Here is a 57,671-nt window from a genome sequence, read left to right as displayed (position 1 = left end):
AAATGATCGAGCTCGGCCCGGAAGAGCCGGTCGTCCTGCTCCCGGCGGGCCACCCCCTGGCGGAGCGCCCGTTCCTGACCCTCACCGAGGTCGAGGCGCTGCCGGGCTACGAGCCGCAACTGCCGAACGAGGCACTGGACACCATGGTCGACCGCGTCGCGCTCGGACAACTCGTGATCGTCATCGGCGAAAGCATCCGCGACCGCCTCGGCAAATCCGTACGGACAGTGCCCGTCCACGGATACCCGCCCACCCAACTTGTGCTGGCCTGGCTCCCGGACGCCCGCCCGGCCGCCTCCCGCCTCACCGCGACCGCCCAGACCGTGATGGCGGGGCACAAGCCGGGACCGTCGGCGTTGGCCGAGCTCTGACCTCAGCGGAACTCGGCCGTACGCGGACAGCAGGTCAGCAGGATGCACAGCGGGCGACAGCGCCAGTCGGCGGCGCGGCGAACCTCGTTGGCCGGCCCGGCCGACTGGGGTCCGGCCGGAGCTGTCTCTCGGGCAGGGCGGTTCCGCCGGCCGACAGCCTCTGCTTCACCCGCGATCACGAGCCTCTTCGTAACCACTTGTACTCGGCGGTTGCCGTCGCCGCAGGGGGAGGACGGGCCGCCAGGGGGCACCTGAGTGGTGGGCGGTCACTCACCGATCCGGCCGTCGCCTCGGCCCGCCTCCTCGCGGGGGTCTCACCCCGAATGACTTGCACCTGACACTAGCGTCAGGTTCTACCGTTCTGGCTGAAGTTACTCACCAGCGGCGGGAGTTGGCCGCCGACCGGTCTGCATCAGTGCCGCCGGACCAATGCCTGCGGCGACCGCTCCCCCCCGTCCACAGAGGAAAATCGTGAGCTTCAATCACATCTGCATCATCGTGAGCAATCTGGACCGATCGCTGCCCTTCTATCAAGACCTCCTGGGATTCAAGAACGTGATAGCGGAGAGTACCGAGCCCGGAAACTGGTTCGACTCCTCGACGCTCGACGACATTCTGGGCGTGAAGGACGCGGCGACCCGGATCGTGGTCGTCGCCGACGACTCTGGCGCGGCGCTGGAACTGCAGTAGGCGGCCAACCCGCTCTCCACCAAGGCTCCAGACGAGTACCTGCGCTACGGCAAGACAGGCATCACGGAGCTGGCGATCGATGTGCCCGACATCGATGACCTCTTTCAGCGCGTCAAGGCCGCTGGTTGCGAGCTTCAGACCGACTACATCTGGTCCCCATACGCCGGAACCCGTTCCTTCCTGTTCTACGACCCCGACGGCGCGCTCATCCAGGCCATGGAAGTCTCGGACGAGCGATTTCCGCGTAAGTGAGGCGATGCCCGGACGCACTCGCTCATTGAACCGCTGACTTGTATGTGCGGTAGTGGCGCGTGGTCGGGTTTGCTGCCCGTAGCGTGCTGCAGGGCGCCGGCCGGAGTGGCTCGTGAACCGCTTGCCCCGGGGCTGGTGGAGGCTGTGATGTGTCCCGGGTCTGATGGAGTCATCTTGCTGATTCCCGGCACTCAATGAGCTTCTTCGGGGGCAAGGCTTCGGCGTTGTCGCGCGATGCCACGGTCGTGGCGATCCGTCAGCTCAGCGGGGCCCCGGAGTGTGGCAGGCACGGCTTCAAGATCATGGAGTTCTCTACGCCTCGTGATCCGAGTGGAAGACCGTGCCTGCCGACGCGTCACGCTGATCCCGACTGGCCTTGACCAGCTCCGCGAGCATTCCGATGTCGTTCCCGAGGAGGTCCCGGCCTGTTGGGGCGGCTGGCCGAGGTGTTGGACCCGCGGGTTCCGCGCGGGGTGCGCCAGCGCCTGGCCGTGGTGCTCGCACTCACCGCGTGTGCCGTGCCGGCCGGGGCGACCTCGCTGCCGGTGGTGAGCGAGTGGATCGTTGATGCCCCGGCGTACGTGCTGGAACAGGTCGGCGCCCAGCCCGATCCGCTTCTGCCCAGGCGGGTCCTGCCCGCCGAGACAACGGTCCGCCAGCTGCTGGCCCGCATCGACGGCGACGCGATGCACACCCAGCGCGAGCACGCCGGCTACCTCCTCGGTCGGGGTGCCCACTACATCGTGATCGTCAAGGGCAACCAGAAGAAGCTACGCCGGCAGCTGGGGTCCCTTCCCTGGAAGGACATCCCGCTTCAGGGGCGCACCCGGGGGATCGGCCACGGCCGCTCAGAGATCCGCCGGAGTGAAGAACATCGCGGCCGGCCTCCGCCGCAACGCCCGCGACCCGCGTCGCGCCCTCGCACTCCTCGGCCTCGGATGATCACGAAACGGACGTCACGCGACTACGCCGAAGCCCTGGATGGTGCCGTACTCCGTGGCTCGGCTCCCCCTGTGCTCCGTTGAGGAAGACCGGCCCGAACCACCCGTCACGGTCTCCCTGTGCGGCTCACTTCAGCCAGGAGTCGACCAGCGTCTTGTTTTCACCGATCCACTCCTTCGCGGCTTCCTGCTCATGGCCCGAGCCCTTCTTCTGGAGCAGCAGTTCGAGGCTGCCCAGTTGGGCCGAGGTGAGCTTGAAGTCCTTGAGCCATCCGGCCAGTTCGGGGTGGTCGGCTGCGAAGCCCCTGGGGGCGATGGCCTGGACTTTGTCGGGGTCGCCGTATGCGCCCTTGGGGTCCTTGAGGACCTTCAGCGGCAGCTTGGCGTACGCCCAGTGCGGTCGCCACAGGGTGACCAGGATCGGCTTCTTCTTCGCGATGGCGTTCTGCAGCGCGGAGAGCATGGCGGAGCTGCTGCTCTCGGTGAGCTGGTAGTCGTCCTCGAGGCCGTAGGCGGGCATGACGCTCTCACGCGTGAGCCGCATCAGGCCGGATCCCGCCTCGATGCCGACGATCTGGCCGCCGAACTCGGAGGCGTGCGTCTTGAGGTCGGCGATCGAGTTGACGTCCTTGACGTATGTGGGGACGGTCAGATTGAGGTCGGCCGGTTCGTACCAGGTGGAGGTGACCTCCAGCTTGGAGCCGAGTTTCTTCCAGTACGACTCATGGGTGCTGGGCAGCCAGGCGTCAAGGTAGAGGTCGACCTGCTTGTTGGCGACGCCGGTGAAAGCGCTGGCGATGTCCAGTGACTGGACATCGACCTTGTAACCACGGTCTTCGAGGATCTCCTTCCACAGGTACGTGGCGGAGGTGCCCTCGTCCCAGCCCTCGACGACGGCGATCTTCACCGTTTTCGAGTCGCCGCTCCCCCCGCCGGAGCCGGAGTCCACGCTTGCGGTCTCTCCGCTGCACGCGGTGGTGACCAGGGTGAGTACGGCGGCGATACAGCCGACGAGGAGCGCGCCGCGGGAGCGGCGTGAGGTGTGGTTCATGAGCGGTTTTCCTGTTCTTGGGCAGTCTTCACGCCGAAGCGGCGACGGCGGGTTCGAGGGCGGGGACGGGAGCGGATGTGGCGTCGGCGCCCGGGGCGGGCCGGGTGCTGTTCTTGCGGCGCCTGCGTCGCCTCGGTGCGGCCAGGGCGCTGGTGACGCGGTCGAGGAAGATGGCGAGGAAGACGACGGCGAGTCCGCCCTGGAAGCCGACGCCCACGTCGAGTTGGCTGATGCCGCGGACGACGACGGTGCCGAGGCCGGCGGCGCCGACCATGCCGGCGATGACCACCATGGACAGGGCCAGCATGATCACTTGGTTGACGCCGGCCATGATCGAGGGCAGGGCGAGCGGGAGTTGGACCTCGCGCAGGATCTGGCGGGGCTTGGCGCCGAAGGCGTGCGCGGCCTCGACGACCTCCTTGTCGACCTGCCGGATGCCCAGTTCGGTGAGGCGGACGGCGGGCGGGACAGCGAAGACGGTGGTCGCGACGACTCCGGGGACGAGGCCGATGCCGAAGAAGAAGACGGCCGGGATGAGGTAGACGAACACCGGCAGGGTCTGCATGAAGTCGAGCACCGGTCGGACGACGGCGCTGGCCACCGGGCCCCGGGCGGCCCACACGCCGATCGGCACTCCGATGGCCACGGCGAGGACGGAGGCGACGAGTACGACTGCAAGGGACTGCATCGCCTCGGTCCACAGGCCCATGCCCTGGATGAGCAGGAAGGCGACGACGGTGAAGGCGGCGAAGCCCCACTTGCGGGCGAGGAACGCGAGTGCCGTGAACACCGCTGTCACGACGAGCGGATGCGGTGCGGTGAGGACGAAGAGCACGGCGTTGACCAGCTCGGTCATCACCGAGGAGATGGCGTCGAAGAGGCCACCCAGGTGCTGCGTGAGCCAGTCGACGGCGGAACTGACCGGCGTACCGAGGTCGATGGTGAACAAGGGGCTAGACATGGGCCGCCTCCTTCCGGGGGTCGGTCGCGTCCGTCTTCCGGGGGTCGGACAGCGCCGTGAGGAGTGCCGCACGGGGGACGACGCCGAGGAGCCGGCCGTCGTCGTCGGTGACGGCAAGGGGCACGGCGTGCCGTCCGACCCGCGGGCACAGGTCGACGAGCAGGGTGTCAGGGCTGGTCCGCTCGTACTCCTCGACCAGGCATTCGCGCACGGACGTACGGCCAACCCGGACCGCCTGGGCGAGCAGGTCGTCGCGCGCCACTCCGGCGATGCGCCCGTCGGAATCCCGTACGTAGACGCCCGCGGCCTCGACGTTCGACAGCCTCCTCAGGACGTCCTGGGGATCGTCGTCCGCGCTCGCCGTCATCAGCGGCTCGCGCATGATGGCGCTCGCGGTCAGCACGCGTGAACGGTCGACGTCGGAGACGAAGTCGCGGACGTAGTCGTCGGCGGGCGTGTGGAGGATGTCGGTCGCGGTTCCGAGCTGTACGACGCGCCCGTCCCGCATGACCATGATCCGGTCGCCCAGCCGCATCGCCTCGTTGAGGTCGTGGGTGACGAAGACGATCGTGCGGCGCAGGTCTCGCTGCAGCGTCAGCAGCAGGTCCTGCATGTCGCGGCGGATCAGCGGGTCGAGCGCGCTGAACGGCTCGTCCATGAGCAGGATCTCGGCGTCCGTGGCCAGCGCGCGGGCCAGACCCACACGCTGCCGCTGACCACCGGACAGTTCACCTGGGTAGGCGTCGCCCCGGTCGCCGAGGCCGACCGTCCGCAGCGCCCAGTCGGCGCGATCGAGCCGCTCGGACTCGGCGACTCCCCGTAGACGCATGCCGTAGGCGGCGTTCTCGCGGACCGTGCGGTGCGGGAACAGCGCGAAGTGCTGGAAGACCATGTTGACCTTGCGGTTGCGCAGCTCCCGGAGGTCCGCGTCGCCCATCGCCAGCACATCGCGGCCGTCGATGCGGAGTTCACCGGATGTCGGCTCCACCAGCCGGTTGAGCATGCGGAGCAGGGTCGACTTGCCGGAGCCCGACAGCCCCATGATCACGAAGAGCTCTCCTGGTGCCACGTCGAACGTCACGCCGTCGACCGCGTGCACTCCGTCGGATGCCGAGCCGTACACCTTTTCCAGCCGAGATGCCTCAATCACCGTGCCCCACCTCCGGGGTCCGCGCGGGGCGGAAAGGTCGAGGTTGTTTCGCAATGCGAAACTAATGTGCAATGCGGTACGAACCATGTCCCCGTGCCGGGCGACCCGTCAAGGCCCTCGGAGGAAGGAAACGGCGAATTAACCCCGGACGACCGTCACGGGAAGGCGCACCATGCGGCCGCGGCACCGGGGTGAAACCAGGCGGCCAGGGGCTCGCCGACAGCGCCTGCCGCTCGACTACTCTTCCGCCATGACCAGCAACGGCAGCCGCCCACGTGATCACTCGGTGCAGTCCGTCGACCGGGCGGTATCGATCCTGCAGGTGCTGGCCAAGCGGGGCCCCAGCGGCGTGACCGAGATCGCCGAGGAACTGGCCATCCACAAGTCGACCGTGTTCCGGCTGCTGGCGACCCTGGAGTCACGGGGCATGGTCGAGCAGGACACCGAGCGCGGGCGGTACCGCATCGGGTACACGATGGTCGAACTCGCGGGCGGCGCGAGCAAGGTGAACGACCTGGCTGTGCTGAGCCACCCCGTCTGCCAGGAGTTGGCCGCGGCCGTGGGCGACACCGTGAACGTAGCGATCCAGGACGGCGACGACGTGATCAGCATCGACCAGGCGATCGGTTCGGCGATCATGAGCATCGACTGGGTCGGCCGGCGCTCCCCGATGCACGCCACTTCGGCAGGCAAGCTCTTCATGGCGCACATGACCCCCGACGAGATCGCGGATATCTTCGCGAAGCGGCCGAAGCAGTACACCCCGCACACCATCGTCGACCCGGTGCGTCTCGCGGCGGAGCTCGAAGCGGTCCGCGAGCGCGGTTACGCCACCACCAGCGAGGAGCACGAGATCGGACTGGCCGCCATCGCCGCCCCGATCCACTCCCTGAACGGCCAGGTCATCGCGGCCGTGACGCTGTCCGGGCCGACCTTCCGGATCAACGAGGACACCATTCCCGACCTCGCGGAACAGGTGATGAAGGCCGGCGCGAAGATCTCCTGGCGCCGGGGGTACGTGAAGCGCGGCTGAGCCCGGCGCCGATCCGGGCCACGCAGCGAGACAGATAAGCGAGACAGGCAGGGGCTCTTGACGGCCGGGGATTCCCAGCTTCACTATCTGTCTCGTATCATGGTGTCGTTTCGCATAGCGAAACTACTACCGTCCGGCGCGTCCCTGAGGAGCGGCTGTGCCCTCAACCACCCTGGATCCCCTGCTCCAGCCCTTCCAGCTCAAGCACCTCACCCTGCGCAACCGCGTGGTCAGCACCTCCCACGAACCCGCGTTCGGCGAAGAGGGCATGCCCAAGGACCGCTACCGGGCCTACCACCTGGAGAAGGCGCGCGGCGGGGTCGGTCTGACGATGATCGGCGGCTCGGCGGTGGTCTCGCCCGACAGCCCGCCCGCGTTCGGCAATCTGCTCCTGTACCGCGACGAGATCGTGCCGTGGCTGCGCCGGCTCGCCGACGACCTGCACGAAGCCGGCGCCGCGGTCATGTGCCAGGTCACCCATCTCGGCCGCCGCACCAGCAACTTCACCGGCGACTGGCTCCCGGTGGTGTCCGCCTCACCACTGCGCGAACCCGCGCACCGTTCATTCCCGAAAGCCGCCGAGGCGTGGGACCTGGACCGGATCGTCACCGACTACGCCGCCGCGGCGGTTCGCTGCCGGGAGGGCGGCCTCGACGGCATCGAACTGATGGCGTACGGCCACTTCCTGGACAGCTTTCTGTCCCCCGCGACCAACCACCGCGACGACGAGTGGGGCGGCAGCCTGGAGAACCGCATGGCGTTCCCGCGCCGGGTGATCCGGGCCGTCCGCGAAGCCGTCGGCCCGGATTTCGTCGTCGGCATCCGGATGTCGCTCGACGAGGCGCACCCCGGCGGCCTCCCCGGTCTCACCTTCGACGAGGCGCTCACCGCCGCCGAGCAGTACGCCGCCGACGGCATCGACTTCGTCAGTGCCATCCACGGCTCCCTCGAGAGCGACGCCTCCCTGGCGAAGACCATCCCGTCCATCGGCACCCCGCTCGGGCCGTACCTGGACTTCACCGGCGAGATCAAGCGACGGCTCTCCATCCCCGTGATGCACTCGGCACGCATCGCCGACGTCGCCACCGCACGGCACGCCCTGCGCGAAGGGCTGCTCGACCTGGTCGGCATGACCCGCGCGCAGATCGCCGATCCGCACCTGGTCGCCAAGGTGAAGGCCGGCCAGGAGGACCGCATCCGGCCCTGCGTCGGGGCGAGTTACTGCCTTGACGCGATCTACGACTCCGGCGACACCAAGTGCGTTCACAACCCGGCTGCCGGCCGGGAACTCCACGTACCCCACGTCATCTCCCCCACCATCGGCCGCCGCAGGAAGGCAGTGGTCGTCGGGGGCGGTCCGGCCGGTCTGGAAGCGGCCCGCGTGCTGGGTGAACGCGGCCACGATGTCGTCCTGTTCGAGGCGAGCGACCAGCCCGGCGGGCAGATCAGGCTCGCCGCGTCGAACCCGCGCCGGGGCGACCTGATCCAGATCGTCGACTGGCGCCTCGCCGAGTGCAAACACCTCGGCGTCGACCTGCGCCTGGGAACGTATGCCGAAGCCGACGACGTCCTCGCCGAACACCCCGACCTCGTGATCGTCGCCACCGGCGGCACGCCCAACCGCAGCTTCCTCGCCAAGGGCGAGGGGCTGGTCTTCGACACCTGGGACGTGATGACGGGCTCGTTGCGGCGCCCGCGGGGCGAGATCCTGGTCTACGACGATCACGGCGGCTACCCGGCCATGGACGCCGTGGAGGTCCTCACGACATCCGGCGCCTGGATCGAGTACGTCACTCCGGAGCGCACCCTCGCCCCCGACGTCGGCAGCATGAACTCCCCCGCCTACCTGCGGGCGTTCACCGCACACGACGTCATCACCACGCTCGCCCAGCGGCTGCGCTCCGTACGCCGAACCGGGGACGGACGGCTCGCCGCGACCCTCTACAGCGAGTACACCGAGGCCGAGACCGAACGGATCGTGGACCACGTGATCGTGGAGCACGGAACGCTTCCCATGGACGAGCTGTACTTCGAGCTCCTCCCCGACTCGACCAACCTCGGCGAGGTCGACCACCGCGCCCTGCTGGCGCACGAGGAACAAGCGGTGGTCCGCAACGAGGCGGGCCGCTACCAGTTGTTCCGCATCGGCGACGCCGTCGCAGCCCGCAACATCCACGCCGCGATCTACGACGCGCTGCGGCTGTGTCTGCCGGTCTGAACTCCCTGACCCCATGACCTCACGTCAACTTCCGAGTCCTGTCGGAGAGATGAGATGAACCCAGTGACACCCGCCGCCGAGGTGCGCTCCCCAGCCGACCTCATTGCCCGGCGTACTGTCGGACAGAGCCTCGAAGCCCCGTTCTACGTCGGCGAGGAGTTCTTCGGCCTCGACATCGAGGCCGTCTTCGCCCAGCACTGGCTGTTTGTCGCCGCCGAGGCAGAGCTTCCCGAGCCCGGCGACTATGTCACGGTCACCATCGGGCCGTACTCGGTCATCGTCGTCCGCGACGACGACGAGGACGTACGGGCCTTCCACAACGTCTGCCGCCACCGCGGCGCGCGCATCCTGAACGAGGAGCGCGGCTCGGTGGGCAACATCGTCTGCGGGTACCACCGGTGGACGTACGGCGTGGACGGCAGACTGCTGCACGCCGAGTCCCAGACGCCCGGCTTCGACCCGTCGTGCTTCGGGCTGCGGTCCGTGCACGTGCGCACGGTGGCCGGGCTGGTCTTCATCTGCCTGGCCGAGACGCCGCCCGACGACTTCGACGAGGTCGCCGCCCGCGTCGAGCCGTACCTCGCACCGCACAACCTGGCCAAGGCGAAGGTCGCCACGCAGATCGACCTGGTCGAGAACGGCAACTGGAAGCTGACCATGGAGAACAACCGGGAATGCTACCACTGCGTGGGCGGCCATCCCGAACTCCAGGCCTGCTATTTCCCCACCTACGGCTACGAGGAGCACACCCTCCCTCCGGCGCTGCGGCCGGCCTACGAGCGCTACCTGCGGGCCGACGCGGACGCCCGCAAGACCTACGAGTCGCTCGGCCTGCCGTATGCCGCGATCGAGGAACTGGACACCCGTACCACGGGTTTCCGTGTCCAGCGCGAGCCCCTCGACGGGGCCGGGGAGTCCTACACCCAGGACGGCACGGCCGCCTGCAAGCGCCCGCTGGCGGACTTCCCCACCGCCCGCCTGGGTCGGCTGTCCTTCCATACGCAGCCCAACGCCTGGTTCCATCTCATGGCCGACCACGCGATCACGTTCACCGCGATCCCGCTCGCCCCGGACCGCACACTCGTCCGCACCACCTGGCTCGTGCACGCCGACGCCGTCGAGGGGGTCGACTACGACCTCGACACGCTGACGAAGGTGTGGAAGGCCACGAACGACCAGGACGCGGTGTTCGTCGCCCGCGCCCACCAGGGCATCAGCAGCCCGGCCTACCAGCCGGGCCCGTACGGCCCGACCGAGGAGCAGGTCGAGGCGTTCGTGAACTGGTACGTGACCCGGCTCAAGGCACACCTGTCACACCTGGAGCGGCAGCGATGACCGAGACCGAAGAACTGCTGGTGTGCCGTCAGGTTCATCCGCTCACGCACGACGTCACCACGTTCGTGTTCGAGTACGTCGAACCCCGGCTGTTCCGGCACGACCCGGGCCAGTTCCTGACACTGGCCCTCGACATCGACGGCCGGCCGGTTCAGCGCTGCTACACCATCTCCTCCCCGCCCACCCGCCCCTTCCTGCTCTCGATCACAGTGAAGCGCGTACCGGGCGGACTCGTGTCGAACTGGCTGCACGACCACCTGAAGCCCGGCGACACCGTGCGGGCGCACGGACCGCTCGGCGAGTTCTCCACGGCCCGGCATCCCGCGCCCAAGTACCTCTTCCTGTCCGGGGGCGTCGGAGTGACGCCCTCGATGGCGATGACCAGGACGCTGTACGACCTGGCCGACCCCGCCGACGTGGTGTTCGTGCACAGCGCCCGCACCCCGGCGGACATCGTCTTCCGCCATGAACTCGACCTCATCGCCGCGACCGCACCCAACATCCGAGTGGTCCACATCTGCGAGGAGGACCGCCCGTACGCCCCCTGGGGCGGATACCGCGGCCGACTGACGATCGAGACGCTTCGACAGGTCGCGCCGGACCTCCACGAACGGGAGGTCTTCACTTGCGGACCCGCCCCCTACATGGCCGCCGTACGGCACATGCTGTCGGACGCGGACCTCAACATGGACCACTACCACGAGGAGAGCTTCACCTTCGAGGCGCCGACCGCGTCGGTCGGCGCCTCGCCCGACGCCGACATGAGTGCCGGTTTCAAGGTCGAGTTCACCCGCAGCGGACGCACCATCGAGTGCGACGCCGACACCTCGCTCCTCGCCGCCGCGTCCCGAGCCGGCCTCAGCCTGCCGGCCTCGTGCGCGCAGGGCATGTGCGGCACCTGCAAGACGACCCTGCTCTCCGGCTCCGTCGACATGCAGCACAACGGAGGCATCCGGCCACGCGAGATCACCCAGAACAAGATCCTGCTCTGCTGCTCAAAACCGCTGGAAGACCTCGCGATCGACGCGTGAGGACAACACGACGCCACCCGGCCGACGACAAGAGATCGCCCGAGACTCTCCCTCATGCCGGTGATCACGAAGGCCCGCGATCTCAGTGGAACCCGCGGTCTCAGTGGAAGTGGACGAGACCGGCTGTCCTCGCTTCAGCGAGGGTCGCGCGGGGCGTCCCCTCCTGGACTGACGCCGCGCGGCTGGTTGCCGCACCGGTCAGACCAGGTCGGCCACAAGATCCGGTTCGACTCACCCCGTCCTTGGCGCGCCGAGGCGCTGCTGGGCTTCCTACTGACTTCTTCGGGTTGCTGTCGGCTGACGGAAGCGTGCGTCCGGTGCCGACAAACCAGCCGTCGATCCAGTCGGGCCGTAACCGGATATGCCGCAAGCCCCGATCGGAGAGTGTGTTCGAGGTGGTCGTCCTCGGAGAAGGCGGTGTCGGCCGGCGGACCGCGCCGAAAGAGCGACCAGACGCCGTGCACCGGGTTCACGTCCGGTGCATGAGAGGGCAGTTGCACGACGCTGAGCCAGTCGTGTGCGGCGGCGTAGTCGCGCATCCATGCGGCCCGGGGCGTATTGGGACTGCCCCGGATCAGGACGATGGGGACGTGGAGCTGGAGGTGGGCGCGCACGACCAGGTCGCGGTAGGCACGCCGGGAGAGCGGAAGGAGACACAGGGCCGCTGATATCAACATCAGCTACGCTAAAACCTCACACTGACGTCAGGTGCAACTCTGACGGGACGCGAGACCGGCAAGGAGCAGCCATGCGGATCGGAGAGGTCGCCGAACAGGCGGGGGTCAGCGTTCGGGCGCTGCGTTACTACGAAGAGCAGCGGCTGCTCGCCTCCACCCGCACCAGCGGGGGACAGCGGCAGTACCCGGACGGCGCGGTCGAGCGGGTCAGGATGATCCAGCAGCTGTACGCCGCCGGCCTGTCGAGCAGGCTCGTTCGCGAGGTCCTGCCGCGGTGCATGAACGAGGGCGACGTGACCTACGAGTTCACCGAGAACATCATCACCGAACGGGCCCGCATCGACCGCCAGATCAACGACCTGACGGAAGTGCGCACCCGCCTCGACGAGATCATCGCTGCGGCGACGGACCCCAACCACCCCCACCACTGCCACCCCGTACGCTCCGGCCTCCCCGGTACCGCCTGAGGCGGCCTGCCGCACCCCGCTCACAAGCCGTATGCGGCAGGCCGCCTCAGCGACCTCACCGCGACCTCAGGGCCGGACGCGCCGGCGCCTCGTCCGCTACGTGCACGGTCCCGCCGCGCGGTGCAACCGGCACCGACCGACGATCAGCCTCCACGCCGGTCTGCCGCGTCAATCAGCCGTACGAAAGGGTGCCGTGCTCACTCCATGGTGAGGACGACGCGCCCCTGGAACCCACCCCTGGTCATGCGCGCGTAAGCCTGCGCGGCCTCCTGCAGCGGATAGGTCTCGGCCACGCGCAACGCCAGGTCTCCTGCCGCAGCCAGATCGGACAGCGTCGTGAGCATCGCTCCGTCCGGGCCGACCTGCGTCAGCAGCACCCGGATGCCCCGCTCGGTCTGAGGCAGAGCGTCGAGCCGCGTGGTCACGAACCTGCCGCCGTCCGCCACCGCCCCGATGAGCGCCTGCCCCAGCACGGCCGTGTCCAGAACGGCGTCGACCCCTTCGGGACGCACCTTGCGGACGGCCTCGGCCGGCGCCTGCGACGCCGGCACGTACACGTCGGCCCCTGCCACCTTGGTCGCGAACTCGCCATCGGGCGACAGGTCACTCGCGATGACCACGGCTCCCCGGCGCTTCGCCAGCTGCACCGCGTAGCCACCGACCGCCCCCTCCGCACCGGTGATGAGCACGGTCTGGCCCGCCTGGATACCGAGCAACTCGACGGACTGGGCCGCGGTCAGGCCGTTGAGAGGGATGGTGGCGGCGTGGACCGGGTCGACACCCGCGGGCGCCGCGGCGATCGAATGGGAAGGAACCACGACGTACTCGGCCTGCCCCCGGTTCAGCCCCAGGGGCACGCCATAGCTGAACGCGATGACAGGCTGTCCGGGCGTCCAGTGGCTCCCCGGACCGACGGCGTCGACAACGCCGGCGATGTCCCAGCCGAGGCCATAGGCGCTCCCCTCCGGCGGAGCCGGGAAGAAGCCCCCGCTCCAGGCCCCCACATCGGTCGGGTTGAGCGCGGCGGCTTGAACCTTGATGCGAATCTCGCTCAGGCCCGGAACCGGCTTGTCGACCTCGGCGACCTCGACAACGTCCGGGCCGCCGAGCGAACGGTAAACGACTGCTCGCATGAGTCTTCCTCCGGTAAGCCGCACCTGCTCGCAGCAGGCGCAGAAGATCTTTGATCTAGGGAAACGATGTCCGCAGTGAGCTGCGGAGCACCAACAGCCACCACGCTAAAACCTGACGCTAACGTCAGATGCAAGTTGGGTGGTCTGTCGTCCTCATCACCAGGTGCGGTCAGTCGGCCATGCGCTATGGCGACCCGGCCGGGCATCCGCCTGCTTGCTATAGCTATAGGCGTCGGGGGCGCGGCCGCTGGTGGATGCCTGCAGTCATGGCATCGCGGAACGGGCTGCCATGCGGGTCGTCATGGCAGCCACAGCAGCAGGCGCCGCCCTCCACCGCCTGACCGACGCCTCCGGCGAGATCAGCTATGTCGCTAGAGGCGGTCGGCAGGGGCGGCACCGTCCTGGGAGGCAGCCCAGGAGGCGAGGAGGCGCAGGGCTTCTTCGGAGGGTGAGCCGGGTTCGGCGGTGTAGATGAGGAGGGTGAGGCCGGGTTCGTCGTCCACGCTTGAGCCGTGCCAGGCAAGGGTGAGGTCGCCGACGACCCGGTGATGGAAGCGTTTGACGCCGGTGCCGTGACGGCGCACGTTGTGGGCGCCCCAGCGGGTGCGGAAGGCGTCACTGCGGGTGGACAGCTCACCCACCAGGTCGTGGAGGTCCTTGTCGTGGGGGTTGCGGCCGGCCTCGGTGCGCAGCACGTCCACGGTCATGTCCGAGATGAGGTCCCAGTCCGGGTAGAAGCGGCGGGCCGCCGGGTCGAGGAACTGGAAACGGGCCATGTTCGGCGGCTGGGTGTCGCTGTCGTAGATGTCGGCGAAGAAAGCGCGGGCGATCTGGTTGGCGGCGAGCAGGTCCAGGCGGCCGTTCGTCACGAACGCGGGCCCGGCGATGACGGCGTCCAGGGCCCACTGCAGGCTCTTGGGCAAGGCCCGCTGCCGGCTGGAACGCGACCGGGGGCGGGCAAGTGTGTCGGAGCCTTCCTGAGCCTGGGCCAGGTGGAGCAGGTGCGCCCGTTCGACCTCGTCCAACTGGAGTGCGCGGGCGACCGATTCGAGCACCGCGGGGGAGACACCGGCCAGGTTGCCGCGCTCCAGCCTGCCGTAGTAGTCGACGCTGACGTCGGCCAGCGTGGCGACCTCGCTCCTGCGCAGTCCGGGCACGCGGCGCCGGCTGCCGGCCGGCAGCCCGGCCTGCTCCGGGGTGATCTTGGCTCTCCGCGAGGTGAGGAACTCGCGGACTTCAGCACGGTTGTCCACACCTCTGACCGTACGACGTCCGCGCGGCCATAGGGATGTACTGCCAGTACATGGTTCATCAGCAACTGGTTGCCCGCGCGAAACGAGAGTTCCCTGGATGCCGTGGCACTCAGCCCGCCCGGCCGTACGACGCGGCCGGACCCCGTATGCCTGCGACGACCTCAGCCCTTTCGGGTGCTGCCGCCTCTTCTGCTCGTCCGTAGCCCGGACCGGGCATCCCTTGCGAAAGGACGGTACGTGCATGAGCGACGAGATGAGATACGGCCACTTGGGCCGCTCCGGTCTGCTGGTCAGCCGGATCGGCCTCGGGACGATGGACTTCGGATACACCGTGGACGAATCGACCAGTTTCGCGGTCATGGACACCGCGATCGAGGCGGGTATCAACCTCTTCGACACCGCCGACGTCTACGGCGGCCCGCAAACAGCGGACATGGCCAAGGGGTACGGCGTTTCCGAGGAGACCATCGGCCGGTGGCTGAGGCGCAGCGGGCGCCGCGACGACATCGTCCTGGCCACGAAGGTGTACCAGCCGATGGGACTGGGCCCGAACGACCGCCGGCTGTCCGCCTACCACATCCGGCGCGCGTGCGAGGCGAGCCTGCGGCGACTCCGGACAGATCACATCGACCTCTACCAGATGCACCACATCGATCGGGCCACGCCCTGGGAGGAAATCTGGCAGGCGATGGAGCAGCTCGTACGCGACGGCAAGGTCAGCTACGTCGGCAGCAGCAACTTCGCCGGCTGGGACGTGGCCCTCGCCCAGTCAGCCGCCACCGCACGGCACTTCATGGGCCTGACCTCCGAACAGAGCCTGTACAACCTCGCCGTGCGAGCCGTGGAACTCGAACTCATCCCCGCGCTGCGCCACCTCGGAATCGGCCTGATCCCCTACAGCCCGCTGCACGCCGGTCTGCTCACCGGCGTCCTCGAATCCACGACCGAGCCACACAACTGGAGCGCTTCGATGCAGCAGCGCATCGAAGCACACCGCGACCAACTCGAAGCATATGAAGGGCTGTGCCGGGAGCTGGGCGCGAAGCCGACGCACGTGGCGCTGGCCTGGCTGCTGCACAACCCTGCCGTCTCCACCACGGTCACCGGAGCGACGACGAGCGAGCAACTGCGGTCCAACCTCGGTGCACTGTCCGTGCAGTTGGACGACGAGGTCATGGAACGCCTCGACCGCATCTGGCCGGGACCAGGGGAAGCCCCGCAGGCGTATGCCTGGTGAAGCCGACCCCGGGCCGACCGACACCCCAGGCCGCCCTGCTGTCGCATCGCCGAGCTCTTCCGGGCGGCAATCCGCCAATGGCGCGGATCGCAGGGATCCCAGCCCCGACCACCTTGCCGTCAACCGCGCCGACATCCGGGACTTCCTCGTCGGCCGACGAGCCAGGATCACCCCGGAGCAGGCCGGACTGCCCACCAGCGGCCCACGCCGGGTGCCCGGGCTGCGGCGCGAGGAGGTCGCGCAGCTGGCTTCCATCAGCACCGACTACTACACCCGGGTCGAGCAGGGGCGTATGCGGGCGTCCGTCTCCGTCCTGGAAGCGGTCGCCCGGGCCCTGCGACTGGACGAGGATGAGCGCCGTTACCTGTTCGACCTGGTCCGAGCAGCCGGTCCCGCCCGGCGTGCGCCTCGCCGCCGCAGGGATATCGAGGTACCGCCCTCCGTCCAGTGGATGCTTGACTCCATGACGAAGTCGTCGGCCTTCGTACGTAACGGCCGCATGGACGTCATCGCCCATAACGCGCTGTTCCGTGCTCTGCACGCGCCGATGTTCAACAGCGACACCAGCGATCGGCGCGGCCGGCCGAACATCGCCCGCTACATCTTCCTCGATCCGGGCTCAGCCGATTTATTCGTCGACTGGGAGGCCGCCGCCGTGACCACTGTCGCGCTGATGCGCGCCGAAGCCGGTCGCGAACCCCGCGACCGGGCCCTGCGCGAGCTCATCGGCGAACTGTCCACGCTCAGCACCCAGTTCCGCACCCAGTGGGCCGCACACCACGTCCGCATCCGCCACCACGGCATCAAGCGGCTGCAGCACCCCGACGTCGGCCGACTGGAGCTGGCGTACCGATCCATGGACCTGCCTCTGTCCGACCGCATGGTGTGCGACCTGACTGTCTATACCGCCGAGCCCGGCACCTCTTCCGAAGACCGGCTCAAGCTCCTCGCCAGTTGGGCAGCGCCGCAGCCGTCGGCCACAGAGCCCACCCGACACGAGAGTCACTGAGACTGGTCGGCGATGACTCCCCTCGGGCTGCTGCGGACGTGTTCCCGATGATCGCCGCGGCGGCCTCCCGGGTGGGCGAAGCGCTCGTTGTGGAGGTGAGCTTGCCGTACCCCACGGAGGCCCGTGCCCGAGGCGAAGTTATGGACAGGGTTTGCTGCTGTCCATAACTTCGCCTCGTAGTGCATGCCGGGCGGAATCGCCGCCACCGGCTTGGCGAGCATCGGCTTCACGGGTGGCATCACAGGGAGATCCATGCTTTGACTCCAGGAGCCGTCCCGGGCGCCCGCTCGTTGAGTGCCAGGCCCGTAAAGTCCAGGTCAGGGGAGTGGTGCCGAGAAGTCGGAAGCTGAGGCCAGGGACGTGAGCGAGGGCTGATCCGGCGCGGCGGGCCCCGGCCCTGCTCTCAGTCATGAACCAACCTTGGGTGAATCCATCCCGGATCGTTGTCGGGTCTTGTGACAACCAAGGTGATCGCTTCCAGCCATGTCCTGCGGGACCGTGCGCGCCGTGGAGCCCGAGTAACGGATGACTGCAGTCGCCGTCACTCAAAGCCTGTCGATCTCGTCCGTCGTGCGCCCCAGACAGGTGACCGGCCCGGGGTCCGGCACCTCGATCTCGTGGAAGCCCAGGCGGTCGTAGAAGGCCCTGGCCGGAGTGTTGGCCGTCACCATGGTCAGATGGACGGCCTGCACGCCACTGTCCCGCAGAGCCCGCAGGAAGCTCCGCATCAGTGCACGTCCGTGGCCGCGGCCCTGCCATTCGGGGAGTAGGTCGATGTGCAGGTGAGCCGGATACGCGGCGAGTTCCGGGACGACCATCCGCTCGGGGTGGTGCAACAGCCGGATCATCGCCTCGTCCGGGGTGCTTGGCGGGCCACTGGGCTCCGGAAAGCGGTCCGCGACCAAGGGCAGCCACTTCGTGCGGAAGGTTTCGGCGAACCGGGGAGTGTCCGCGGTGCCGAGGATGTAGCCGACCGCCTGTCCCTGGCCGTTGTCCAGCACGAAGGCCAGCTCCGGCTCCAGATGGACATACGGAGCCGCGAAGATCGTCGGAAAGATCGCGGGATTCGCGTAGACGGGCCGGCTGTCCTGGCCGTTGTGCGCGGTGCGGACGCAGATGTCGTCGAGGGACTCTCGGTCCTCGGGGCGGTACGGGCGCACGGTGGGAGTCGGAGGCACCGCAGCATCCTGCCTCGTCCGGAGCGCTCCCACAATCTTCCGCCCGCATGCGAAGCAAGCCCGGCACGCCTGCCGTGGCTCGCATGGGCGATGCAGTGGAGCCGGCGGCGGCGGGGCGGACCGTGCGGCTGTCCAGCCCGCGGAAGGTCTTCTTCCCGGAGCGCGGCCTCACGACCACGGCCTCGCCGACCTGCTGTACCCGCCCGAGTATCCGAAGATGCCGGGGGAACCCAAGCGGGTACAGCCGAGCCGGGCGAAGAAGGAGCAACCCCCGGCTACTTGAGGCCTACAACTCCTTGATCCGGATGTCCCGGTACGAGATCACATCCGTCGTGCCGTGCACCTGGAGCCCGATGTAACCGGAGGCGAACCGCCGCCCGTCCGTGCCCGGGTCGTCCGAGCGGGGCGGGGTGAAGTCCTGGCCGCCGATGTTGTCGAACTCGTTGATCAGCACACCGTTGCGGTACACCGAGTAGTGCTGGTCGACCACGCGGATCTCGTAGTCGTTCCAGGTGCCCTTCTGGGTGACGCCCGCACCGGCGAGGCCCACCCGGTCGAAGCCGTAGACCGAGCCCGACTTGTACATGTCGCCGTCCGGGCGGTCGTTGATCTGCAGTTCGTGCCCGTACTTGATGGCGACCCACTCCGGACGCGACTCCTCCGGGTGGTCGTGGACCCATGGGAAGCGGGCGAACACACCCGCGTTGGCGTTGCCGGTGCCCGGCGCGTCGTCACGCCACTGGAGCTTCAGCGAGAAGTCGCCGTACTTACGCTCCGGGAACCACAGCATGCCCATGCCCGCCACCGTGGTGCTGCTGGTCATCGAACCGTCCGCGTTCACCGCGAACCTGCCGCCGCCGACCTGCTGCCACTGCGCGAACGACTCCTCGGAGCCGTCGAAGATCGTGCGGTAGCCCTCGGTCTGGCCCGGCTTGCCGATGCCCGACTGCTTGGCGGCCTTGTTGATCAGGTTGTACTCGCGCTGGACGATGACGCCTTCCTTGAGGAGCGCGTCGAGGACGGTCTTCACGTGCTTCAGGAACAGCGCGTGCGACGTCCACTCCTTCTCGTCCTCGATCAACTCGTTGATCCGGCACCGGTTGTTGGTGATCCGGTTCGGCACACCCGAGTCGACCGTGCCGACGATGACCGTCAGCCGCTCGTCGTACTCGGCGCAGGCGGGTGCCGGCACCCCGCCACCCGAGGCGACCGTGAAGCTCACGGTCCGGGCGTCGGAGGTGTTGCCCGCCTTGTCGCTCGCCCGGTACGCCACCGTGTGCGCGCCCGCGCGATCGACGATGACGGGTGCGGTGTACGCGAGATACGGCCCGCCGTCCAGCGAGTACTCGATGGCGGCGACCCCGGAACCATGGTGCTCGTCCGTCGCGGTCACCGTCACCTTGGCGCTGTTGATGTAGGCCCCGGAGGAGTTCTTCGAACCCTCGACGGTCACCCCGGTCACCGGCGCGGTCGTGTCCTCCGCGGGCGGCGCGACGACCGTGAACGAGACGGATTTCTCCGCGGCCACGTTGCCCGCTTTGTCCGTGGCCCGGTACCGCACCTTGTGCGTGCCCACCTCGTGGACCATCACCGGAGCCGTGTACGGCTGCCAGGCACCGGAGTCACCGAGCGCGTACTCGATGGTGTTGACGCCGGAACCGGTGTCGGAGGCCGTCACGGTGACGGTCGCCATGGAGACGTACGCACCTTCCGGATTCTGCTCACCGGTCACGGAAGCCGACGTCTCCGGAGCCGTCGTGTCGTCCGTCGGTGGCGCCACCACCGTGAACTCCGCCGCCTTCTCGGTGGCCGTGTTCCCGGCCTTGTCGACCGCTCTGTAGCGGACCTTGTGGCTGCCCACCTGGTCGATCACCAGGGGTGTGGTGTACGGCTGCCAGGCGCCCGCGTCACCGATCGCGTACTCGATCCGGTCCACGCCCGAGCCGTCGTCGGTCGCGTTCAGCGTCACCGTCGCCGAACCCACGTACGCCCCGTCCGCGTTCTGCGTACCGCTCACGTCCGCCGAGGTCTCGGGCGCGGTCGTGTCCTCGCCGGTGCCCTCGGTGACCACGAGGATGCCCTGCATCTGACCGTGGCCCGGGATGGTGCAGTAGTAGCGGTACCGGCCGGGCGTCAGAGTCACCTCGGCCGTGTACTTGCCGCCCTGGTCGTCGTTCGGATTGGCCAGGATGTTGAGCGGGACGTCGTTGTTGTACTCCGGGTCGGACACGTCGAACGTCAACGTGTGTGGCATACCTGTGGTGTTGCCGGTCGCCACGCTGTTCTCGAAAACGATCGTCGTCGGGCCCGCGACCGCGGTGGCGGGCGCCGACGTGTACTTGTCGATGTCGTTGCCGGCCGTCCACGTAAGCGTTTGCGCGGCAGCGTCGGCGGCTGCCGACGGGGCGCCGGCTCCGTCCGTCTGCCCGGAAGCCGACGTGGACGTCAGCCCGAGCACCATCAGCAGTGACGCCAGAAGCGCCGTCCACAGGCGTGCGGTTCTTCGCCGTCGTATGCGTACGCCCGTCACTGTGCCTCCCTGGCCAGTTGATCGGCGGCCGGCGTCGGAGCGCCGCCCTTGTAAGTGACCTGCCACAGCGCCGACTTGGCGTCCGAGGTGAAGAAGCCGCGGCCGTAGTCGAGGGCGTACAGCGTGCCGTCGGGGCCGAACTTCCAGTCCATGAGGTTCTTGATGCCGTCATTGCCGACGGGGATGATCTTCTTCAGGGACTCGGCGTGCACCGGAACCCCGCCCTGGCCCGCCGTCTTGGGGTCGAGCAGCACCGCGTGCCGCGGCTGGTCGCCGTCGTAGAAGTCGCCGACGAACCACTTGCCGTCCCAGTACGACGGCCACGCCCCCGCACCCGCGGATGCCGCGTCATAGCGGTAGACCGGTCCGTTCATCGCCGCCTGACCGCCGCCCTTCAGCCACGGCAGCAGGAACTTCTGCTCCTCCGCCTTGTACGACGGGATGCCGTTCGCGTCGCGCGGGAAGTCGGGGCCGCCGCCTGCGGGCGAGTACCAGATGGTGTTCCCGGTGACCGGCGGCAGGTTGACGAGACCGTCGTTGTTCGGCGACTCGTTCTTCGGGGCGTCGCAGTCGTACCAGCCGAGCGGCTTTGTCGGGTCCGGCAGATTGCGGTCGCGGTAGGGCTGCTTGTTGCCCATGCAGTACGGCCAGCCGTGGTTGCCCGGCTTGGTGATCGCGGCGAACGTGTCGTACTTCGCCGGGCCCCAAGTGGTCGACGGCGCCGAGGCGTCCGGGCCGACCCAGCCCGCGTACAGCGTGTCCGTCTTCTTGTCGACGGAGATGCGCGCGGGGTTCCTGACCCCCATCACATAGATCTCGCCGCGCGTCTTGCCGCCGCCCTCGTCGGTCTCCTTGCCGGTGAAGAGATTCCCCTGGGGCAGGGTGTAGGTGCCGTCGGGCTCCGGGTGGATGCGCAGGATCTTGCCGTTGAGGTTGTTGGTGTTGCCAGACGTGCGGCGCGCGTCGGCGAAGGAGACGCCCTTGTAGTTGGGCTGCGGGTTGTTGCCGGAGTAACCCTCGCTGAACTGACTGGAGTTGTTGTCGCCCGTCGCGATGTACAGGTTGCCCTTGGAGTCCCACGCCATGCCGCCGCCCGCGTGGCAGCAGCTGTGGATCTGCACCGGCCACTTCAGCAGGACCTTCTCACTGCTCAAGTCCAGCTTGTTCGTGGCGAGATCGAGCGTGAAACGGGAGACGCGGCGCTCGGCCATCCGCGTGTCGCGGTTGATCTGCGCATGCGGTGTGGAGTGCAGATACACCCAGCCGTTCTGCTGGAACGCCGGGTCCAACTCGATGCCGAGCAACCCCTCTTCGACCTTGATCAGCTCATCGCCGCCGCCCTTGTTGCCGAAGACGGTCAGCGCGCCGGCCAGGGTGACCTTCTTGGTCTTCGGGTCGTAGACGTGGATCTCGCCTTTGCCCTTGCCGATGTCTGGGTTGTTCCAGTCCGTGACGACGGGTTGCGAGGAGTCGGCTCCGCCGCGGCCGATGTAGAGCACACGTCCGTCGGGCGCGGTGACCAGGCCGTGCGGCTCGCCGATCTGGTCGTTCTGCCCCGGCTGGTTGGGCTGGGTCAGCCGCTCCGCCTTGTAGTTGGCGTTGATCGCGGCCTTGCAGTCGGCCCGCACGAGACGTGTCGTCCACAGCAGCGCCCCGCGCAGATGCGCACGGAAGTCCGTTTCGTCGTACGAGGCGACCGTGCCGCCCATGCCCGTGTAGAAGGAGCGTCCGCCGTCGTAGTCGCGGCACCAGGACACCGGGTGGTCGGCGCCGTTCTTGCTGTCGCCCGGCTGGTACGTCGACTCGCGCACTCGCGCCACGGTGTGCACATCGCCTGACGGGTTCGTGACCCAGTTCGGCCACTGGTCGGGGCGCTTCCACTGGAGCGGGAGGTCCTTGGTGGCGGGGTGCTGCCGGTCGCCGACCTCAACGGTCGCTCGCTGTACGGCTGTTGGGCTGGAGGAGGCGGGACGGGCGCCGACGAGTCCCGTGAACCAGTCCGAGTACGGCTCGGCGCGGGCCGCGTCATGGACGCCGAGGAAGCCGCCGCCCGCCTCCATGTACGCCTCCAGGCCCGCCTCCTGCTCCGCGTCGAGGACGTCGCCGCCGCCGGTCAGGAAGACCACGGAATTGAAGCGGCCGAGCTTCGTCTCGTTGGTGAAAACGGAGGCGTCGTCCGTGGCCGTCACCTTGAAGCGCTGGTTCGCCGGGCCGGACAGCCCGATCTCCTCGATCGCCTCGATCCCGGCGTTGACGACGGGCGACTCGTCCCCGGCCGCCGCGGAACCGTGGAAGAGCAGCACCCGTACGTTGGCGCCGCCCGGCGGTGACTTGATCGACATCGTTGTCAGTGGCGGTTCGGGGGCCTGGACCGCACTCGCGGGACCGCCGGAGAGCAGCCCCGCGGTGACGAACCCGGCGGTCAGAACGGCCGCCCAGGCCCGTCTCTTCACCCGTCTGTTTGTGGTCAACTCGCTTAAGGGCAGGGATCTTTGATGCGACGCGAACCGCATGGGGTCATCCACTCCTCGTCGGTCACAACAACAGCGCCAAGGAAGCTAGACCTCTTTGCCCGTCCCGCCAATAGGTACGACCGGAATGGCACGAACTTTGTCCTGAGTGTGGAAAAACGAATGCGGTGCCGCTACCGTCTCAGCGGTTCATCTCCGTAAATTCCGTACCAGGGTGGGGAGTTCGGCATGGACAGACGCGGCTTCAACAGGCGCGTGCTGCTGGGCGGTGCGGCCGTCGCGACATCGTTGTCTCTGGCTCCCGAGTCCGTCAGTGCCGCGGAGCCGGTGAAGACCGCTCCGGCCGGCGGCGAGGTCAAGCGCATCAAGCTGTACGCCGAGAAGCTCGCCGACGGCCAGATGGGCTACGGCTACGAGAAGGGCAAGGCGTCGATCCCCGGCCCGCTCATCGAACTCAACGAGGGCGACACACTGCACATCGAGTTCGAGAACACCATGGACGTGGCGGTGAGCCTGCACGTCCACGGCCTCGACTACGAGATCACCAGCGACGGCACGAAGCAGAACAAGAGCGACGTAGAGCCGGGCGGGACGCGTACGTACACCTGGCGCACCCACGCACCCGGCCGCCGCAAGGACGGCACCTGGCGCGCGGGCAGCGCGGGTTACTGGCACTACCACGACCATGTCGTCGGCACGGAACACGGCACGGGCGGCATCCGCAAAGGGCTGTACGGTCCGGTGATCGTCCGTCGCAAGGGCGACATCCTCCCGGACGCGACCCACACGATCGTCTTCAACGACATGCTGATCAACAACAAGCCGGCGCACAGTGGCCCCAACTTCGAGGCCACGGTGGGCGACCGGGTCGAGTTCGTGGTGATCACGCACGGCGAGTACTACCACACGTTCCATATGCACGGTCACCGCTGGGCCGACAACCGCACGGGGATGCTGACCGGCCCCGACGACCCGAGTCAGGTGCTGGACAACAAGATCACGGGGCCTGCTGACTCGTTCGGGTTTCAGGTGATCGCGGGGGAGGGGGTCGGGGCGGGGGCGTGGATGTACCACTGCCATGTCCAGAGCCACTCGGACATGGGGATGGTGGGGTTGTTCCTCGTGAAGAAGGCGGACGGGACGATTCCCGGGTACGAGCCGCACGAGCACTAAGGACACGGCGGCGTTGAGTGGAACACTCGACTCCGGTGAGTCAGGCTGGTGGCCATGCGGTCACTCTTCCGCTCATCCAGCCCCTCAGGAGCGGGCGGTCACAGTCGGGTCCTCTTCAGGCTCGGGCAGTGTCTGCCGTTCGTGATCGTACTGTTCGCACTGGGCATCGAGCTCTCGCCCGCACACGATGTGATCACCGGTCCCATCCTCGCCGCGATCCCGGCACTGGCGGCGCTGACGTTGGGACCGAAAGGCACCCTCGCGGCAGCGACGGGAGCTCTCTCCGTCACCGTGATCACGGCCACCCTCCACCAGAGCTGGGGTGGCCAGGTCTACAGCAACCTCCTGTCCCTCATCGTGGTGTCAGTGGCCAGTGTCACGATGAGTAGTGCCGTACGTGCGCGAAGGCAGAGTGAGCTGGACCAGGTTCGCCGGATCGCCGAGGCGGCACAACGAGTCCTGCTGAGACGGGTGCCGGCCCGGCTGGGGCCGGTGCGGATGGCCAGCCTGTACCTCGCGGCGGAGGCGGGAGCCCAGATCGGCGGCGATCTCTACGCGGTCTCGCAGACCCGCTACGGGGTCCGGATGATCATGGGCGACGTCCGCGGCAAGGGGCTGCCCGCCGTGCGCCTCGCCGCCGTCGTCCTGGGCGCGTTCCGCGAGGCCGTCCACTACGAGGACGAACTGGTGGAGGTCGTGAACCACTGCGCGGCCGCGTTGGAACGGGAGTGCGCCGTGCCGAGCGCGATCGATCCGACCGCTGCGGAACACGAGGCCGAGGATTTCGTCACGGCGGTCGTGGTCGAGGTGTCCGACAGCTTCGTGGTCCAGGTGATCAACCGCGGCCATCCGCCACCGCTGTTGCTGCGCCGGGGCAAGGTCGAGGCCTTGATGCCCGCCTCACCCCTGCCGCCCCTGGGGCTGGAGGAATTCATCACCGTTCCTCCTGCCAAGGCGGAGAGCTACCCGTTCACGCCCGGTGACCGTCTGCTGCTGCACACCGACGGCGTGATCGAAGCGCGCAGCCCTGACGACGGTTTCTTCGCCCTGCCCGAGGCCATGGAAGCGGCGCATACGTGCAGCACGCCGGAGTTCCTGGAACAACTGCACCGGGGGTTGATCCGCCACACCGGCGGTTACCTGGCGGACGATGCGGCGATGCTCCTCGTGGAACGACTCGAGTCGGCGGATCACCATGAAGCGCCGACGGGTGGACGGGCGGCGACCCCGACGCCTCAGGACACCAGTCCGTCCAGTTCCTCACCGATCACCTCACACAGGGCGTCGTGCTGAGGACCAAGCGCATACCGCTCGTCGCTCCACCACTCTCGCGGATACAGCCACACGGGCCTCCGCACGAGATCGGCCGGCTCCCAGTCGAACCGCGGCCACACATGCGCATGCAGGAACAGATCGGTGTTCCCCAGAATCTCCAGGTTGACGCGGCGAAAGGCCGGGTCCAGCCGCTTGCAGATGCGTTCGACAGCCTCACCCAGCCTGTCCATGTCGGCCAGGAACGCCAGCCGCTTGCCCCGGGGAAGCTCCGACAGCCGCTGCACCGCAGGATCGTCCGCGAGGAGCACCGAGTATCCCGGGAGGAACTGAACGTCCCCGATCACCGCGAACCCGGCTTCCAGCCTCCGGAGCACCGTGGGATTCCCGCCCCGAAGCGCGCTGCCGATCCGGTCGCTCCGCCAGTCATCAGTCATGATCGGACCCTGCCCCCGACGGGGCCACTCGATGTGGATCCAGCAGGATCAGGGAGCGCTCTCAGCGATGCGGCGACCAGGAGTTATCCTGACCCGGAACCGCTGCCCTGAGGAGTTCCGAGGTGTCCGAGTCGTCGACCGCGTCGCGCCCCACGTTGGAGGCGGTGGCGGCCCGGGCGGGGGTTTCCCGGGCCACCGCGTCGCGTGTCGTCAACGGCGGGGACGGGGTGCGGGAGCCCCTCGTCGAGCGGGTCAGGCGGGCCGTCGAAGAGCTCGGTTACGTCCCGAACCAGGCCGCGCGCAGCCTCGTCACCCGGCGGCACGACGCGGTCGCCGTGGTGATCGCCGAACCCGAGACCAGGGTCTTCGCCGACCCCTTCTTCGCGCTCCAACTCCGGGGCATCAGCAAGGAGTTGACCGCGCATGACTCCCAGCTCGTACTGCTGCTCACCGAGGGCCGCGACGACCATGCGCGGGTGGGCCGCTATCTGGCCGGCGGCCATGTCGACGGCGCGCTCGTCTTCTCCCTGCACCTCGACGACCCGCTGCCCGAACTGATCCATGGCGCCGGCGTGCCGACCGTGTTCGGCGGGCGGCCCGGCTGGGGCGGCGGGACGCGCAGCGCGGTCTACGTCGACAGCGACAACCGCGGTGGCGCACGCGAGGCCGTACGCCATCTCGCCGCGCTCGGCCGTACGCGCATCGCCCACATCACCGGCGCCCTCGACCAGACCTCGGCGGTCGACCGGCTCGACGGGTTCCGTGACGTCATGGTGGACGCCGACCCCCGGCTGATCGCGGAGGGCGACTTCACCCCGGCGGGCGGCGAGCGCGCGATGCGTCAACTTCTGGACGGTTGCCCGGACTTGGACGGTGTGTTCGCCGCGAATGACTTGATGGCTTCGGGGGCTCTGCGGGTTTTGCGGGAGCGGGGGCTTCGGGTACCCGAGGATGTCGCGTTGATCGGGTTCGATGACATGTTGCCGGTTGCGGAGCAGACCGACCCATCTCTTACGACGGTTCGTCAGGACATCGAGGAGATGGGCCGGTTGATGGCTCGGCTGCTGTTGCGGGGGCTGAGCTCTGCCGGGTCCGCCGGCGCGGGCTCGCAGGAGGGCTTGGTGGGGGCGCCCTCCAGCGTTGTCCTGCCGACGACGTTGGTGCGGCGCGCCTCCGCGTAGGGTTTCGCGAACGCGTCTGCCCCGCAGGGTAGTAGGGCGCGGGCTCGTTGTGGCTGGTCGCGCCCGCGTGGCGGAGCCGCATATTGATACAGCCCCGCGCCCCTGAAGGGGCGCCCCCTGACCGCTGCCTACCAGGGCTAAGAACCCACCGTCACCGTGAACCGTCGCGGGTTCCCGTCATGTGCCGCCCCCGACACGTCCGGTTCGCCGTCCGGGCGGACGTCGTCGTACGGAAAGGCGTAGCCGATGGGGGAGTTGGCGTGCACCACACGCGACCAGTGGTTGGTGATCTCACCCTTGTAGTAGTCGGCCGCTGTCGCACCGTTCGGCTGAGAGGCGTGCGTGAGCATGATGGAGCGGTTGAAGCCGGCGGCGAGGCGGGCGAGGAGGCCCTTCTTGTCGTCGGGGTCGCTCGGGTTGTTGGTGAACGGGCCGTGGTTGCAGGTGAAGATGTCCTTCGACGTGGGCTTGGCGAAGGTGTGGCCGCCGTTGAAGGTGAGGGTGTCGCCGCTGACCCGGCCGGTGAACACGCCCCGCCCGCCCTGGAGATCGATCTTGAGATCGGTCGTACGGTACTTCTCCCAGACCTGGTCGATATAGCTGTTCCAGACGTCGCGGAACGGCATTTCGGCGGGGCGGTCGAAGTAGGGCGCCATCAGGTTCTGCGGGGAGATCACCCGCAGTACGCTGCCGCCGTCGCCCCGGATGACGAGCTTGTCCCAGGGCTGTCCGTCCTTCGCCGCCTGCGCCGCGAGATCCGACGCGATCTTGTCGACGGCGCCGTCGGGCAGCGGGGCGACGGTGTGCGTGGCATCGCCCTCCAGGGTCAGGCCGATCGGCAGGGCGGTCACCAGGTCGACGTAACTGATGTTGGCGTACAGCTGCTGGGGGTTGAACGTGAACTCGCAGAACGACCACGTCTTGCCGTAGTTCGCGTCGGTGGGCGTGGCGAAGGCGGGTTCGACCAGGGCGGGACCCGGGTTGAGGAAGAAGTCGAGCGTGTCGTCGCGTACGAAGTAGACGCGGGCGCCGTACATCTGAGGCAGCGTCAACACCTTCGGTGCGGAACCGGCGGCGCCGAGCGGGATGGCGCAGTCGACGGGCAGCGGGGTCTGGGGCGCCGAGGGCGACTCGGGCCGGTAGACGGCACCGTCGGCCCGCAGTAGTACCCAGTTGCCGGTGGACTGCTCGTGCCCGGTGACGTATGCGCGGATCGTGCCCGGCAACGAGGCGTTCTGCAGGGCGAGTTCGCAGGTGGCGGGGGCGGCCTGGGCGGCAGGGCTGAGAGCGCTTCCCCAGGCGGGGTAGCTGGCGGCGGTTCCTAGGGCGGCGGCTCCGGTCAGGAACATTCTGCGTGAGATCACGGAAGGTCTCCTGGGGCGTGGGGGGTTGCCGAGCGGGCCGATGTGTGTGGGGATCGGCCCGGCTCCTGCGGTCTGCACCAATGTCCCCAGGGGGAGTTGAGGCGTCAAGGGTTATGACTGAGAGCGCTCTCGGAATCTTCCTCCGTTCAGAAGTTGACCGCACCCGGAATAAGCCCGCACCCCAACGGACCCGCACCTGCCCACCGGCGGGAGGGGCCGTGGGCCGGTGCGTCGTATGCCCGTCGCGTAGGTTCGGTCTCAGGCCACCCGCACCGTGTACCGACACCGGGCCGTACGCCCGGCCTGCGACGGGCTGACGCACTGGCCCACGGCCCCGACCCACCCACCGGACCCCAGGGGCGCGGGGAACGGCGCGAGCAACCACCACGCACCCGCACCCGGCAAACCGCCGGAGGCACCCCGCGGGGAACGGCGCGAGCAACCACGACGGACCGGCAGCCGACAACGAACCCACCCGCCCAACCGCCGGAGGCACCCGTTGATCCCACGTTGAGCGAACGTTTTTCGTTGCCCGGAACCATCTCCGCCATGCACTTCGAAAGCATCGCCGCACCCGACCTCTCCTGGCAGGAGCAGGCGTTGTGCGCGCAGACCGGGGCCGACTTCTTCTTTCCCGAACCGGGGAGTTCGGTGCGTGAGGCGAAGCGTATCTGTGGGCTGTGCGAGATGCGGTCCGCCTGCCTTGAGTACGCGCTCGCGAACGACGAACGGTTCGGCGTCTGGGGCGGCCTGTCCGAGAAGGAACGGCTCAGCCTCCGGCGGACGCGGCAGTAGACCTCCGTTTCTCGGAATTCAGTCCGCGTGGCAGCCATGAGCATGCAGAATCCAGCGCATGCCCAGCACCCCGCAGCACGAGGCCGAGAGCTTGCTGAACGTCCTCGACCCGCTTCCGTATCCGCAGCGTATGCGCGAACTCGCCGCGCGTGTACGGGACTTGCGCCACCCGCTGCGGCCCGTGCTGGAGGCACTCGAAGCCCGCGGCCCCTACGAGCGCGGGATCGCCGTCGTCGCGGCGTCCGTCGCCCGTGACGCCGAGTGGATCGCCGAACGCGTCGCCGACCCCGATCCGTACGTCCGGGGACACGCGCTGTGCGTCGCCGACAGCCTTCAAGTTGCCGACTCCGTCTACGAGTCGGCGCTCGCGGACGCGCCCGAGGCCATCCGTCGCGGGCTGCTGCGCGCGATCGTGGCCGGGCGGCGCACCACGCTCGCCGACCGGCTGATCGACGGTCTGCGACGTGACTGGGGCGACGCCGAGGCGGCCCGACTGCTGCCCGGCTGTTCGGCGGACACGATCGCCCGGCTGCTGCCCGAGCTGTTCCACGCGGTCACCGGATGGCGGCAGCTCGCCAGACGGCATCCCGGTGCTCTTCTCGACGTGGCGGAACGGGAGTTGACCGGCCTGCCCGAGGCGATGCGCGGCGCCTGGTGGGCCCGTTACGCGGTCGCCGTCGCCGCCGTGGCGCCCGCCGAGCCCCTGCGCGTGCTCGACCTCCTCGAACGCCTCGGCCCCGCGACCCTGCCCCACCAACTCCGCGACCACGTACCCGCGTTCGCCACCGCCGACCCACAGCGCGTGGTGCGGCTGCTCCTCACGCCCGCCTGGTCCGGCGTCCTCGGCGTCCACTCGATGAGCGCCACCGTGCGGCGTCGGCTGGCCCGCTCCGGGGCGCCCGAACTCGTCGCGTACGGCAGGACGTTGGTGCCGTACGGCAGCCTTCCCCCGCTCCTCAGGGCGTTGCCGCCCGCGCAGCGGCACGCCTTCTACACCGAGGTGTACGAGGGCCGGGGCGCCGGGCCGCTCGACGAGAGCCTTCTCGAAGCGCTGCCCCGCAGCCATGTCGCCGACGAGGCCCGCCGGATGGCCACGACGCTGCGCGAAGGCGGCAGCCGGGAGATCCAGGTGCTGCGCTTCGAATCCTTCCTGCCCGTCGCCGAGGTGCGCGAACGGCTCGTCGAGGCCACCCGACGTCCGGCCGCCGAGGACCGCGTCGAGGCCTGGTCGTTCCTGATCCGCAACGCGGACCGCTCCGGCGACCCTGAGGCCGTCACCGCCGTACTGGAGGAGATGGGGCGGCTGCGCAACGAGCAGGACCCGGTGCGCGAGGCGGCGCTCGGAGCGCTCTGCCGGGTCAGGCCCGCGCTGTTCACCGAGGACGCCGAACCGCACCTCGACCGCATCGCCGTCGACGCCGTCCAGGCCCCCGACTCCTCGTCCGACACCCGGTACCACCTGAGCCGGCTCGCCGTCGGTGTGCTGCGCGAGCACGCGGCAAGCGGGCGACGGGAGTTGGTGAACTGGGCGCTGCGCACCCTGGTGCGGATCTCCGGCAACACCGGCGACACCGATCTCGGCCGCCTCGACCACACGCTGCGGCGTGGCCAGGAACACCAGGTGTACGAGGCGCTGCGCCCCTGGATCGAGGCGGGTGCCGAGAAGTCCGACTACAGCCTCGCCTTCGCGCTCACCCGAGCCGTGGGCCGACGCGCCGTCGGCATGCCCGAGCTGCAGGAACTCCTGTGGCAGGCCATCCGCTACGGCAGTGACACGACCGCGCGCGAGGCGGTCGACCTGTGGCTCGATCCGCACGCGACCCAGGGCGAGAGGGTGGCACGGATCCTCGCCCTTGAGCCGTCCGCCGGTGCGCTGCCGACGGTCCAGGCGATCGTCACCCGGTGCCGTACGGACCTGCTCGACCCTCTGCTGGCAGACACCCCGCCGTACGGTCGGTTCCTGACCAAGGGCAGCCCGTGGGCCGTATGGGTGGACCGCGACATCCGGCGCTGGGTGCCGCGTCAACAGCAGGCGGTGGCCCGACAGTTGGCGGCCCTTGCCGAGGACGACGGGCTCCTGCTGTACCAGCGGACCGCGGCCGTCGAGCAGAGTGCGCTCGTGCCGGGCATCGGCGCCGATCTCGTACGCCGCTGGACCGACTCCGAGGACGACGTCCTCACCGAGGCAGCCCTCGCCGCCCTCGCCGACACCGACCGGCCCGCCGACGCGCTGCCCGAACTGCTCGCGCACGCGGGCGGCGAGCACGCGCGCGTGGCGGTGTACGCGGCCACACAGGCGTCCCGGTACGCGGCGCCGTCTCTCCTCGCCGAGCAACTCCGCGCCATGCTGCTCGGACCGGACGCCAAAGTGACCAGCCGCAAGGAGGCCGCCCGCCTGGCCGCCGTACGCATCCCAGTGCCGCGGGCGGCGGAGCTGCTCACGGAGGCGTACGCACGGGAGGGCACCCATCGCGACGTACGCGCCGCCTGCGTCGCCTTCGCGGGCCCGCTGCTCGCCGAGGAGGCGGTGTGGGGGCTGTTGGGCGATGCCGCGGGCGCGGAACCCGTCCTGCGCACGGCTGTTCTGCGCGTCTCGCCGCTGGATCTTTCCGAGCCGCACCGCGAGCGGTACGCCCGCCTGGTGCGCGACGTCTGCGACACCGACGACCCGGAGACGGCGACCGTGGCCTTCGACGCGCTGGCCCGCTGGGCGCCGTGGTCGCCGGACGCGCCGACGGTGCTGGCCGACGCCGCCGCGAACCTGGCGGAGCGCGTCTCCTGGCACGCCGCCGCGAACGGCCTCGTGACGGCCGCGGCGGGATCGGAGCGGGGCGGCGAGGGCTTGCTACGGGCGTTGCGGGCGCTGGCGGGGACGGAGAGTGCGCCCCCGACCGTGGAGGCCCTGCACGACGCCGAGGAACTTCGCGACCGCCCCGCCCGCCGCCGTATCGAAAGCCTCCGCCTCCGCCTCGGCCATCAGGCCAGATCCGCCCCGCGCCCCATTCGCCCTGCCGCCCTCGCCGCGAGTGAACTCCTCGCGGAGTACGACGACTTCGTTCCGCAGGCCGCCGAGATCACCGCGTTCCACCTGGACCTGGACGCGGACCTGGAGCGGCTGGACCGCCTGGCCGCTCTCACCGAGGGCCGCCCGGCGCTTGCGGCCCGCATGGCACAGGAGGTCGGCGAGCGGCTGCGTCGCCAGGTGCACGAGGGCGACCCCGAGGCCCTGCTGCACGTGACCCGCCGCCTGATCGCCCACGGCGGCCACGCCCAAGGCTTGCTCGCCGTAGCCCTCACCGGTGCCCTCGGCATCCGTACAGCCTGGCCCGCTACTTGGCGCGAACACCTCAGGCTGCTACGCCGTCACGCACTGCCCGACGTCCGCGACGCAGCACTGGGCGTGGTCACGGCGCACGAATAGCGCCCGGCCGTTGGGCCGGGCGCTTGAGGGAGGGGCGTGGGCCGGGTGCTCACGCCTGGGCGCGCGCCGCCATCCTGGCCTTGCGCGCCGCCAGCTTCTCGTCGAACTTGGACGCCTCCGCGTCCAGGCCGCCCATGTACAGGCCGAGTTCCTCCTGCGCCTTGAGGCCCTCCGGGCCGAGACCGTCGATCTCCAGGACCTTCAGGAAGCGCAGCACGGGCTGGATGACGTCGTCGTGGTGGATGCGCATGTTGTAGACCTCGCCGATCGCCATCTGCGCGGCGGCCCGCTCGAAGCCGGGCATCCCGTGACCGGGCATGCGGAAGTTCACGATCACGTCGCGCACCGCCTGCATCGTCAGGTCGGGCGCGAGGTCGAAGGCCGCCTTCAGCAGGTTGCGGTAGAAGACCATGTGGAGGTTCTCGTCGGTCGCGATGCGCGCCAGCATGCGGTCGCAGACCGGGTCACCCGACTGGTGGCCGGTGTTGCGGTGCGAGACGCGGGTCGCCAGCTCCTGGAAGGCGACGTAGGCCACCGAGTGCAGCATCGAGTGGCGGTTGTCCGACTCGAAGCCCTCGCTCATGTGGGCCATGCGGAACTGCTCCAGCTTGTCCGGGTCCACCGCGCGCGAGGTGAGCAGGTAGTCCCGCATCACGATGCCGTGCCGGCCCTCCTCGGCCGTCCAGCGGTGCACCCAGGTGCCCCACGCGCCGTCACGGCCGAAGAGGCTGGCGATCTCGTGATGGTAGCTGGGGAGGTTGTCCTCGGTGAGCAGGTTCACCACCAGCGCGATCCGGCCGATCTCGGTGACCTTGGACTGCTCCTTCTCCCAGGCCTCGCCGTCCTCGAAGATGCCCGGGAAGTTCCGGCCGTCGCTCCACGGCACGTACTCGTGCGGCATCCAGTCCTTGGCGACCTTCAGGTGCCGGTTGAGCTCTTGCTCGACAACTTCCTCCAGCGCGTACAGCAGACGAGCGTCGGTCCAGGCGGAGGACGGGCTGCCGAGGTGAGGGGAAGTGATCGTCATGGGTGCTCCAGGGGGACGTACGAGCGGAGGGCACGAACCTACGGCATCGTAGGCTACGAGACCGTAGGTTACGGCACCGTAGGTTAAGGGCGCTATAAAAGCCCGCCACAAGGGTGAACGGCCCCTGAACAGCGGGATCTTCGCCTGTAAGCCTGCCTCACACGGACCCGCAGGTCCCCGGCGGGGTGGCCGCCCCGGCCGGTCGGTCAGGCATAGAGCTCCCGCAGCCGGACCGAGAGGCACGTCACACAGCCCTCGAGCTTCTCGAACTCGCTGATGTCCACGAGGACCGGTTCATGGCCGAGATCGGCGAACAGTTCGGCGGTCTTGGGCGCGCTCGCCGCCATCAGCAGCTTTCCGCCGCCCAGGAGCACGACATGGGCGCCGGACTCCTCCGGCACCGACAGGAAGCGCGGGAACAGCGAAGGCGTGTCCACCAGCGGCCCGTGCCCGATGACCGTGCCGTCGGGCAGCGCGGTGACCGCCGACTTCAGATGCAGCACCTTGCTCACCGGTACGGCGACCACGCGGGCGCCGAGCGGTTCGAAGGCGGCCCGCAGCTGCTGGATGCCCGCCGCGTTGGTACGCCCGCCGCGCCCCACATACACGGTGTCGCCGATCTTCAGGACGTCGCCGCCGTCGAGCGTGCCCGGCTCCCACACCCAGTTCACCGAGCAGCCGAGCCGGGCCACGGCCTCCTCGACCCCGGCGGTCTCCTCACGCCGCGACTCGGCGCCCGGGCGCGCGATGAGCGCCACGTTGCGGAAGACGACCACCGTGTCCTCCACGAACACCGAGTCGGGACAGTCGTCCTCGGGCTCCACCTCGATGGTCTCCCAGCCGTGCGCGCCCAGCGCCTCGACGTACGCCTCCCACTGCCGCATCGCGAGCTCGGCGTCGACCGGTTCCCGCTCGATGTACGTGACCAGTCCTTCGGCCAGTCGGGGGCTGGGTCGGCGGATGAGGGCCTTCTGGCTGGGCACGCGCGGGTCTCCGAATCGAAGGGGTTCGCAGGGGTGTATCCGCACATCATGCAGCCCGTGTCCCACCCGGCGACAGCCCCCATGGTCAGCGCTTCGGCGCCGGGCCCGCGTACCCCTCCGGCTCAGCCCGTGCCGACCGCCCGTCGCAGGTGTTCGGCCGTGAACGATCCCGCCACGTCGAGCAGCCGACGCGGCGGTCCTTCGAAGATCACCTGTCCGCCGTCCTTGCCTCCGTCGGGCCCGAGGTCGATGACCCAGTCGGCGTGCGCAACGACGTCCAGGTTGTGCTCGACCACCAGCACAGTGTTGCCGGTGTCGACCAGCCGGTCGAGGAGGGCGAGCAGCCCGTCGACGTCCGACATGTGCAGCCCGGTCGTCGGCTCGTCCAGTACGTACACCGCCCCGGTCCGATGCAACCGGGTCGCCAGTTTGATCCGCTGCCGCTCCCCTCCGGAGAGCGTGGACAGGGACTGACCCAGGGCCAAGTACGTGAGCCCCACGTCCCGCAGGGCGCGCAGACGGCGGCGTACGCCCGTGTCCGTGAAGAACTCCAGGGCCTGATCGGCCGTCATCTCCAGTACGTCGACGATGGAGTTGCCGCCCACGGTCAGCCGCAGCACCTCGTCCTTGAAGCGCCGTCCCTCGCAGTCGGGGCAGGTCGTGGTCACCGGATCCATGAACGCGAGATCCGTGTAGCTGATTCCGCGCCCCTGACAAGTCCCGCACGCGCCTTCGGAGTTGAAGCTGAACAGCCCTGGCGCGGTTCCCGTCTCCCGCGCGAAGATCCTTCGTACGGTGTCCATGACGCCGAGGTACGTCGCCGGGGTGGACCGCGCCGAGATGCCGATGGACGACTGGTCGACGACGACCGCGTCCGGGTGGGCGGCCGTGAACGCCTGAGAGACGAGCGTGCTCTTGCCGGAGCCCGCGACGCCGGTCACCACGGTCAGTACACCGGTGGGGAACTCGACCGTGACGTCCCGCAAATTGTGCAAGTCTGCGCCCTTCACCCACAGCCCGCCGGTGGCCTGCCGGGTCCGCTCCTTGAGCTGGGTGCGGCGGCGCAGACAGCGGCCCGTGGGGGTGTCGGCCGCCGCCAGCTCGTCCGGTGTTCCCTCGAACACCACCCGCCCGCCGGCCGCACCCGCCCCGGGCCCCAGGTCCACGACATGGTCGGCGAGGGCGATGACGTCCGGGTCGTGCTCGACGACCAGCACGGTGTTCCCCTTGTCACGCAGCCGCAGCAGCAGATCGCCGAGGCGCCCCACATCGCGCGGGTGCAGCCCGACGCTCGGTTCGTCGAAGATGTACGTCATCCCGGTCAGGCTCGAGCCGAGATGCCGCACCGTCTTCAGGCGCTGGCCCTCGCCGCCGGAGAGCGTGGCGGTCTCCCGGTCGAGGCTGAGGTAGCCGAGCCCGATCGCCTCGATCCGCTCCAGCGAGGCCACGGCCGCGCCCGCGATCGGCCCGGCGACGGGGTCGTCGATGTCCTTCAGTACCGCGATCAGGTCGCTGACCTGCATCCGGGTGCAGTCGGCGATGGACAGGCCGCCGACGCGGGTGGCGAGCGCCGCCGCGTTCAGCCGTGCCCCGTGGCACACCGGGCAGGTGTCCTCCGTCAGGAAACCCTGCACCTGGTCGCGGGTCTTCTGGCTGAGCGCCGACAGGTCCCGCTTGAGGTACAACCGCTCGAAGCGGTCGGCGAGTCCCTCGTAGTCGGTGCTCCAACTGCCGTCCGAGTTGTTGATGGTGACCTTGCTCCCGGGGCGCCCGCACAGCAGGAACTCCCGCTCGGCAGCGGTGAATTGGCGTACCGGCTTGTGCGGGTCCAGCTCCGTGGTGTTCGTGTACGCCTGCCCCTGCCAGGTCCCCGCGGCGAACGGCGGGAAGCGGATCGCGCCGTCCGCGAGCGACCGGTCCGGGTCCAGGATGCGGTCCCAGTCGGGCCGGACCGTGCGCCCGAGGCCGTCGCACTCGGGGCACATGCCCGACGGATCGTTGAACGAGTACGCGGTCGCCGGACCCGCGCTCGGCGTGCCGTACCGCGAGAACAGCACCCGGATCACCGAGTACACGTCCGTCATCGTGCCCACGGTGGACCGGGAGTGACCGCCGACCGGCCGCTGGTCGACGACGATCGCGGGTGAGAGATCGTCGATGGCCTCCGCGTGCGGCCGCTCGTACTTCGGCAGCCGGTTGCGGATGAACCAGGTGAAGGTCTCGTTCAGCTGCCGCTGCGACTCGACCGCGATCGTGTCGAAGACGACGGACGACTTCCCCGACCCCGAAACGCCGGTGAAGACGGTCAGCCGGCCTTTCGGGATACGGAGAGTGACATCGCGGAGGTTGTTCTCCCGGGCTCCTTTGACCTGGATGAACTGATGAAGACCGGTGGTCAGTTGGCTCATACCGGCGAAGCTAGCCGGGATACCCGACAGCTTCTGGCGTGGTTTCCTTGAGTTCTCCTTCCAGCAGCAGCCAGCGTGTGATCCCGATCGACTCCAGGAACGGCACATCGTGGCTCGCCACGATCAGCGCGCCCTCGTACGACTCCAGGGCCGAGGTCAGCTGCCGCACGCTCGCCATGTCGAGGTTGTTCGTCGGCTCGTCGAGCATCAGCAGCTGGGGTGCGGGCTCGGCCAGGATCAGGGCGGCCAGCGTTGCCCGGAAGCGTTCGCCGCCGGAGAGGGTCGCGGCGCGCTGGTCGGCGCGGGCGCCCTTGAACAGGAAGCGGGCGAGGCGGGCCCGGATCCGGTTGTTGGTGGCGCTCGGCGCGAAGCGCGCCACGTTCTCGGCGACGGTCAGTTCGTCGTCCAGTACGTCGAGCCGTTGCGGCAAGAAGCGCAGGGGTACGTGGGCGCGGGCCTCCCCGGAGGCCGCGTCGAGTTCCCCCGCGATCGTCCGCAGCAGCGTCGTCTTGCCCGCGCCGTTCCGTCCGATCAGCGCGATCCGCTCGGGGCCGCGCAGCTCGAAGCCGCCGGCCACGCGGGCTCCGTACCGCAACTCCAAGTCCTGGAGCGTGAGTACGGTGCGGCCGGGCGGCACCGCCGTGTATGGGAGCTCCACGCGGATCTCGTCGTCGTCCCGTACGGCGTCGACTGCCTCGTCGAGGCGTTCCTTGGCCTCGGCGAGCTTGTCCTCGTGCATGATGCGGTGCTTGCCGGCGGACACCTGGGCCGCGCGTTTGCGTGCCCCCATGACGATCTTCGGCTCGCGCTTCTGCTCGAACATCTTCTGGCCGTATTTCTTGCGACGGGCCAACTTGACCTGCGCGTCGGCCAGTTCGCGCTTCTGCTTCTTCATGTCGGCCTCGGCGACGCGCACCATGCGCTCGGCCGCCTCCTGCTCGGTGGCGAGGGCCTCCTCGTACGCGGAGAAGTTGCCGCCGTACCAAGTGACCTGGCCGGAGTGAAGATCCGCGATCTGGTCGACCAGTTCGAGGAGTTCACGGTCGTGGCTGACCACGACCATCACTCCCGACCAGGCCTCGACCGCCGCGTACAGACGCTGACGGGCGTACAGGTCGAGGTTGTTGGTGGGCTCGTCCAGGAGGAGTACGTCGGGTCGGCGCAGGAGCAGCGCGGCCAGGCGCAGCAGGACGGACTCGCCGCCCGAGACCTCGCCGATGGTGCGGTCCAACTCGATGTGGCCGAGGCCGAGTTCGCCGAGTGTAGCGAGGGCGCGTTCCTCTACGTCCCAGTCGTCGCCGACGACGTCGAAGTGGTGCTCGGCGACGTCGCCCGCCTCGATGGCGTGCAGCGCGGCGCGTTTGGCGGCGATGTCGAGTGCCTCGTCGACGCGCAGTGAGGTGTCGAGGGCGACGTTCTGCGGCAGATAGCCGACCTCGCCCGCCACCCGGAAGGTGCCGTCGGTCGGGGTGAGCTGCCCGGCGATCAGCTTCAACAGGGTTGATTTCCCTGATCCGTTGACGCCGACGAGCCCGGTTCTGCCGGGTCCGAAGGCCACCTGCAGATCGTCGAAGACGGTGGTGCCGTCCGGCCAGGCGAAGCGGAGGGAGGTGCAGGTGATAGCGGTGGGGGAGGTTGACATGGGGCCTCGCGGTTGCTTGATGCGGTCAGGGCAACGCGTATCGAGACACCGGCAGGCACCGGCAGGGCACCGGGAGGCGACGACGGCCGAAAGGACGGGCAGGAGTCCTGGAGGTCCGGGGAAGGTCCCGCTCCGGAGGACGGCTCGTATGCCGAGGTCGCACGCGGCGCACACACGCAGACAGGTGTGGCGCGGTGTCTCAGGACCTCAGACGAGCAACGTCCTTCTCCAATCGACGGCAACAGAACCGCTGTACACCGTAGGAGGGGGCTCAGTTCGTGTCAACGAATTAACGGAACTGAGCCGTGCACACGCTCGTCCGCCGCGCCGCGCGGGAGCTGCTGGACGCGGGGACGAGGGATCAGCCGGCGTCCCGCAGCAGTTCGGCGAGGGCGTGGTCCAGGTCCTGGTGCTCCAGGCCGAGCGGCACCAGCTCCGTCGTGCTCTGCAGGAAGCGCCGCAGCTCGCCCGCGCGGACATGCACCACGGCGGTGCCCTCGGGAGCGTGGAACTCCAGGACGATGCGGTCGTATCCGTAGGGCCGGACCCGTACGTCGCCGTCACCCACCGGCTCCTCCAGACCTGAGACGAGCAGCTCGCGGGCGAAGGTCCAGCACACGTCCACGCCTTCGAGCGTGGCCGGGGCCGGGAAGGTCATACGGACGGCGAACGGTTCACGGGGGTCGTAGTGGAGCGCCGCGGGAATGCTCGGCATCCGCGGCGCGGCGGCGACGAGGCGGGCCTCGACAGGCTGCTCGATGACAGTGGACAACGCCTGCTCCCTTGTGACGGCTTGACGAACGGTGAACGGATGACGCCGGTCACTTGAAGAGACGACAGAATCAGCCATTCCGTGCTCACGAAGACGCACTTAGTTCGAGTGACCTGTGTCACCGCCTTCAATCACCGAAGTGGCCGCCACTGTCCCTTGGGGGCATCTGGACGCCACCGGGGGAGTGGGCTAGCTTCGCCCGCCATGAGGGGCTTGGGGAAGACGCGACCGAAGAGATTCATGAGACGGCTGTTGGCAACGGGGGTGTGCGGGGCCGCGCTCGCCGCCGTACTCACGGCGCCCGCACAGGCAGAAGAACCGGACCGGCAGCCTCCGCACTGGGAGCTCAAGGACAGCGGCACCGACGTACGCTTCCGCGGTCTCTCCGCCGTCAGCCGGAACACCGCCTGGCTGGCCGGATCACAGGGCACCGTGCTGCGCACGGCCGACGGCGGCGCGAGCTGGCGGAACGTATCGCCGCCCGGCAGCGGCGAGTTGGAGTTTCGCGACATCGAGGCCTTCGACGGCCGACGTGCCGTGGTCCTGGCCATCGGCGAGGGCGAGGCCTCCCGGATCCTGCGCACCGAGGACGGCGGCGAGACCTGGACCGAGTCCTTCCGCAACACCGACGCGAGAGCCTTCTATGACTGCGTCACCTTCTTCGACCGGCGCCACGGTCTGGCGATGAGCGACCCCGTGGACGGAAAGTTCCGGATCCTGTCGACCAGCGACGGCGGACGCTCCTGGAAGGTGCTGCCCAGCGACGGGATGCCCGCGGCGCAGGAGGGCGAGGCGGGCTTCGCCGCCAGTGGGCAGTGCCTCGTCAGCTCGGGGCCGCGTGATGTGTGGCTGGCCACGGGCGGGGCCGCACGCGCGCGCGTGCTGCACTCCTCCGACCGCGGCCTGACCTGGACGGCCGCCGACACCCCGATTCCCGCGGGCGACCCGGCGCGCGGAGTCTTCGCCCTCGCCTTCCGCGACCGTACGCACGGCCTCGCGGTCGGCGGCGACTACCGCGCGGACCAGGCGTCACCGCAGGCCGGCAGCGGCGACGCCGGCCGCACCTGGACGCCCGCCGCGCAGCCGCCGCCCGCCTACCGCTCCGGCGTCGCCTGGCTCCCGCACAGCCGCTCGGCCGCCCTCGCCGTCGGCCCCACCGGAACCGACCTCACCACGGACGGCGGCCGGACCTGGCGCACCCTCGACACAGGCTCGTACGACACCGTCGACTGCACCCCTGACCTGGGCTGCTGGGCGTCCGGTGAGCAGGGCCGGGTGGCACGGCTGGAGCGCTGATGCGAGCGGGCGCGGGCCGTGCTTGGCTGGGACAGGGGCGGCTTCCAGCAGTCTTCTAGCAGCAAGGAGTCCGGCCATGGCACGTGGCTCGAGTTCCAAGCGGGAACGCCAGCAGGAACACATCAGGGAAAGCGAACGCGAACGCGGCGCGAGCGAGCGGCGCGCCGAGGAGATCGCCGCCCGGACCACCGACAAGGAACGCGCTCAGCGCGGCGAGTCGAAGACCACGAGTCGCACGTCGGCCCAGGACACCTCGACCGGCCGTCGCGGCGGCCGTGAGTCCCGCGAAGGGGCCACGTACGACCAGCTCTACGAGGAGGCGAAGAGCCGCAACATCGAGGGCCGCTCCAAGATGAACAAGGAGGAGCTGTCCCGGGCCCTCGGCCGCTGAACGCCGTGCTCGTCTGAACGCCGTCCTCGTCACCCGGCCACGTACGCTCGATCCCACCATGACGACCGTACGCATCCCGGCGGGCTGGCCCGCCACCGAAGCGCAAGCCCGCGCCGTGCAGGACGAGTTGCGCGGTCGCGTCGTACTCGACGAGCCGGGGCCGCCGCCGGGAACCGGCCGGGTGACGGGGGTGGACGTGGCGTACGACGACGAGCGTGACGTCGTCGTGGCGGCGGCCGTCGTCCTGGACGCGGCGACTCTCGATGTCGTGGCCGAGTCCACGGCCGTGGGGCGGGTGCCCTTCCCCTACGTCCCCGGGCTGCTCGCCTTCCGCGAGCTCCCGGCCGTTCTGGCCGCCCTCGACGCGCTGCCGTGCGAGCCGGGCCTCGTGGTCTGCGACGGCTACGGTCTTGCCCACCCCCGCCGCTTCGGACTGGCCGCCCATCTCGGCGTCCTCACGGGACTGCCGGCGATCGGCGTCGCCAAGAACCCGTTCACCTTCTCCTACGAGGAGCCGGACGCCCCGCGCGGATCCTCGTCCCCGCTGCTCGCGGGCGAGGAGGAGGTCGGCCGTGCACTGCGCACCCAGCAGGGCGTCAAGCCGGTCTTCGTCTCGGTCGGCCACCGGGTGAGCCTGGACAACGCCTGCGCCCACACCCTGCGACTCGCGCCGCGCTTCCGTCTCCCGGAGACGACCCGGCATGCGGACGCGCTGTGCCGCAAGGCCCTGAAGGCGACTGAGTACGTCGTCTGAGTACTTGTACGGATGCCAGGGCCCCGTCGCGCTCGGCAGGCTGGCCCGCATGACGACACACCGCGCCCCGAAGCCCACCGCCAGCCCCACCCAGCCCGTCGAACGCGCCCTGATGGCGGGCCTGATCCTCGCGGTCCTCGCCGGGGTCGGCTGGATAGCTGGGATGATCTACACGGTCACGGGGTGGTAGGTCCGAGAGGCCATGGGGTGGTGGGGCCGAGAAGTCGCGGCAGCGCTCAGCGAGAGGCCGCGACCCGGAAGCTGATCCCCGCCTCCCGCAGGCGCTCGATGAGCCGGTCGCCCATCGCCACCGCGGTGGTGACCTGGCCCGACGTCGGGGGCAGTTCGTCGAAGGCCAGGCACAGGGCTGACTCGGCGAGCATCTTGGCGGTCTCGCCGTAACCGGGATCGCCGCCCGCGACCTCCGTGAAGACGCGGCGCCCGCCGCCCTCGCCCACGAACCGCACCGAGAACCAGCTCCTCGCCCGCTTCTCCTCGCTCGGCCCCTCCCCGGGCTTGAGCCGGTCCGACAGCCAGCGCCGGGCCGGCGGCAGCTGCGCTGCCGCGAAGGCCGCACCGGCCGCGGCCACCCCGCCCACCGCGAACGGCAGCCGCTTGGCCGCCGCGTAGTGCCGGTAGCGGAAGTCGGGCCCGTACCGCTCCAGGGCCCGGGCCGAGCGCTGCACGATCTGCGCGTCGATCGTGGGCAGCGGCACCGCCCACGCCCCGACCTCCTTGGCGTACCGAGGCGCGCTCAGCGGCGCGTACGCCCGCCGGCCGGCCGGCCGCGGCTCGTGCCGCCCGCGGTCCCGCGCCGCAGCCACCATCTGTGGCCCGCGCGAGAACTGGTTCAGGGCCGAACCGAACGTACCGCCCGAGAACATCCCGTCGGCGCGCACGAACCCGTCCACCCTCAGCGGCACCTCTTCGGGGAGCTGACGGACCGTGAAGTACGCGCCCAGGTCATGCGGAATCGAGTCGAAGCCGCACGCGTGCACCAGCCGCGCCCCGGTCTCACGCGCGCGTGCGTCGTGCCGCACATACATGAGGTCCACGAACTCGGGCTCTCCGCAGAGGTCGACATAGTCGGTGCCGGCGTCCGCGCAGGCGGCGAGCAACTCCTCGCCATACTCCAGGTACGGCCCGACGGTCGTGGCCACCACGCGCGCGTGGGCCGCGAGTTCGCGCAGGGCGGCCGGATCGGCGGCGTCCGCCCGGAGCAGGGGCAGCTGAGCGCAGTCCGGATCGATCGAGGCCAGCCGCTCGCGCAGCCGCTCCAGCTTCGCGGTGTCGCGCGCCGCGATCGCCCAGCGCAGCCCCTCGGGCGCATGGGCGGCGAGGTACTCCGCGGTGAGCTTTCCGACGAAACCCGTGGCTCCGAAGAGCACGACGTCGTACGCCCGCTCCGTCCCGTTCTGGCTGCTCATGGCACCTCTCTGCCCTGCACCCCGCGCCGTTGTCGGTGGCTGAGGTTAGCGTGAAGTACGAGGAGCCGAACCATGACCCCGTGCGAGGAGCCGCACCAACAACCGGAGGCAGCCGTGGCCGCGACCGAGAACGCCCTGAAGAAGTGGGAGAAAGCGCGCGAGTTCGCTCTCGGACTGCCGGGCGCGACCGAGGAGTTCCCCTGGGGCGAGACCGTCGCAAAGGTCAACAAGAAGGTGTTCGTCTTCCTCGGTGTGACCGACGGCAGCTATCCGATGGGCATGACCGTGAAGCTCAAGGACGAGGCGGCGCACGCCCACGCGATGACCTCGCCGGGCGCGGAGCCCGCCGGGTACGGCCTCGGGAAGGCGGGCTGGGTGAGCATCCCGCTGGAGGAGAAGGGCTCCCCGGACGCTGAGCTGCTGTGCGACTGGATCGAGGAGAGTTACCGCACGATCGCCCCGAAGAAGCTCATAGCGGAACTCGACGTGCGTTGATTCCCTTGGCGGCGCCGGGCCTTCAGAATGGGCCCTTCAGAATTGGCTAAGCGCTTGCTCGCCCGCGTCTTGTGCGGCGTGGAACGCGTTTCTAACATCGCGGGTGTTACATCAGTAGTGTCACAGTGCTGGGGGCTCGATGGCAGTGGCAGGGACGGCAGGGCACGGCCCGCTCGCCGGGGTGCGCGTGGTCGAGCTGGCCGGCATCGGACCCGGACCGTTCGCCGCCATGCTCCTCGCCGACCTGGGCGCCGACGTGGTCCGCGTGGACCGGCCCGGCGGCGCGGGCCTCATCATCGACCCGGACTACGACATCACCAACCGCAACAAGCGGTCCGTGCTCGTCGACCTGAAGACGGACGACGGCCCGGCCCGCGTCCTCGACCTGGTCGAACGCGCCGACATCCTCATCGAGGGCTACCGCCCGGGTGTCGCCGAGCGCCTCGGTGTCGGCCCCGAGACCTGCCACGCCCGCAACCCGAAGCTCGTCTACGGACGGATGACCGGCTGGGGCCAGCAGGGCCCTCTCGCCCAGCGCGCGGGCCACGACATCGCGTACATCGCGCTGACCGGCACCCTCGGCATGATCGGCGACCCGGATGCGCCACCCGCCGTCCCCGCGAACCTGGTCGGCGACTATGCGGGCGGCTCGCTCTACCTCGTCGTCGGCGTCCTCGCCGCCCTCCACCACGCCCGCGCGAGCGGCACCGGACAGATCGTGGACGCGGCCATCGTCGACGGTGCCGCGAACCTGGCCGCGATGATCCACGGCATGCTGGCCGCCGACCGCTGGCAGGACCGGCGCGGCGCCAACCTCCTCGACGGCGGCTGCCCGTACTACGGCACGTACGAGACGGCCGACGGCCAGTACATGGCGGTGGGCGCGCTCGAGAAGCAGTTCTACGAGGAGTTCGTGGACCTCCTCGGCATCCCGGAACACGCCTCGGCCCACAAGGACCCGGCGCGCTGGGGCGAGCTGCGCGAGGCGGTCGCGGCCCGCTTCAAGACCCGTACGCGCGAGGAGTGGACCGCGGTCTTCGAGGGCTCCGACGCGTGCGTGGCTCCGGTCCTCTCCCTGAGTGAGGCGCCGCACCACCCGCACCTCGCCGCCCGCGGCACCTTCACCGACCACGGCGGCATCACCCAGCCCGCCCCCGCCCCCCGCTTCTCCGCCACCCACACCTCGGTCCGCAGCGGGCCCGCGCAGCCGGGCGCCGACACCGAGGACGTGGCCCGCGACTGGGACGTACCCGGCCTCCTGAAGAGCGCCCCGAACGGAACCCGAATGAAGCGGCAGATCCTCGCGCCTGAGCAACCCTCCGCGCCTGAGCAACCCTCCTCGAAAGGCTGACCAGTGAGCACCGAAGCGTACGTGTACGACGCGATCCGCACCCCGCGCGGGCGTGGCAAGGCGAACGGCGCCCTGCACGGCACGAAGCCCATCGACCTCGTCATTGGGCTCATCCACGAGATTCGGGGCCGCTTTCCGGACCTCGACCCGGCGGCGATCGACGACATCGTGCTCGGTGTCGTCGGCCCGGTCGGCGACCAGGGCTCGGACATCGCGCGGATCGCCGCCATCGCGTCCGGACTGCCCGACACGGTGGCGGGCGTCCAGGAGAACCGCTTCTGTGCCTCCGGCCTCGAAGCCGTCAACCTGGCCGCGATGAAGGTCCGTTCGGGCTGGGAGGACCTGGTGCTCGCGGGCGGTGTCGAGTCGATGTCGCGGGTGCCGATGGCCTCCGACGGCGGCGCCTGGTTCGCCGACCCGATGACGAACATCGCCACCAACTTCGTCCCCCAGGGTATCGGCGCCGACCTCATCGCCACCATCGAGGGCTTTACGCGCCGGGACGTCGACGAGTACGCGGCCCTGTCCCAGGAGCGTGCCGCCGCTGCCTGGAAGGACGGCCGCTTCGAGCGGTCCGTCGTGCCGGTGAAGGACCGCAACGGACTCGTCGTCCTGGACCACGACGAGCACCTGCGCCCAGGCACCACCGCCGACTCGCTGGCGGGCCTCAAGCCGTCGTTCGCGGACATCGGCGACCTGGGCGGCTTCGACGCCGTGGCGCTGCAGAAGTACCACTGGGTGGAGAAGATCGACCACGTCCACCACGCGGGCAACTCCTCCGGCATCGTGGACGGCGCCTCGCTGGTGGCGATCGGTTCGCGCGAGGTGGGGGAGCGGTACGGGCTGACGCCGCGCGCCCGGATCGTCGCCGCCGCCGTCTCCGGCTCCGAGCCCACGATCATGCTCACGGGGCCCGCGCCCGCCACCCGCAAGGCGCTCGCCAAGGCCGGACTGACCATCGACGACATCGACCTGGTCGAGATCAACGAAGCCTTCGCCGCCGTGGTCCTCCGCTTCGTGCGGGACATGGGCCTGTCACTGGACAAGGTGAACGTCAACGGCGGAGCGATCGCACTGGGCCACCCCCTGGGCGCCACCGGAGCGATGATCCTCGGCACCCTCGTCGACGAACTGGAGCGCCAGGACAAGCGGTTCGGCCTCGCCACGCTGTGCGTCGGCGGCGGCATGGGCATCGCCACCATCGTCGAGCGTCTCTGAACGTCCTGTCCGTCCCCCCTTACGGCCCTTGCGGCGTCCCCTTACGGAGAAAACAGCCATGACCGAGAGCACCATCCGCTGGGAACAGGACAGGACCGGCCTCGTCACCCTCGTCCTCGACGACCCGAACCAGTCCACGAACACCATGAACCAGGGGTTCCGGGAGTCGCTCACCACGATCACCGACCGCCTGGAGGCCGAGAAGGACTCCATCCGCGGCATCATCTTCACCTCCGCCAAGAAGACCTTCTTCGCGGGCGGCGACCTGCGTGAACTGATCGCTGTCACCCCCGAGAACGCCCAGTACGCCTTCGAGCGGGGCCTCGCCATCAAGCGCGACCTCCGCCGTATCGAGACGCTGGGCAAGCCCGTCGTCGCCGCCATGAACGGCGCGGCCCTGGGCGGTGGTTACGAGATCGCCCTGGCCTGTCACCACCGTGTCGCCCTCGACGCCCCCGGCTCCAAGATCGGCTGCCCGGAGGTCACGCTCGGCCTGCTGCCCGGAGGCGGCGGCGTCGTCAGGACCGTACGCCTCCTGGGTATCGCCGACGCCCTGCTGAAGGTGCTCCTCCAGGGCACCCAGTACAGCCCGCGGCGCGCGCTCGAGAACGGTCTCGTTCACGAAGTGGCCACCACACAGGAGGAGTTGCTCGCCAAGGCCCGCGCCTTCATCGAGGCCAACCCCGAGTCCTCGCAGCCCTGGGACAAGCCCGGCTACCGCATCCCGGGCGGCACACCGTCCAGCCCCAAGTTCGCGGCGAACCTGCCCGCCTTCCCGGCGACCCTGCGCAAGCAGACGGGCGGCGCGCCCTACCCGGCCCCGCGCAACATCCTCGCGGCGGCGGTCGAGGGCTCCCAGGTGGACTTCGAGACCGCGCAGGTCATCGAGTCGCGCTACTTCGTGGAGCTGGCCGCGGGCCAGACCTCCAAGAACATGATCCAGGCCTTCTTCTTCGACCTCCAGGCCGTCAACTCCGGCGCCAACCGCCCCAAGGGGATCGAGCCGCGCCAGATCCGCAAGGCCGCTGTCCTGGGCGCGGGGATGATGGGCGCGGGCATCGCCTACTCGTGCGCACGCGCGGGCATCGAGGTCATCCTCAAGGACGTGTCGGCCGAGGCGGCGGCGAAGGGCAAGGGCTACTCCGAGAAGCTCTGCGCCAAGGCCGTCTCCCGGGGACGTACGACCCAGGAGAAGGCCGACGAACTGCTCGCCCGCATCACGCCCACCGCCGACCCGCAGGACCTCGCTGGCTGCGACGCTGTGATCGAGGCCGTCTTCGAGGACCCAGCGCTCAAGCACAAGGTGTTCCAGGAGATCCAGCACATCGTCGAGCCGGACGCACTGCTGTGCTCCAACACCTCGACGCTGCCGATCACCGCACTCGCCGAAGGCGTCGAGCGGCAAGCCGACTTCATCGGCCTGCACTTCTTCTCACCCGTCGACAAGATGCCGCTCGTCGAGATCATCAAGGGCGAGCGGACCGGCGAGGAAGCCCTCGCGCGCGCCTTCGACCTCGTACGGCAGATCAAGAAGACCCCGATCGTCGTCAACGACTCGCGCGGCTTCTTCACCTCCCGGGTCATCGGGCACTTCCTCGACGAGGGCGTGGCGATGGTCGGCGAGGGCATCGAGCCTGCCTCCGTCGAGCAGGCCGCGGCCCAGTCGGGCTATCCGGCCAAGGTCCTCTCGCTCATGGACGAGCTGACGCTCACCCTGCCGCGCAAGATCCGCACCGAGACCAAGCGGGCCGTCGAGGAATCCGGCGGCAGTTGGGCAACGCACCCCGCCGAGGCCGTCATCGACCGCATGATCGACGAGTTCGGCCGTACGGGCCGCAGCGGCGGCGCGGGCTTCTACGAGTACGTCGACGGGAAGCGCGCGGGGCTCTGGCCCGGACTGCGGGAGCACTTCACGCGCGAAAGCTCCGAGATCCCCTTTACGGACATGCAGGAGCGCATGCTCTTCTCCGAGGCGCTGGACACGGTCAGGCTCCTGGAGGAGGGCGTCCTGACGTCCGTCGCCGACGCCAATATCGGGTCCATCCTCGGGATCGGCTTCCCGGGCTGGACGGGTGGCGTCCTGCAGTACATCAACGGCTACGAGGGCGGCCTGCCCGGATTCGTGGCCCGCGCGCGTGAGCTCGCCGAGCGCTACGGAGAGCGGTTCACGCCACCGGCGCTGCTCGTCCAGAAGGCGGAGAAGGGGGAGCGGTTCAGCGACGCGTGAGGTAAGTACGGTGCGCTCGGGGGCCGTTCGGGAGACCGGAACGGCCCCTTGCCGAGCGCCTGACGGGTCGTGACACTCGGCGCATGGAGACGCGTGGCGCCCTGGTGACCGGACAGACCCTCAACGTGGGCTCTTGAGCCACTCCCGCAGTTCCTCGTTGAGGGAGCGCTGGAACGTGGTCAGCAGCGCCTGCACCACCAGTGGCTGCATATGTGCCGACAGGGACTTCACCGCCGCCATCGACTCACGCTCGGACACCTCGTCGCGCAGCAGCCGGGACAGTTCCCGGGCCGCCGCGCGCGTGTGTTCCAGCAGGACCGTGCGCGCGGCGAGGATCGTCTCGTGCGCGATCGGCACGTCGAGCAGCTGTACGCCCAGCCGCAGCAGCCCCGGGTCCACGCGATACGTCTGCGCTTTCGGCGTCCGTACGACGACGTTCATGGCGGCGAGCCGGTCCAGGTCCTCCTCGCCCAGCGGGCGCCCCGCCCGGCGCTCCAGTTCGGCGCGGCTCATCTCCTCGGTCGACTCGGGCGCCCACGAGGCCACCACGGCACGGTGGATCGCCAGGTCATGGGCGCTCAGGTCGGTCGGCAGCTGCTCCAGATACCGTTCGATCGCGGCCAGTGTCATCCCCTGGCGCTGCAACTCCTCGATCAGCGCCAGCCGGGACAGATGCGCCTGCCCGTAGTGCCCGACGCGACGCGGACCGATCACGGGCGGCGGCAGCAGACCCTTGGTGCTGTAGAAGCGAACCGTACGCACCGTGACACCCGCACGCGCGGCCAGCTCGTCGACGGTGAGCTTCGGCTCCTCGATCTCCGTCGCCATCGCTGCTCCTTCGCGTACTGCGGTAACGCCCGGGTGCGGTGCAACAGTATTGCTGTCTCACCAGCGGTGGGAAAGCGCAGCGGGCGGGCAACTCACTGCCCGCCCACCGTCACCTCGCCCGACCTCAGTGCACCCGTCCTTCCCACAGGACCAGTTCGGCCCTTCGGATCCCGAACGGCCCTCTTTTGCACAGGAGTTGACCGGGGTACCTTCCGCGCATGCCGACACGTGCGCGCGTCATGCGCTTCAGGACCTGGAGAACGCTCGCGACGGCGGCCACCGCCGCCCTGATGGCCACGCTCCTCACCCCGGCCGCCGCACAGAGCGCCCCGCGGGAGAGTAAACCCGTGTACTCGTACGACAACGCGATACGCGAGTCCGTATGGGTGGACACCGGACTCGACGGCGACAAGGACGGGAAGAGGGACCGCGTCGCCGTCGATATCGTCCGGCCCCGCGAACTCGCCCGGCAGGGCCGCAAGATACCCGTGATCATGGACGCCAGCCCGTACTACTCCTGTTGCGGACGCGGCAACGAGAGCCAGAAGAAGACGTACGACGCGAACGGCAACGTCGTCCAGATGCCGCTGTACTACGACAACTACTTCGTGCCGCGCGGCTACGCCTTCGTCGGCGTCGACTTCACCGGCACCAACCGCTCCGACGGCTGCGTGGACGTCGGCGGCCGCTCCGACGTCCAGTCCGCGAAGGCCGTCGTCGACTGGCTGAACGGCCGGGCCAAGGGCTACACCTCCCGGACGGGCAGTACGACGGCCAGGGCGGACTGGACCAACGGCAAGACCGGCATGATCGGCAAGAGTTACGACGGGACCGTCGCGAACGGCGTCGCCGCGACCGGAGTCGAGGGCCTGGAGACGATCGTTCCGATCGCCGCCATCTCCTCCTGGTACGACTACTACTTCGCCAAGGGCGCCCCGCTGTACGACTCCGGACCCGACTGGCTGTCCAACTACGTCGAGAGCCCCGACGCCCGCGCCAAGTGCGCCGCCGTGCAGCAGCAGCTCGTCGAAGGAGCCCCGCGCACCGGCGACTGGACGAAGCTGTGGACCGAGCGCGACTACGTGAAGGACGCCCACAAGATCGACGCGAGCGTCTTCGTCATCCACGGCATGCAGGACCTCAACGTACGCCCCAAGCACTTCGGCCAGTGGTGGGACGCCCTCGCCGAGAACGGTGTCGAGCGCAAGATCTGGCTGTCGCAGACCGGCCACGTCGACCCCTTCGACTTCCGCCGCGCCGAATGGGTGGACACCCTGCACCGCTGGTTCGACCACGAACTCCTCGGCTACGACAACGGCATCGACGACGAGCCGATGGCCGACATCGAGCGCGCCCCCGACAAGTGGGAGACGTCGAGCGTCTGGCCGCCGCGCGGCACCGACACCGTGAGCCTGCGCCCCGGCAAGGGCGAGCAGGCGGGCGTGGGCACTCTTGGACTGCGTACCGGATCGGGCACCGAGACCTTCACCGACGACCCGAGCCAGGACGAGACCGACTGGGCCGCGCAGATCGACCAGTCCACGGCCGGCAAGGCCGGATTCATCACCAAGCCGCTCACCCGCGACCTTCGACTGTCCGGCTCCTCCAAGGTGACCGTCACGGCCACGCCGAGCACCACAACGGCCCATCTGTCCGCGGTACTTGTCGACCTCGGCCCGGACACCATCCGTGACTACGCGGACGCCGCCGAGGGCATCACCACGCTCACCGACCGCACCTGCTGGGGCCCGAGCACCACGGGCGACAGCTCCTGCTTCAAGGAGACGCGGGCCAAGACCGCGGACGTCGACTACACGGTGTTCAGCCGGGGCTGGGCCGACCTCGGCAACCATGCCTCGGACCTGAAGGGCGTCCCGCTCACGCCGGGCAAGCCGCACACCATCACCCTCGACCTGCACGCGAGCGACCACGTCGTCCCGGCCGGGCACCGTCTCGCACTGATCGTCGCGGGCACCGACAAGGACCTCATCGACCCTCCGTCCACCACACCGACGCTGAAGCTCGACCTGTCCCGTACGTGGGCCCGCGTCCCGTTCGTCGGAGGCGCCAAGGCCTTCTCGGGCGCCACCTCGGGATCCGCGCACGTCAGGCCGGACGCCACTCTCGACGGGGTCGCCGAGCCCCGGACCCCGCAGCGGGTGCCGGGAGGCAACCGCTGAAAGGGTTGAGATCGGCGGTACCTGTGGTAGTTCCTAGGGGCGCAACCAGGAACAAGTGTTTCCGTTCGGCCTCCAGGGGAAGGTGCCGCCGATGACAGAAGACCTGAAGAAGAGGGGAGGCCTGGGAGGTCCTGAGGACGTCCCAGGCGGCCCCGGCCACGAAACCGACCGTGTGGTGTTCGGCGTCACCGCCGCGCTCACCGTGGCCTTCGTGATCTGGGGTGCGGTCGCCACCGACTCGCTGGAGAGCGCCTCGACCAAGATGCTCGACGGCCTGATGCACAACGGTGGTTGGGCTTTCGTGCTCGCCGCCTCCGGGTTCGTCGTTTTCGCGCTCTGGCTGGCGGTCAGTCGTTACGGCAGGATCCACCTGGGCACCGAGGGCGAGGAGCCCGAGTTCCGCACCGTGTCCTGGGTCGCGATGATGTTCAGCGCTGGTATGGGCATCGGCCTGATGTTCTACGGTGTGAGCGAGCCACTGTCGCACTACAGCACGCCCCCGCCGGGCACCAGCCCCGCCGACTCCGCGGAACGCATGGAGACGGCGATGGCCACCACGCTCTTCCACTGGACCCTGCATCCGTGGGCGATCTACGCGGTGGTCGGCCTCGCCATCGCCTACAGCACCTTCCGCAAACGCCGGCGCCAGACGATCAGCGCGGTGTTCACCCCGCTCATCGGTGAGAAGCACGCGAACGGCCACCCGGGCCGGGCGATCGACAGCCTCGCGATCATCGCCACCGTCTTCGGCTCCGCGACCTCGCTGGGCCTCGGCGCGCTCCAGATCGGCTCCGGACTCACGGAGCTGGACTGGTTGGACAAGGCGAACACCGCACTGCTCGTCACCATCATCGCCGTACTGACGCTGGCCTTCGTCGCCTCGGCCGTCTCGGGCATCGAGCGCGGTATCCAGTGGTTGTCCAACACTAATATGGTGCTGGCGCTGCTGCTCGCCGTCTTCGTGTTCATCGCAGGGCCCACCGTCATCGTCCTCGATCTGCTGCCCACCTCGGTCTTCTCCTTCGTGGGCGACCTGCCGCAGCTAGCCGGCCGCACCGAGGCCAGCGGCGGCGAGGGAGTCGCGGACTGGCTGAGCGGCTGGACCGTCTTCTACTGGGCGTGGTGGATCTCCTGGACGCCGTTCGTCGGCATGTTCATCGCCCGCATCAGCCGCGGCCGGACCATCCGGCAGTTCGTCGGCGGCGTCATCCTCGTACCCAGCACCGTCTCTCTCGTCTGGTTCGCGGTCTTCGGCGGTTCCGCGATGAAGCTGCAGGAGGCCGGCCGGCTCGGCGAAGAGGCGACGCCCGAGGGACAGCTCTTCGGCGTTCTGCAGGAGTACCCCATCGCGACGGTCACCAGCCTGCTCGTGATGATCCTGGTGGGCATCTTCTTCGTCTCCGGAGCCGACGCCGCGTCCATCGTGATGGGCACGCTCTCCCAGAAGGGCGCCCTCGAACCCGGCCGTCTCGTCGTGGTGTTCTGGGGCGTGGTGACCGGGGCCGTCGCCGCGATCATGCTGCTCATCGGCAGCGGTAAGGGCGATGCGCTCGCCGGCCTGCAGAACCTTACGATCCTCGCCGCCGCGCCCTTCGTCCTCGTCATGATCGGGATGTGTTTCGCCCTGATGAAGGATCTGCGCAAGGACCCGGTCATCGTGCGCAGTGTGATGGGTTCCGAGGCCGTCGAACTCGCCGTGATCGAGGGCCACAAGCAGTACGACGGCGACTTCGGGATCCGTGTCGGTCCCGGTCCCGGCACCGACACGGAAGGGGACCCGCTCGGGCACGAGCATCGCTAGGCGCTCCGCTGGGTTGCGCGGTTTTCAATCTGCGAGTCCGTTGTGGCTGGTCGCGCAGTTCCCCGCGCCCCTAAGAGGCCTGCGGCCTCCTTAGGGGCGCGGTACCGCAGCGGACTTCGGTAACGCTTAGGCGGCATCAGCGCGTCAGCGGGAGGTGAGTCGGGCTGTGCGTCAGCGGGAGGCGAGCCCGGCCGCCTCCCGCGCGCAGCCCCACGCCACCGTGATGCCCGCCCCGCCGTGCCCGTAGTTGTGCACCAACACCCGGCCGCCTGGCAGCACTTCACGCTCCAGCCGCACCGCGTCGCGCGCCGGCCGGAGACCCACCCGATGCTCGATGATCCGAGCCCCGGCGATCTCCGGCCGCAGCGCGGCGCACCGCCGCACGATCGCTTCGGCCACTGCCGGATCGGGCGTCAGGGACCAGTCGCCCTCTTCCGTGGTCCCGCCCAGGATCAGCCCGCCCGGCTGCGGAAAGTAGTACGTCGCCTTGGTGTCGGATTCCCCCGAGGTCAGCCAGGTGGTCACTCCGGGGTTCTCCACGACGACCAACTGCCCCCGCACGGGCCACATCTCCGGATCCGGTACGAGCTCCCGCGCGCCAAGGCCCGTGCAGTTGACGACGACCGGCGCCGGGACCTCCGCGAGATCCGTGACGTACCGTTCTTCGACCGTCCCACCGGCCCGCACGAACCGCTCGCGCAGCCAGCCCAGATGCACGGGCATGTCGATCAGCGGCAGCCGCGCCCACAACCCCACCCCGGCGTACTCGCCCGCCGTCGCCGCCCGCAGTCCCGGCACCCGCGCGGCCCACGACCCGAGCCCGTCCAGCACCGTCTCACCGTGTACGCCCTCGACCATGCGTACGCCCGTCTCGTCGGGCCGCGCCGCCAACTCCTCGTACACGGACAGTGATTGCAGCGCCCACTCACCGACGAGCACCTCCGGCTGGATCCGGTACGGCCACCACAGCGCGCCCGCAACGGCCGAGGTGGTCCGCTCGGTGGGCTCCCGCGTCCAGATCCGGACCTGCCTGCCGCTCTCCGCGAGGACGACGGCCGTCGTGAGACCTATGACACCGCCGCCGACCACGATCACTTCATCGTTCAGCTCACTGTTCACAGCCGGACGCTAACGGAATCCGTCATGGAGTGCTCAGATCACCCGCAGTCTGGGGATACTCACAGCATGTCTGCCGAGTACGCGACCTTCGGCCTGGCACCGGCCATGCGCGCCGGTGGAGTCCTTGCCAACGGTGACTACCAAGTGCACCGGGATTTCGTGGACTTCATCGTCGACGGACGGCCGCTGCTGTTCCAGCTCTCCGACCTCGATGCCGTCTCCCCACTCGCCTCCGACATACCGCCCGCGATCTTCAGCGCGCAGGTACGCAGTCTCCTCCTGGAAGCCGACGCCCCCTTGGCGGGCGGCCGGTACGTCATCTACGGCTGCCCCGAGTGCGAGGACCTCGCCTGCGGTGCCGTCACCGCCGTGATCGAGAAGCTCGGCGACGACTATCTGTGGCGCGACTTCGCCTGGCAGACGGACGAGCGGGCGGATCTGGAGCGGAACGGGTACCACGGGATAGGGCCATTCCGCTTCCGCGGCGCCGAGTACCGCGCCGCGCTGGGTTCCCTGCTCACGGGCGCCGGCGGCGAACGCCGCCGGGTGCTGCTGATCGGCGCCCGCGTCGCCGCCCTCGCCAAGCTCGCCGCCGCCCTGCGCACCATCGGCATCGGCGCCGAGATCACCCGGGAGGCCGCCGAAGTCTCCGCCGACGAGCTGCGCACGTACGGCGCCGTCGCCTTCGGCCGCGATGTCAGCGAGCAGGAACGTGCCTCCGTACGTCAGTCCTTCGAGCGCGCCGGTGCCGACGTCGCGTACGTCGACGGGCTCGCCCCGATCGTCCCGCTCCTCGTCGCCCAGATCGAACACGCCCTGGACCGCAGCCCCCGGGAGCAGCGCCGCCTCACCCGCCTCGTCGCCGCGGACGGCGCGGCGGGCGTCGAGGTTACTTCCCCGTGCCGGGTCCAGCTGACCGCGTACCGCCTGGACCGGCTGTACCGCACGCACGCGTACGAGGTCTTCGACGGGGTGCTGGAAGCGGGGGAGCACCGGCTCGCGCTGGATGCGAAGGCCACGAAGGGGGAGTCCTTCATCGTGGCGCGGACTTCGGGGGGTGTGTTGGTGGAGGCGATGGGGGGCTGAGGGGTGGGGTGGCGCGGTGGTCCGTGGGGGACGAGGTTCGTGGGCGAGTGCGGGTCGTCGTGGGTTGCTCGCGCCCACGATGGGGGTCCCCCGGCTCATGGGGGTCCCCCCGCTCGAGCGAAGCCGAGAGCGGGGGAGGAGCCGCACATCGACACAGCCCCGCGCCCCTGTGAGGCGCTGGTGGCGCGCTAAGGAGTGAAGGCGTGAGTGGGCTGATGCGCGGCGCGGGGCGCGCTGTTTCGGGGGGCGGCGATGGGCGCGGAAAATCCTGGCGCCCGTCTCCTGGGCGGGCGATTAGGATCAACGCCTGATGACTGCCACCCTCGTCGCCAAGAATCTCGCCGCCGGTCACGGTGACCGCTCGCTCTTCTCCGGGCTCGATCTCGTTGTCGCGCCCGGCGATGTGATCGGTCTTGTCGGTGCCAACGGCGCGGGCAAGTCCACGCTGCTGCGCATGCTCGCCGGGCTGCTGAAGCCCGAGCAGGGCGAGCTGCGGCTCTCCCCGCCGACCGCCACCGTCGGGCATCTGCCGCAGGAACCGGAACGCCGGCCGGGCGAGACCGTACGTGAGTTCCTCGCCCGCCGCACCGGCGTGGCCGAGGCCCAGCGTGTGATGGACGAGGCCACTCAGGGGCTCGTCGACGGGGCACCGGGCGCGGACGACGCGTACGCGACGAGCCTGGAGCAGTGGCTCGGCCTCGGCGGCGCCGACCTCGACGAGCGCGCCGAGGAGGTCGCGGACTCGCTCGGCCTCGGCGTCGGCCTGGACCAGCCCATGACCTCGCTCTCCGGCGGCCAGGCGGCCCGCGCCGGACTCGCTTCCCTCCTCCTCTCCCGCTACGACGTCTTCCTGCTCGACGAGCCCACCAACGACCTCGACCTGGACGGCCTGGAACGCCTCGAACGTTTCGTCTCCGGTCTGCGCGCGGGCACGGTCGTCGTCAGCCACGACCGCGAGTTCCTCACCCGCACCGTCACCAAGGTCCTCGAACTCGATCTCGCGCAGCAGGAGATCAGGCTGTACGGCGGCGGATACGAGGCCTATCTGGAGGAGCGGGACGTCGCGCGCCGGCACGCCCGCGAGGACTACGAGGAGTACGCCGACAAGCGGTCCGCGCTCGAAGGGCGGGCTCAGATGCAGCGCTCCTGGATGGACAAGGGCGTCAAGAACGCCCGGCGCAAGGCGAGCAACGACAACGACAAGATCGGCCGCAAGTTCCGCAGCGAGGCCAGCGAGAAGCAGGCCGCGAAGGCCCGGCAGACCCAGCGCATGATCGAACGGCTCGACGTCGTCGAGGAGCCGCGCAAGGAGTGGGAGCTGCGCATGGAGATCGCGGCGGCCCCGCGATCGGGTGCCGTGGTCGCCACCTTGCGCGACGCGGAGGTACGCCGCGGCGACTTCACCTTCGGCCCGGCGACCCTCCAGATCGACTGGGCGGACCGGGTGGCCGTCACCGGCGCCAACGGCGCGGGCAAGTCCACGCTGCTGGGCGCCCTGCTGGGGCGGGTACCGGTGGACGCGGGCCACGCCTCCCTGGGCTCCGGCGTCCTGGTCGGCGAGGTCGACCAGGCCCGCCAACTGTTCTACGGCTCCGAGTCCCTGCTGGACGCGTTCTGCACGGCGGTCCCGGACACCGAACCGGCCGAAGTCCGCACCCTCCTCGCCAAGTTCGGCCTCAAGTCGCACCACGTGCTGCGACCGGCGGCCACCCTGTCACCCGGCGAACGCACACGCTCCGCGCTGGCCCTCCTCCAGGGCCGAGGCGTCAACCTCCTGGTCCTCGACGAGCCGACGAACCATCTCGACCTCCCCGCCATCGAACAGCTGGAGTCGGCCCTCGACTCCTACGAGGGCACGCTGCTCCTGGTCACACACGACCGCCGCATGCTGGACGCGGTACGGACGACCCGCCGCCTGGAGGTCGCAGACGGCAAGGTGACGGAGCGCTGACGGGGGAGAAGCCGAGAGTGGGGAGCGACCAGCCACAGACGGCCCGCAGCCGAGACACAACTGGGGGCCTGGGGGCGCAGCCCC

46 protein-coding genes and 2 pseudogenes (1 of these 48 only partly in view) are annotated in these 57,671 nt (G+C 69.5%); 29 read left to right on the top strand and 19 right to left on the bottom strand.

What is annotated here, in order from left to right; translation table 11 throughout:
* From ACYVO6_RS46790 to ACYVO6_RS46775, 4 genes are all read left to right on the top strand, one after another.
* Positions 1-371, top strand: the 3' end of a protein-coding gene (locus tag ACYVO6_RS46790; protein WP_461072654.1) for a LysR family transcriptional regulator. The gene continues 460 nt to the left of window position 1, outside the view; only the last 371 of its 831 coding nucleotides appear in the window; its start codon lies off the left edge, out of view; its stop codon occupies positions 369-371.
* Between the two features lie 471 nt (positions 372-842).
* Positions 843-1,061, top strand: coding sequence for a VOC family protein (locus ACYVO6_RS46785; RefSeq protein WP_461072652.1), 219 nt, complete (start codon positions 843-845; stop codon positions 1,059-1,061).
* A gap of 39 nt (positions 1,062-1,100) precedes the next feature.
* Positions 1,101-1,313, top strand: coding sequence for a VOC family protein (locus ACYVO6_RS46780; protein WP_461072699.1), 213 nt, complete (start codon positions 1,101-1,103; stop codon positions 1,311-1,313).
* A 428-nt stretch (positions 1,314-1,741) separates the two neighbouring features.
* Positions 1,742-2,338 (top strand): transposase family protein, encoded by a 597-nt coding sequence (locus ACYVO6_RS46775; RefSeq protein WP_461072650.1) that lies wholly within the window; start codon positions 1,742-1,744, stop codon positions 2,336-2,338.
* Between the two features lie 43 nt (positions 2,339-2,381).
* On the opposite strand, the gene ACYVO6_RS46770 is transcribed toward ACYVO6_RS46775, so the two are convergent.
* From ACYVO6_RS46770 to ACYVO6_RS46760, 3 genes are read right to left on the bottom strand one after another with little or no spacing between them, the layout of a single operon-like run.
* Positions 2,382-3,305, bottom strand: coding sequence for a glycine betaine ABC transporter substrate-binding protein (locus ACYVO6_RS46770; RefSeq protein ID WP_461072648.1), 924 nt, complete (start codon positions 3,303-3,305; stop codon positions 2,382-2,384).
* A gap of 28 nt (positions 3,306-3,333) precedes the next feature.
* Positions 3,334-4,266: an ABC transporter permease gene (locus ACYVO6_RS46765; RefSeq protein WP_461072646.1), complete on the bottom strand. Its 933-nt coding sequence runs from the start codon at positions 4,264-4,266 to the stop codon at positions 3,334-3,336.
* A complete protein-coding gene (locus ACYVO6_RS46760; RefSeq protein ID WP_461072644.1) occupies positions 4,259-5,416 on the bottom strand; it encodes a quaternary amine ABC transporter ATP-binding protein in 1,158 nt (385 codons plus the stop codon). The genes ACYVO6_RS46765 and ACYVO6_RS46760 overlap by 8 nt, the downstream gene beginning before the upstream one ends.
* A gap of 250 nt (positions 5,417-5,666) precedes the next feature.
* On the opposite strand from ACYVO6_RS46760, the gene ACYVO6_RS46755 reads away from it, so the two are divergent.
* From ACYVO6_RS46755 to ACYVO6_RS46740, 4 genes are all read left to right on the top strand, one after another.
* Complete coding sequence (locus ACYVO6_RS46755) at positions 5,667-6,449, top strand: IclR family transcriptional regulator (protein WP_461072642.1); 783 nt, start codon at positions 5,667-5,669, stop codon at positions 6,447-6,449.
* Positions 6,450-6,606: 157 nt separating this feature from the next.
* The gene (locus ACYVO6_RS46750; RefSeq protein WP_461072640.1) at positions 6,607-8,667 is read left to right on the top strand and encodes an oxidoreductase; all 2,061 of its coding nucleotides are present in this window, start codon (positions 6,607-6,609) and stop codon (positions 8,665-8,667) included.
* A gap of 54 nt (positions 8,668-8,721) precedes the next feature.
* Positions 8,722-10,002, top strand: coding sequence for an aromatic ring-hydroxylating oxygenase subunit alpha (locus ACYVO6_RS46745; RefSeq protein WP_461072638.1), 1,281 nt, complete (start codon positions 8,722-8,724; stop codon positions 10,000-10,002).
* Positions 9,999-11,033, top strand: a complete 1,035-nt coding sequence (locus ACYVO6_RS46740; protein WP_461072636.1) for an FAD-binding oxidoreductase — start codon at positions 9,999-10,001, stop codon at positions 11,031-11,033. The genes ACYVO6_RS46745 and ACYVO6_RS46740 overlap by 4 nt, the downstream gene beginning before the upstream one ends.
* 304 nt (positions 11,034-11,337) lie before the next feature.
* On the opposite strand, the pseudogene ACYVO6_RS46735 reads toward ACYVO6_RS46740, so the two are convergent.
* Positions 11,338-11,662, bottom strand: a pseudogene (locus ACYVO6_RS46735) (IS630 family transposase); the annotation flags it as partial.
* 119 nt (positions 11,663-11,781) lie between these two features.
* Between ACYVO6_RS46735 and ACYVO6_RS46730 the strand changes: the two are divergent.
* Positions 11,782-12,177: a MerR family transcriptional regulator gene (locus ACYVO6_RS46730; RefSeq protein ID WP_461072634.1), complete on the top strand. Its 396-nt coding sequence runs from the start codon at positions 11,782-11,784 to the stop codon at positions 12,175-12,177.
* A 197-nt stretch (positions 12,178-12,374) separates the two neighbouring features.
* Here the strand turns inward: ACYVO6_RS46730 and ACYVO6_RS46725 are convergent, their stop codons facing one another.
* Together ACYVO6_RS46725 and ACYVO6_RS46720 are read right to left on the bottom strand one after the other, a co-directional pair.
* Positions 12,375-13,310, bottom strand: coding sequence for an NADP-dependent oxidoreductase (locus ACYVO6_RS46725; protein WP_461072632.1), 936 nt, complete (start codon positions 13,308-13,310; stop codon positions 12,375-12,377).
* A gap of 371 nt (positions 13,311-13,681) precedes the next feature.
* The gene (locus ACYVO6_RS46720; RefSeq protein WP_461072630.1) at positions 13,682-14,563 is read right to left on the bottom strand and encodes a helix-turn-helix transcriptional regulator; all 882 of its coding nucleotides are present in this window, start codon (positions 14,561-14,563) and stop codon (positions 13,682-13,684) included.
* 241 nt (positions 14,564-14,804) lie between these two features.
* Here ACYVO6_RS46720 and ACYVO6_RS46715 point away from each other — a divergent pair, with 241 nt between their 5' ends.
* Together ACYVO6_RS46715 and ACYVO6_RS46710 are read left to right on the top strand one after the other, a co-directional pair.
* Positions 14,805-15,800, top strand: coding sequence for an aldo/keto reductase (locus tag ACYVO6_RS46715; RefSeq protein ID WP_461072628.1), 996 nt, complete (start codon positions 14,805-14,807; stop codon positions 15,798-15,800).
* The gene (locus tag ACYVO6_RS46710; protein WP_461072626.1) at positions 15,790-16,809 is read left to right on the top strand and encodes a helix-turn-helix domain-containing protein; all 1,020 of its coding nucleotides are present in this window, start codon (positions 15,790-15,792) and stop codon (positions 16,807-16,809) included. Before ACYVO6_RS46715 ends, ACYVO6_RS46710 begins: the two co-directional genes overlap by 11 nt.
* 545 nt (positions 16,810-17,354) lie before the next feature.
* On the opposite strand, the gene ACYVO6_RS46705 is transcribed toward ACYVO6_RS46710, so the two are convergent.
* Positions 17,355-17,987 carry a GNAT family N-acetyltransferase gene (locus ACYVO6_RS46705; protein WP_461072624.1) on the bottom strand — a complete coding sequence of 211 codons (633 nt, stop codon included), beginning with the start codon at positions 17,985-17,987 and terminating at the stop codon, positions 17,355-17,357.
* A gap of 142 nt (positions 17,988-18,129) precedes the next feature.
* Here ACYVO6_RS46705 and ACYVO6_RS46700 point away from each other — a divergent pair.
* A pseudogene (locus ACYVO6_RS46700) lies at positions 18,130-18,270 on the top strand (ATP-dependent DNA ligase); the annotation flags it as partial.
* A gap of 3 nt (positions 18,271-18,273) precedes the next feature.
* Here the strand turns inward: ACYVO6_RS46700 and ACYVO6_RS46695 are convergent.
* Together ACYVO6_RS46695 and ACYVO6_RS46690 are read right to left on the bottom strand one after the other, a co-directional pair.
* Positions 18,274-20,478, bottom strand: a complete 2,205-nt coding sequence (locus ACYVO6_RS46695; RefSeq protein WP_461072697.1) for an OmpL47-type beta-barrel domain-containing protein — start codon at positions 20,476-20,478, stop codon at positions 18,274-18,276.
* 35 nt (positions 20,479-20,513) lie between these two features.
* The gene (locus ACYVO6_RS46690; protein WP_461072695.1) at positions 20,514-22,943 is read right to left on the bottom strand and encodes a ThuA domain-containing protein; all 2,430 of its coding nucleotides are present in this window, start codon (positions 22,941-22,943) and stop codon (positions 20,514-20,516) included.
* 273 nt (positions 22,944-23,216) lie between these two features.
* Between ACYVO6_RS46690 and ACYVO6_RS46685 the strand changes: the two genes are divergently transcribed.
* Both ACYVO6_RS46685 and ACYVO6_RS46680 read left to right on the top strand, forming a co-directional pair.
* Positions 23,217-24,161 (top strand): multicopper oxidase domain-containing protein, encoded by a 945-nt coding sequence (locus ACYVO6_RS46685; RefSeq protein ID WP_461072622.1) that lies wholly within the window; start codon positions 23,217-23,219, stop codon positions 24,159-24,161.
* Between the two features lie 141 nt (positions 24,162-24,302).
* Positions 24,303-25,454, top strand: coding sequence for a PP2C family protein-serine/threonine phosphatase (locus ACYVO6_RS46680; protein ID WP_461072620.1), 1,152 nt, complete (start codon positions 24,303-24,305; stop codon positions 25,452-25,454).
* Here the strand turns inward: ACYVO6_RS46680 and ACYVO6_RS46675 are convergent.
* Positions 25,397-25,870: a diadenosine tetraphosphate hydrolase gene (locus ACYVO6_RS46675; RefSeq protein ID WP_461072618.1), complete on the bottom strand. Its 474-nt coding sequence runs from the start codon at positions 25,868-25,870 to the stop codon at positions 25,397-25,399. The genes ACYVO6_RS46680 and ACYVO6_RS46675 overlap by 58 nt on opposite strands.
* 122 nt (positions 25,871-25,992) lie before the next feature.
* Between ACYVO6_RS46675 and ACYVO6_RS46670 the strand changes: the two genes are divergently transcribed.
* Positions 25,993-27,051 carry a LacI family DNA-binding transcriptional regulator gene (locus tag ACYVO6_RS46670; RefSeq protein WP_461072616.1) on the top strand — a complete coding sequence of 353 codons (1,059 nt, stop codon included), beginning with the start codon at positions 25,993-25,995 and terminating at the stop codon, positions 27,049-27,051.
* Positions 27,052-27,188: 137 nt separating this feature from the next.
* Here the strand turns inward: ACYVO6_RS46670 and ACYVO6_RS46665 are convergent, their stop codons facing one another.
* Positions 27,189-28,400 carry a glycoside hydrolase family 64 protein gene (locus ACYVO6_RS46665; protein ID WP_461072693.1) on the bottom strand — a complete coding sequence of 404 codons (1,212 nt, stop codon included), beginning with the start codon at positions 28,398-28,400 and terminating at the stop codon, positions 27,189-27,191.
* Between the two features lie 564 nt (positions 28,401-28,964).
* Here ACYVO6_RS46665 and ACYVO6_RS46660 point away from each other — a divergent pair.
* Together ACYVO6_RS46660 and ACYVO6_RS46655 are read left to right on the top strand one after the other, a co-directional pair.
* Positions 28,965-29,210, top strand: a complete 246-nt coding sequence (locus ACYVO6_RS46660; RefSeq protein ID WP_461072614.1) for a WhiB family transcriptional regulator — start codon at positions 28,965-28,967, stop codon at positions 29,208-29,210.
* Between the two features lie 58 nt (positions 29,211-29,268).
* Positions 29,269-32,631 carry a hypothetical protein gene (locus tag ACYVO6_RS46655; RefSeq protein ID WP_461072612.1) on the top strand — a complete coding sequence of 1,121 codons (3,363 nt, stop codon included), beginning with the start codon at positions 29,269-29,271 and terminating at the stop codon, positions 32,629-32,631.
* Between the two features lie 49 nt (positions 32,632-32,680).
* Here the strand turns inward: ACYVO6_RS46655 and ACYVO6_RS46650 are convergent, their stop codons facing one another.
* The 5 genes from ACYVO6_RS46650 to ssgD all read right to left on the bottom strand — a co-directional run bounded on the left by ACYVO6_RS46650 (position 32,681) and on the right by ssgD (position 39,463).
* Positions 32,681-33,658, bottom strand: coding sequence for an acyl-ACP desaturase (locus tag ACYVO6_RS46650; RefSeq protein ID WP_461072610.1), 978 nt, complete (start codon positions 33,656-33,658; stop codon positions 32,681-32,683).
* Between the two features lie 206 nt (positions 33,659-33,864).
* A complete protein-coding gene (gene ddaH, locus ACYVO6_RS46645; RefSeq protein ID WP_461072608.1) occupies positions 33,865-34,641 on the bottom strand; it encodes a dimethylargininase in 777 nt (258 codons plus the stop codon).
* Positions 34,642-34,763: 122 nt separating this feature from the next.
* Positions 34,764-37,049, bottom strand: coding sequence for an ATP-binding cassette domain-containing protein (locus ACYVO6_RS46640; RefSeq protein ID WP_461072606.1), 2,286 nt, complete (start codon positions 37,047-37,049; stop codon positions 34,764-34,766).
* Between the two features lie 10 nt (positions 37,050-37,059).
* The gene (locus ACYVO6_RS46635) at positions 37,060-38,691 is read right to left on the bottom strand and encodes an ABC-F family ATP-binding cassette domain-containing protein (RefSeq protein WP_461072604.1); all 1,632 of its coding nucleotides are present in this window, start codon (positions 38,689-38,691) and stop codon (positions 37,060-37,062) included.
* A gap of 361 nt (positions 38,692-39,052) precedes the next feature.
* Positions 39,053-39,463, bottom strand: coding sequence for a spore wall synthesis regulator SsgD (ssgD, locus tag ACYVO6_RS46630; RefSeq protein ID WP_461072602.1), 411 nt, complete (start codon positions 39,461-39,463; stop codon positions 39,053-39,055).
* A 240-nt stretch (positions 39,464-39,703) separates the two neighbouring features.
* Here ssgD and ACYVO6_RS46625 point away from each other — a divergent pair, with 240 nt between their 5' ends.
* From ACYVO6_RS46625 to mmpA, 4 genes are all read left to right on the top strand, one after another.
* Complete coding sequence (locus ACYVO6_RS46625; RefSeq protein WP_461072600.1) at positions 39,704-40,759, top strand: WD40/YVTN/BNR-like repeat-containing protein; 1,056 nt, start codon at positions 39,704-39,706, stop codon at positions 40,757-40,759.
* Between the two features lie 76 nt (positions 40,760-40,835).
* The gene (locus ACYVO6_RS46620) at positions 40,836-41,150 is read left to right on the top strand and encodes a plasmid stabilization protein (protein WP_352368425.1); all 315 of its coding nucleotides are present in this window, start codon (positions 40,836-40,838) and stop codon (positions 41,148-41,150) included.
* Between the two features lie 58 nt (positions 41,151-41,208).
* Entirely contained in the window at positions 41,209-41,904 is a 696-nt protein-coding gene (locus ACYVO6_RS46615; protein ID WP_461072597.1) for an endonuclease V, read from the top strand.
* Between the two features lie 49 nt (positions 41,905-41,953).
* Positions 41,954-42,094, top strand: a complete 141-nt coding sequence (mmpA, locus tag ACYVO6_RS46610; RefSeq protein ID WP_461072595.1) for a morphogenic membrane protein MmpA — start codon at positions 41,954-41,956, stop codon at positions 42,092-42,094.
* Between the two features lie 46 nt (positions 42,095-42,140).
* Here the strand turns inward: mmpA and ACYVO6_RS46605 are convergent, their stop codons facing one another.
* Positions 42,141-43,331, bottom strand: a complete 1,191-nt coding sequence (locus ACYVO6_RS46605) for a saccharopine dehydrogenase family protein (RefSeq protein ID WP_461072593.1) — start codon at positions 43,329-43,331, stop codon at positions 42,141-42,143.
* 72 nt (positions 43,332-43,403) lie between these two features.
* Between ACYVO6_RS46605 and ACYVO6_RS46600 the strand changes: the two genes are divergently transcribed.
* The 4 genes from ACYVO6_RS46600 to ACYVO6_RS46585 all read left to right on the top strand — a co-directional run bounded on the left by ACYVO6_RS46600 (position 43,404) and on the right by ACYVO6_RS46585 (position 48,622).
* Entirely contained in the window at positions 43,404-43,826 is a 423-nt protein-coding gene (locus ACYVO6_RS46600; RefSeq protein WP_461072591.1) for an MmcQ/YjbR family DNA-binding protein, read from the top strand.
* A gap of 139 nt (positions 43,827-43,965) precedes the next feature.
* On the top strand, positions 43,966-45,177 hold the full coding sequence (locus ACYVO6_RS46595; protein WP_461072589.1) for a CaiB/BaiF CoA transferase family protein: 1,212 nt from the start codon (positions 43,966-43,968) through the stop codon (positions 45,175-45,177).
* A 3-nt stretch (positions 45,178-45,180) separates the two neighbouring features.
* Positions 45,181-46,395, top strand: a complete 1,215-nt coding sequence (locus ACYVO6_RS46590; protein ID WP_461072587.1) for an acetyl-CoA C-acetyltransferase — start codon at positions 45,181-45,183, stop codon at positions 46,393-46,395.
* Positions 46,396-46,453: 58 nt separating this feature from the next.
* On the top strand, positions 46,454-48,622 hold the full coding sequence (locus ACYVO6_RS46585) for a 3-hydroxyacyl-CoA dehydrogenase NAD-binding domain-containing protein (protein WP_461072585.1): 2,169 nt from the start codon (positions 46,454-46,456) through the stop codon (positions 48,620-48,622).
* A 120-nt stretch (positions 48,623-48,742) separates the two neighbouring features.
* Here the strand turns inward: ACYVO6_RS46585 and ACYVO6_RS46580 are convergent, their stop codons facing one another.
* Positions 48,743-49,450, bottom strand: coding sequence for a MerR family transcriptional regulator (locus tag ACYVO6_RS46580; RefSeq protein WP_461072583.1), 708 nt, complete (start codon positions 49,448-49,450; stop codon positions 48,743-48,745).
* 218 nt (positions 49,451-49,668) lie between these two features.
* On the opposite strand from ACYVO6_RS46580, the gene ACYVO6_RS46575 reads away from it, so the two are divergent.
* Positions 49,669-51,630: a Xaa-Pro dipeptidyl-peptidase gene (locus ACYVO6_RS46575; RefSeq protein ID WP_461072581.1), complete on the top strand. Its 1,962-nt coding sequence runs from the start codon at positions 49,669-49,671 to the stop codon at positions 51,628-51,630.
* Between the two features lie 91 nt (positions 51,631-51,721).
* Positions 51,722-53,431, top strand: a complete 1,710-nt coding sequence (locus ACYVO6_RS46570; RefSeq protein WP_461072579.1) for a BCCT family transporter — start codon at positions 51,722-51,724, stop codon at positions 53,429-53,431.
* Positions 53,432-53,602: 171 nt separating this feature from the next.
* Here ACYVO6_RS46570 and ACYVO6_RS46565 read toward each other — a convergent pair whose 3' ends face one another.
* Positions 53,603-54,550, bottom strand: a complete 948-nt coding sequence (locus ACYVO6_RS46565) for an FAD-dependent oxidoreductase (protein WP_461072577.1) — start codon at positions 54,548-54,550, stop codon at positions 53,603-53,605.
* Positions 54,551-54,616: 66 nt separating this feature from the next.
* On the opposite strand from ACYVO6_RS46565, the gene ACYVO6_RS46560 reads away from it, so the two are divergent.
* Together ACYVO6_RS46560 and ACYVO6_RS46555 are read left to right on the top strand one after the other, a co-directional pair.
* Entirely contained in the window at positions 54,617-55,636 is a 1,020-nt protein-coding gene (locus ACYVO6_RS46560; protein ID WP_461072575.1) for an oxidoreductase, read from the top strand.
* A 310-nt stretch (positions 55,637-55,946) separates the two neighbouring features.
* A complete protein-coding gene (locus ACYVO6_RS46555) occupies positions 55,947-57,587 on the top strand; it encodes an ABC-F family ATP-binding cassette domain-containing protein (RefSeq protein WP_461072573.1) in 1,641 nt (546 codons plus the stop codon).
* Positions 57,588-57,671: the final 84 nt, after the last annotated feature.

This window comes from Streptomyces pseudoechinosporeus, assembly GCF_054783935.1.
The sequence above is the reverse complement of the archived record's forward strand: the minus strand, read 5'-3'. Positions and strand labels throughout refer to the sequence as shown.

Bases quoted from the DNA above. Each gene is read 5' to 3' on its own strand.
- ACYVO6_RS46600 (WP_461072591.1), top strand. From the start codon at position 43,404: ATGACCCCGTGCGAGGAGCCGCACCAACAACCGGAGGCAGCCGTGGCC.
- ACYVO6_RS46640 (WP_461072606.1), bottom strand. From the start codon at position 37,049: ATGAGCCAACTGACCACCGGTCTTCATCAGTTCATCCAGGTCAAAGGA.
- ACYVO6_RS46655 (WP_461072612.1), top strand. From the start codon at position 29,269: ATGCCCAGCACCCCGCAGCACGAGGCCGAGAGCTTGCTGAACGTCCTC.
- ACYVO6_RS46620 (WP_352368425.1), top strand. From the start codon at position 40,836: ATGGCACGTGGCTCGAGTTCCAAGCGGGAACGCCAGCAGGAACACATC.
- ACYVO6_RS46740 (WP_461072636.1), top strand. From the start codon at position 9,999: ATGACCGAGACCGAAGAACTGCTGGTGTGCCGTCAGGTTCATCCGCTC.
- ACYVO6_RS46755 (WP_461072642.1), top strand. From the start codon at position 5,667: ATGACCAGCAACGGCAGCCGCCCACGTGATCACTCGGTGCAGTCCGTC.
- ACYVO6_RS46635 (WP_461072604.1), bottom strand. From the start codon at position 38,691: ATGTCAACCTCCCCCACCGCTATCACCTGCACCTCCCTCCGCTTCGCC.
- ACYVO6_RS46765 (WP_461072646.1), bottom strand. From the start codon at position 4,266: ATGTCTAGCCCCTTGTTCACCATCGACCTCGGTACGCCGGTCAGTTCC.
- ACYVO6_RS46575 (WP_461072581.1), top strand. From the start codon at position 49,669: ATGCCGACACGTGCGCGCGTCATGCGCTTCAGGACCTGGAGAACGCTC.
- ACYVO6_RS46675 (WP_461072618.1), bottom strand. From the start codon at position 25,870: ATGACTGATGACTGGCGGAGCGACCGGATCGGCAGCGCGCTTCGGGGC.
- ACYVO6_RS46745 (WP_461072638.1), top strand. From the start codon at position 8,722: ATGAACCCAGTGACACCCGCCGCCGAGGTGCGCTCCCCAGCCGACCTC.
- ACYVO6_RS46570 (WP_461072579.1), top strand. From the start codon at position 51,722: ATGACAGAAGACCTGAAGAAGAGGGGAGGCCTGGGAGGTCCTGAGGAC.
- ACYVO6_RS46730 (WP_461072634.1), top strand. From the start codon at position 11,782: ATGCGGATCGGAGAGGTCGCCGAACAGGCGGGGGTCAGCGTTCGGGCG.
- ACYVO6_RS46595 (WP_461072589.1), top strand. From the start codon at position 43,966: ATGGCAGTGGCAGGGACGGCAGGGCACGGCCCGCTCGCCGGGGTGCGC.
- ACYVO6_RS46710 (WP_461072626.1), top strand. From the start codon at position 15,790: ATGCCTGGTGAAGCCGACCCCGGGCCGACCGACACCCCAGGCCGCCCT.
- ACYVO6_RS46555 (WP_461072573.1), top strand. From the start codon at position 55,947: ATGACTGCCACCCTCGTCGCCAAGAATCTCGCCGCCGGTCACGGTGAC.
- ACYVO6_RS46615 (WP_461072597.1), top strand. From the start codon at position 41,209: ATGACGACCGTACGCATCCCGGCGGGCTGGCCCGCCACCGAAGCGCAA.
- ACYVO6_RS46650 (WP_461072610.1), bottom strand. From the start codon at position 33,658: ATGACGATCACTTCCCCTCACCTCGGCAGCCCGTCCTCCGCCTGGACC.
- ACYVO6_RS46715 (WP_461072628.1), top strand. From the start codon at position 14,805: ATGAGCGACGAGATGAGATACGGCCACTTGGGCCGCTCCGGTCTGCTG.
- ACYVO6_RS46725 (WP_461072632.1), bottom strand. From the start codon at position 13,310: ATGCGAGCAGTCGTTTACCGTTCGCTCGGCGGCCCGGACGTTGTCGAG.
- ACYVO6_RS46605 (WP_461072593.1), bottom strand. From the start codon at position 43,331: ATGAGCAGCCAGAACGGGACGGAGCGGGCGTACGACGTCGTGCTCTTC.
- ACYVO6_RS46665 (WP_461072693.1), bottom strand. From the start codon at position 28,400: ATGTTCCTGACCGGAGCCGCCGCCCTAGGAACCGCCGCCAGCTACCCC.
- ACYVO6_RS46560 (WP_461072575.1), top strand. From the start codon at position 54,617: ATGTCTGCCGAGTACGCGACCTTCGGCCTGGCACCGGCCATGCGCGCC.
- ACYVO6_RS46770 (WP_461072648.1), bottom strand. From the start codon at position 3,305: ATGAACCACACCTCACGCCGCTCCCGCGGCGCGCTCCTCGTCGGCTGT.
- ACYVO6_RS46625 (WP_461072600.1), top strand. From the start codon at position 39,704: ATGAGACGGCTGTTGGCAACGGGGGTGTGCGGGGCCGCGCTCGCCGCC.
- mmpA (WP_461072595.1), top strand. From the start codon at position 41,954: ATGACGACACACCGCGCCCCGAAGCCCACCGCCAGCCCCACCCAGCCC.
- ACYVO6_RS46585 (WP_461072585.1), top strand. From the start codon at position 46,454: ATGACCGAGAGCACCATCCGCTGGGAACAGGACAGGACCGGCCTCGTC.
- ACYVO6_RS46580 (WP_461072583.1), bottom strand. From the start codon at position 49,450: ATGGCGACGGAGATCGAGGAGCCGAAGCTCACCGTCGACGAGCTGGCC.
- ACYVO6_RS46660 (WP_461072614.1), top strand. From the start codon at position 28,965: ATGCACTTCGAAAGCATCGCCGCACCCGACCTCTCCTGGCAGGAGCAG.
- ACYVO6_RS46685 (WP_461072622.1), top strand. From the start codon at position 23,217: ATGGACAGACGCGGCTTCAACAGGCGCGTGCTGCTGGGCGGTGCGGCC.